This window comes from Chitinophagaceae bacterium, assembly GCA_016713085.1.
Lineage (GTDB): Bacteria > Bacteroidota > Bacteroidia > Chitinophagales > Chitinophagaceae > Lacibacter.
Genome location: JADJPV010000002.1, coordinates 346029 through 403699, shown reverse-complemented (window position 1 = coordinate 403699; position 57671 = coordinate 346029). Strand labels below are relative to the sequence as shown.

Sequence of the window (57671 nt, the reverse complement as noted above, 5' to 3'; positions counted from 1 at the left end):
TTACGCTGAAGGGAGAAGCAAATATTGGTGCAATGACCAACATTATTTTAAGGGCCGCAAATGAAGCTGTTTCACCTGAGGTAATGAATCAAACTTTGGCAAACATCAGGGCTTCGCTGGCGGAAGGTGGTATTGGAATTGGGGCACCCATTGGTTATTTGCCCAAAACAAATCCCAATGAAATGTTCCAGGTGTATAAACTGGCTGGTGAGTTGCAAGCCCTCGTGTTTTCGCATGTGAGACAACCGGATATTATTTCAATACAGGAAGCAATAGCCGTTGCAGTACTTACAGGAGCACCACTGCACATTGTTCATATCAACAGCATGTCGTTGGGAAATATCGGACTGTCGTTGGAGATGGTAAATGCTGTACGCAAAAATGGTTTTGATATCAGCACCGAATTGTATCCTTACACTGCCGGATCTACTTCGCTGCAAAGTGCCATGTTTGATGAAGGTTGGCAGCAACGACTGGGAATAAGCTACGGCGATCTGCAATGGGTGGCAACAGGCGAACGTCTTACGAAAGAAAAATTTGATGCTTATCGTAAAACAGGTGGAGTTGTGATTCTTCATGTAATGAAACCCGAATGGATTAAAACGGGCATTGCAGCTCCTGGTGTTACGATTGGTTCTGATGGAATGACTTATGCGAAACTTGCACATCCACGCACTGCCGGCACTTTTTCAAGAGTATTGGGTAAATATGTAAGAGAAGAAAAAGTGATTGATTTAATGACTGCTCTTGAAAAAATGACGCTGCTTCCTGCAAAACGTTTGGAAGGCATTGCCCCCATGATGCGCTTTAAAGGAAGGATACAGGTTGGTGCAGATGCTGACATTACCATTTTTAATCCCAACACAGTTATTGATAAAGCAACTTTTGAAAAAGGGTTAGAGTTTTCAGCAGGTATTGAATATGTATTAGTGAATGGAAGTTTTGTGTTGAAGAATGGCAAAACAGTAAACAATGTTTTTCCGGGGCAGGCGGTGTATGGAAAGTTTAAAAAGTAATACATGAAAAAAATAGCATTCCTTCTCACCTCAATTTTCTGCATAACATTGTTACAGGCTCAACAGTCAACAACCAATAATCACCAAGCCGTGCAACAAACCATTATTAAGATGTTTGATGCATTATCTAATCGGGATTCAGTTAGCCTTAAAACTTACAGCACAGCAGATATTACATTGTACGAATATGGCCAGGTATGGAACATCGATACACTTATATTGAAAGCTATTACACTGAACCAATCGGCAGATTTTAAACGTACCAATAGTTTTGAGTTCATCAATACCACAGCATATAAAACAATGGCTTGGGCTACTTATCGTCTTCAGTCAGTAATAATAAAAGATGGCAAACAGGCAACCGTACAATGGCTGGAAACAGTCGTTTTAGTGAAAGAAAGAAAACAGTGGAAGGTAAAACACCTTCATTCAACCCTTATTAAAAGAAGTTAAAATCAACCATTCTGAATTTCAGTGATAAAATCAATATGAATGTCATGAAAAAAATAATAGCCCTCTTTTGTTTTGTTGCAAGTATGCAAACTGTATTTGCCCAAGGGATCAATGTAGATTCCATACTCCAAAAAGTGGCTGTGGAAAAAGATGGCGATAAAAAATTTGATTTACTCATAAGCCTGATCGGTACAGAAATTAATAATAACCCCGAATGGTGTATTCAAACAGGGCTGAAAATATTGAATCAATCCAAAGGTGAAAGCAGTAACATTGAAAAAACGGTTGCTTATTCCTTTTTAGGGCAGGGTTACCGGCTGCTGGGAAACAGTATTAAAGCCCTCGATTACCACCATAAAGCCATTGTTACTGCAGAAAAAACCAATAACTTGTCTTTATTGGCTTTTGCAGAAAATCAGACAGCACATATTTACAGAGACAGGGAGGAATATGATAAGGCCAAAAGCATTTACCTGTCATCAGTAGCACATGCTGATAAAGGACACAATGAAACAATAAAAGCCTGGGCCCCGTCAAATCTGGGCGCCGTATATCTTGCTACCAATAGCTTAGATTCATCGCTGATGTATTCACAAAGGGCTTATGAAATTTTTGTGCGGCTAAAAATCATTTCCAATAATGGTTTTGTTTTTTCAAACCTTGGCGGCGTACATAGTAAATTGGGTAACGCCCAGCTTGCTGTTAGTTATTTTAATATGGCTATCAACCAAAACAAGGGCTCTTCTAATATCAGGTATCTCAATCTGCTATATAATGGTTTGGCAGAGCATTATCAGCGATTTAATCAAACCGACTCCTGCGCCTTCTATGCAAAAAAAGCTATTGCAGCGGTGAACAATACTTCTTTCTTTTACCTGAGCAGTAAACCGGCAAAACTGCTCACTGATATCTATGAAAAAACAAATTGCGACAGCACATTAAAATATGCAAAGGTTTTAAAAACTGCCAACGATTCGTTAACCACCAGCAAAACCAATCAGCAAATATTGTTAATGACCTTTGAAGAAGATCTGCGGCAGCAGGAAGCAGCGGCAGAACAAATAAAAGCAGAAGACGAACGTAAACAGAATATTCAATATGCCTTACTGGCCATAGGTATCATAGTTTTACTTACATTGTATTTATTACTGAGCCGCAGTTTTATTACCAACACCAAACTTATCGAATTCTTTGGTGTAATTGCCCTGCTGATTGTATTTGAATTTCTCAATCTATTGCTGCATCCTTTTTTAGAACGCATCACCCACCACTCTCCGGTGCTGATGTTGCTGGCCCTGGTTTGTATTGCAGCATTATTAGTACCGCTGCATCATAAAGTAGAAAAATGGGCTACGTCTAAACTGGTGGAGAAGAATAAACAGATACGGCTGGCAGCAGCAAAGAAAACGATTGAAGAATTGGGAAAAGAACAGGAACATCCTTTGCTTTTAAACTATTTCAATGAATCATCATGGAAACAAATTCATCCTCCACCAATCCACAACCAACACTTAAACGTGTACTTGGATTAAGCACAGGTATTTTGTTAGTTGCCGGAATGATGATTGGCTCAGGTGTGTTTAAGAAGATCATTCCCATGGCACAAACAGGGTTGAGTGAAGGATGGATCATTGCTGCATGGGTTGGTGCCGGCATCATCACCATGTTTGGTGCATTTACATTAGCGGGGCTTTCTTCGTTAACCGAAGAGTCAGGCGGTGTATATGAATACCTGCGTCTTTCATTTGGCAACTTTTTTTCCTTTCTTTTTGGCTGGACCGATTTCACCATTATGGGTTGTGCATCTGTTGCAGCGTTGGGTTTTATTTTTGCACAAACGGTGAATGTATTTATTCCCTTAGGCAATCCATTTCATTCACTGGAACATGTTTCCATTGCCGGTTTCGTATTTCCGTTTGCTGATGGAGGTATTAAATTATTAGCCATTACTGCTATCGCATTACTCACATGGGTCAATTACCGTGGCGTGCAAAATGGCGGGCTGGTGAATAATATTGTTACATCAGCAAAAATCATCGGTATTCTTTTACTCATCGTTCTGGGTCTCTCTTATTCTCCGGTAAAAGAAGCTGTGGTTGTTATAACTGAACCCGGCTTAACTCTGCACGGTACAGCTTTGCTCAGTGCAGTACTGGCGGCAATGCTCAGTGCATTCTGGGCTTACGATGGATGGAGTAATATTTCTTTCATCACCGGTGAATTAAAAAATCCAAAACGGAATATTCCCATTGCTATTATGAGCGGAGTGGCAATTGCCATGTTATTATATGTGCTGGTGAATTTTGCCTATATGAATGTGCTTTCACTGGAGAAACTGAGAGCAGTAGATCAAAGTAGAATTGGTGCAGCCGTTGTTGCAGAAACATTGCTGGGCAAAGTGGGTCAATCACTGATTGTTGTATTAATCATGATCTCTGTATTTGGAACGCTGAACGGAATTATTCTTGCACATGCAAGAATCTATTACCGTATGGCGCAGGAAAAATTCTTTTTTCAAAAAGCAGCAACAGTGCATCCTGTTTACCGTACTCCATCTGTTGCATTATTATATACAATGCTGTGGAGCTGTATACTGGTTATATCGGGCACTTTCGATATGCTTACCAATATGGTCATTTTTGCAGGTTTTCTTTTTTACAGTTTACTGGCACTTGCTTTGTTTAAAATGAAACGGAATGGAACGATTAAAGCAAAAGTGATTGGCTATCCTGTAATTCCTGCTGTCATCATGCTTTTTTCTATTGCCTTACTCATCAACACCGTTATTACTGAACCGAAACAATCACTCATTGGCCTGGGGCTTGTGCTGAGTGGTGTGTTCTTTTATTACTATTTCCGCAGCAAAAGCAAATAATATTTCAGAATAGTTTAGTATTTTTAAGAACAACTTCATTCAAAGCATTTCATCCTTTCTGCAAGAATGAGCAAAGACCAATCAACCAAACTATTATCATTTCTGCAGCCATTTGATGCAGACAAGAAAGAAATTATTTTGTGGCTCAGGGATTTTGCATGGGATTTATATCCCAAAACCAATGAATTGATTTACGATAACTATAATGCTGTTGCTATTGGCTGGTCGCCCACTGACCGGGTGGGACATATCTTCTGCAGTATTGCCATAGGAAGAACAAGTAAGAATATTCATTTCGGTTTTTATTGGGGAAGTGAGCTTTCTGATCCTGACAAAATTCTTCTCGGTAATGGAAACCAGTACCGTTACATTTTGGTTACAGATAAAAAAAGCTTTCCTAAAACTTACATGAAGAAATTAGTGAAAGAAGCTTACGCCATCTCCCTTGCAAAGGTGAAAGACAAATTACAGATCATTCACGGACAAACTATTGTAAAATCTATTTCAGAAAAGAAAAGGGAGTTAAAGAGTAAACAAGCGCCAAAGCAGGTGAAAAAGCAATAATACATCCACTCCTGCAGATCAATTTACTCAGAAACATAACGACTTGCTGAACAAAAGACTTTCCCCTGCATAATTTCCTCATCCTCAGCAAACGTATTTTCCCTCTTCCCCAGCCACCATTTTTGTTCTAATTTAGCAGCAAATCCAAAACCCGTGAAACGAGTTATTTCTCACATACTCCTCTTTCTGACCTTTTCTTTTGCAACTGCACAACCCTTAGTTGATACAATTGGCAAACTGGTTGAACAAAAAGAAAAAATTATTACTACTAATACCATCGTTAAAATTGAAAATCTTGGCTTTCGGGTGAATTCGCAATTAGCAGAATTACGCCCGACAATTTCTGCTGATGGCAACCTGTTGTTTTTTATCTGCGAAGGTCACCCTGATAATTCGCATGCCTATGAAGTAAATAATTCGCAGGACATCTGGTATTCTATCAGAGATACGCTGACTGGTAAATGGACTGATGCAGTTCACCTTGGCACACCTTTTAATACTGCAAACTACAATGCTGTGTACTGGATCTCTCCTGATAAAAACAGGATACTGTTACGCAATGCATTTGTAGATGGTGATTACTATGGCAATGGTGTTAGTATGAGTATTATGAAACCAGATGGACGATGGAGCAAACCGCAGATGCTGAAGATCAAAAACTACCTGAAGTATGATCGTGGTTTTCAATCAGGGGCTGCCATGTCGAGTGATGGACAGGCTTTGTTACTGTACATGAGTGAAGAATCAAAAAGTTATATCAATAAAATTTATGTGTGCTTTCCCGAAGCAGATGGAACATGGACAGAACCCAAAAGCTTAGGAAAAAAAATCAATCTTACCGGTTATAATCAAATCACTCCTTACTTAGCTTCTGATGGTGCAACACTTTATTTCAGCAGTAACAGGCCGGGTGGTTTAGGCGACCAGGATATCTGGATGACAAAACGTTTGGATAAAACATGGTTGAAATGGAGCGATCCTGTGAATCTTGGTGAACCCATAAACTCAGCAGATTTTGATGCCTTCTTTACTTTAGATGCAGGTGGTGAATATGCCTACCTCACCAGCAGTTTCAATTCATTGGGGCAAAGCGATATTGTTCGTGTGAAATTATTAGAGATTGAAAAACCTGATCCTGTTTTAATCGTAAGTGGCAATGTGTACAATGCAAAAACAAAGCAGCCACTCAGTGCAAATCTTATTTATGAAACATTACCTGATGGAGTGATTGCCGGTCAGGGATTATCAAGCCCCGGCGATGGTGCATTCCAGATTGTATTACCGTATGATAAAAATTATCTCATCCGTGCAACTGCCGATCATTTCTTTGCACAATCAGAAAACCTGAATCTTGATTCACTGATCAGGGCAGGTAACAGAACCATTCACAAAGATCTTTATCTAATGCCGATAGAAATTGGCCAGGTAGTTCGTTTAAACAATGTATTCTTTGATTTTGACAAGTGGGATCTTCGTCCGGAATCATTTATTGAATTGGGCAGAGTGGTTACGCTGCTGAAAGAAAATCCTTCCATTGAAATTGAATTAAGTGCACATACCGACAGCCGTGGTTCGGATGAATACAATATTAAACTCAGTGACAACCGTGCACGTTCGGCAGTAGAATATATAATCGCACAGGGCATCCCGGCAAACAGAATCATTCATCATGGCTATGGTGAAACCAAACCTGTGGCCACAAATGATACAGACGAAGGGAGACAATTAAACAGAAGAGTGGAGTTTAAAATATTGAAGAATTAGTACCCACTGTTTCAACGGTTGCTTTTGCAACTGACAACTTATAAAAAAACCGGAACAGTTTGTTCCGGTTTTTTATAAAGCTTCAAAAGATTTATTTCGCAGGCGCAGCTGCAGGCATGTCTGTATTCCAGATATCTCTGTGCATTTTCCATTTGCCATTTTCCTCTTTCCAGATAACAATAAATTTTCCTTTGTCGAAAGAAACTCCTTTGTCGCCCAGAATTTCATACGTACCTGTTTCAACAACAGCATCTTTTCCTCCCATAACTTCTTCTGTTGTTAATTTAATATCCCTGATGCCCATTTTATAACCACCGTTGAAAAAGGCAGTGATTGCCTGGGCACCGCACATGCGTGGCATATTCGATGGACTGATACAGGCATCACTTGTATAATGACTTACAAATGCAACAGAATCACCCGTTGAAAAATTACTACCGTAAGTACTGTTACTTGCTGCAATAGCTGCTTTCGCTGAATCAAGGCTAAAGGTGACCGTTTCCGTTTTTGTTACTGTTTCTGTATTACAGGAAATCAATAAAACAGAAAAAGCTAACACTGATAAGAAAGTTTGTTTCATTTTTTTAATTTTAGTTGGGTGAATATAGATGCATTAAACGGCTTGAATACTGCGGCTGGCGGGTATTTTCAGAAAACTGGTATTAAACACAATAATGGCGGTTTAAGACAGGGTTTTTTGAATAAACATCTGTTTGCAGTGAAAAAAAGGGAAATAAGCAGTAGCTTAGAATTAAATCATTTTTTTTGAACACACTTGCCATGAAATTGATTTTCATCTGCACACTTTTTTTCATTTCAAATTCCGGCGCAGCACAAAAAGGAACGATTGCAGTAAGCGGCAGCCTGTCAAAAAATGCAGATGTGCTGAATGTAAAAATGGGTACGCAATGGTTTGGAAAAATCTGGAAGTTCCGTTTTGGTGACTATGAAGTAGTATCAAGCAAACTAAACTGGACAACGGCCAGCAACAAGGCGTCACTTTTCAATCGAAAAACAGAAAGTACTACAACGGAAAAATTTTCATTCCTGCTAACCAACCATTCAGCCGACACAGCAAGGGTAAATGCAGCACGCAGAATAAAGGTAAACGGGTTGCGTGAAATTGAAATCCTTCCGCATTTTTCTATTGGCAGTGATGAATTACTTTCTGAATCAGGAAACTTCACGGCCTTTATCAACATCAATGAAGACACTGCTAACACATGGGCTCTATTCTTGAGTGTTTTCAGGACTAATGTAGAAGATAAATATTATGATGCATTTCTTACCAATGGCGAACGGAGAATCCTGATTCTTCCGGTTACATCCAATGACAACCGTTCTATCCCCTCTCTTGGTTATGAGTTTCAGGAAAATGGAGAGCCGCTTTGTGCAGTTCAATATTATGGTGGTGGTGCGATGGGTACAAATAAAAATATCATCTGGCTCAGCAAATCCATTGATAAGGATATGAAAATGATCCTTGCTGCAGCAATGACATCATTGTTACAGATAAAAGCAGCCTCACCGAGTCCTGGCTTATAAGTTGATTCCGGTTTTTTCTTAAATACTGGCAGAATTGTTAATCTTCTCTTTTCCTGTTCTCATTGCATCTACTTTTCAAATATCTTTAGCCATATAAATCAACATTGGTATGAAACCTGTTTTATTTCTTTTTTCTTTCCTTCTACTATCTGTTCTTTCTTATGCACAAAACTTTGCTGAGGTGGAGCAACTGATGCTGAACAATCAAAATTATTAGGTGATGATCAGGTATTAATGATTTATAAAGATGGAAAGATCGCTTACCAGAAAACATTAGGAGATTTTCGCCCCAATATACAGGCACCGATTGGTGAAAGCAGTCAATGGTTAACAGCGGCGTTGGTTATGATATTAGTGGATGAAGGCAAATTGAAACTGGATGACAATGTTGGTAAGTATCTGCCCATTTTTCCTAAATGGATGAAAGGTTACATTACTATCCGGAATTGTTTGAGTCATACTTCAGGAATTGAAGCCGATAAAACAGGTGCAGGTAAACTGTTTCAGAAAAAAAGTTTTTCAACCCTTGAAGAAGAAGTGAATTACTATGCAGAGAAAAGAGATATCGCCAATAACCCCGGCGCTTGGTTTCAGTACAACGAGATGGGGCCAAATATCGTTGGCCGTGTACTGGAAGTAATCACCAAAAAGAAATTCGACAGGTTAATCCAGGAGAAATTGTTACGTCCGCTTAATATGCGTTTTACAACATTCAGCAATTATACTTCAGCAATGAGCCCGGCTGATGGTGCCAAATCAACTGCCACCGAATACATGAATTTTTTATCCATGCTGCTGAATAAAGGGAAGTTCAACGGCAAACAAATCATCAGTGAGTCTTCAGTTGCAGAAATGATGAAACTGCAAACAGGATCCGCATTGAATAAATACACCCCTCCTTTCATGAGTGGTTTCAATTACGGATTAGGAACATGGTTAGAAACAAAAGATGGAACAGTGGTGAATTGTGTTTCGCAAAACAGCCCCTTTGTATGGATTGATTATTGCCGCGGCTATGCCTGTATCATTTTATCAAAAAAAGAACGGGATATACAGAAAAGGGAATTGTATAATCAATTCAAAGCAGCCGTTGACAACCAATTTATCTGTAAATGATGAAACTCCTTTTTATTTTGCGAATACTTTCAAACATTTACCATGTACGAACATAAAAAAACAACCGCTTGCTCCAAAGGAAGTCTTTTACAAACGTGTAGCTTGGAGTATTTTTCTTGCAACTGTTATTTTAATCGTTTGCCTGTTTATTGGTATTCTCGGTTACCATTACAGCGACAACATTCCCTGGCTGGATGCGTTGCACAATGCCTCCATGATTTTAAGTGGTATGGGGCCGGTGGTAGCAATTACTTCAGATGCAGGTAAATGGTTTTCTTCGTTCTATGCCTTATTCAGCGGAGTTGTTTTTATTACTAATATCGGTTTGATATTGGCACCTGCATTACATCGCCTGATACACAGCCTGCATGTAGAAGATAAAAATTAGATTAATAATTTAGCAACACTTTCAGCTTACTCCAGAGTTAATACTTTGTCTTTGCATAACAATATTGATCAATATACCAGCATCATTAAACAAACTGCCGCAGAGCTTGGCTTTGCCTATTGCGGTATTGCCAAAGCAGAGAAACTTGATGACGATGCACGGCGGCTGGAAACATGGTTAAACAAAGGCATGAACGGAACCATGCAGTACATGGAAAATCATTTTGACCTGAGGGTTGATCCTGCAAAGCTGGTACCCGGGGCAAAAAGTGTGATTACACTGATGCTGAATTATTATCCTTCATCAAAACAACAGGATGATGCACCAAAGATTTCGAAATATGCTTACGGAAAAGATTATCATGAAGTGATCCGTAATAAACTGCATGAACTCATTGCATCACTTAAAACTACTATCGGCGATATTAACGGAAGAGGATTTGTTGACAGCGCTCCCGTGCTTGAACGTGCTTGGGCCCAACGGAGTGGCTTGGGATGGATAGGTAAGAATGGGAATTTGATTACTAAACAAAGTGGTTCCTTCTTTTTTATTGCAACTTTAATTTGCGATTTAGAATTAGAAGCTGATTCACCATTTGCAAAAGACTATTGCGGCAGTTGCACAAGATGTGTGGATGAATGCCCGACAGATGCAATCCTTCCTGGCAAAATTATTGACGGCAGTAAATGTATTTCTTACTTCACAATAGAATTAAAAGATGCTTTGATTGATGAAAGCATGAAAGGAAAATTCGATAGCTGGATGTTTGGCTGTGATGTATGCCAGGATGTATGCCCATGGAACCGCTTTAGCAAAACAACAACAGAAGCCAGCTTTACCCCTGTTCCTGAAATTTTAAACCTGTCAACTAAAGAATGGCAAGAAATGAGTGAAGAAGCGTTTAAACAAGTCTTCAAACACTCAGCATTGAAGCGTACAAAGTTTACAGGCATTAAACGGAATCTGAAATTTATCACTGGAAAATAGAAGTGGCGTAACTCTCTCTTAAAACTTATACCCGATTCTGAACAGGATGCGGTTCATTGTGTAATCCATTGTGCGTTTTGTCATAACGGAAGTTGTTCCGTTCCAGACCGATTCATCATAGATTTCTGTAATTGTTTTTGTACTGTAGCCAAGTGTTGTAAAAATTCCCCTGTGCTTACTGTTAAACAATGTATATCCAAAACCCAAATCGGTATAAATTCCATTTTTGAATACACCGGGGGAAGGGCTCCACCCCCACCAGCCACCATTATTACGAAGATTTTTTTGGTTCTCAGTTGGCCAGGCGATATCAGTTCCTGCGTTTGCGTAAATGAATAATTGCCTGTTTCCTTTCCCGAAATACTTTTTAACATCTGCAAAAACCGGAACCGTTCTGTATTTGTAATAATCAAATCATGATCCTGCGCCAATATACCATCCTTTGAATTCATACCCAGCTGATAACAGAACCTGACCATTTACATGATTATCGCCGTTGAGTAAAGCTGTTTCTGCTGAAACTGATAATGCTCCTTTTGATTTTATCTGTTGAGCCTGCACGGTGAAAACAATCAGCATACTGACAGCACAAAATATTAATTCTTTCATACAATTATTTTATAATCGAAATCTTACCAACAACAGCAGCATTTGCAGGATTGGAATAGTTAATAAAATACAATCCGTCTTTTGCAACAGTAATGGCTAATCCGCCTAAAGCAATTACATCATAGGTTTCCATTCCACTGATTTGCTTTATCTGCACCAGACTATTTACATTGGTTGCATCAAAAAATTTCAAACCATCTTTTCCGTCGCAAATCAATAACAGGTTTCCATCTTTTGAAAGCCCGGCAGGTTCCTTCAGTTGATAAGATTTAATGAGTGATGGTGAAGTGAGATTATTGATATCAAGCACATCAAGCTGATTGAGAAAACCTGCGCAGGCACTGTTGCTTCGAAGAGTAACAAATGCATTGTGATCATCAGCAATAACCGGATCACAAACCCTTGCATGCGTAAACTGTCCAAGCTTGATTGGGCTATCAGGATTAGATGCATTGTAAATAAACATGCCCGTTTGTGAGCCAATAAACAATTTATCCTTATAAGGGAAAACAGTTTCTATATTTCCCTGACTGAACGTAACTGTTTTTACATATGCAGGTAAAGCAGCATTCGATGTGTTAAATACTTTCAGATCACTCCAGCTTACCGTATACAACCTCTCTCCCATTAATGCAAACCTTGCCATAGAACCGCCAGTGCCGTTTGTTACCGCTGAATTGTTTACCGATGTTCCGCTCATGTTTGCAAACACCATGATATCCCTGCGGGTATTAATAAACACAGGTACATCATCCATTCTGCGTTTTACAACTGTATCAACACGTACCCAGCTTGTGATGATTTTTGATGTATCGGGAGAAAACCCATTCGAATACATCCTGTGTGGAAATACACCTTCTATAAATTGCTTCACTACCACATTTTGCGGATCGCTGATATCAATGGTTACAAGATCAGTGTAGCAGTCAGCATAGAGATAATTGCCTCTTACTGCCAGATCAACACAACCCGGAATATTTACAAAGGCAATATTTCTTGGCGCAGCAGGATTGCTGAAATCAATGATGTGTACACCTTTATCCAGCTCACTTAAAAAAGCGTAACTCCCTCTTACAAATAATTTTCCGGGATTGTTTACAGAAATTGCGGGGCCGCTTTTTGCTTCAGCCTTAACTTCAGCTTTTGTTTTATACACGGGCTGAAAAAAAGTATAGGATTCTGTAACGGTATCTTTTGTACAGCCGGTTACCCAGGCTATGGCAAGAGAAAAGAAGAAGGTCTGAAAAAATAATTTGTATCGCATAAACAGTGTTTGAATGATTAACAGTAAATCTGCAACATGCGTTGCATGGCTTCATTTATTTTTTATTCAGCCGCCATGATAATTGAATTCCCGTAAAGGAAAGGTGCTGATTAAGATCAAGTGATTTTTTCCATTGACCCGATAGACCGTACTGGTATTGAAGTCCAAGTTGTAAAGGATAGTTCATCTTCGTAATCAGGCCGAATGAAATTCCTGTACGCACCTGCAGTTGCGAACGGCTGAACAGGGAACGGTCGTAATAGTAAGTCTTGGTTGCACTGTAATAATATTGTGCGTTGGAACCGACGAGGTAGCTGTAAGCTATACCTCCGCTAAAAAGAATGGGTCGTTTTGCAGCTTTGTTTAATTGTAAATGGTACAAAACCGGTATCTCAATAAAATGATACCTGTCTTTATAAGTGGAGCTGTTTCCAACCCTTGCATAATTGTTTACTACACTGGTACCAAGATTGTTGTTAAACTGTGCATCAGCATAAACAATACCGCTTGTTGTATGAGATGATGAATAATATCCATATGCAAGACCAATTGATAAAGCAGAGCGTTTAGCAATTGATTTTTTCAATTGAACACCTGCGGTAAATCCGACACCATTTTTTATTTTGGCAGAATCAGAAGGAGATGACGAGTATCCACCCCCGCCTGAAGATCCGGAACCTGGTGAAGCATAAAGAGCATCCCTCTTAATTTTGCCTTCAGAGAACTGACTCATATCTGCAATGCCTCCTCTCAACACTAAAGCAATTTCTATTTTCTTCGTATTACTGATTGAGGGTTTTCCTGCAGCCACTGGTTCTTTCGCAAAATTGGTAGCAGCACTATCCGTAACAATAGATTTTTCTGTTACAGTTGTTTTGCCTGTTACAACGGGGGGCTCTGTTACAACAGGTGTTACAGACTCATCAGGTTTTGCTGCTGCAACAGGCTTTTCTTCTGCTACCGGTTTTTCTGTTACTACGGGCTTTTCAGTTTTAAGCTGCTCATGTTCCTTCGTTACTGTTAGAACCGGATTCTTTTTTTCTTCAGGCAATTGAATATTCACCTCAACATGATTCACTGCAATCGGGTTCTTTATTTCAGCAACAATTGGTTTTTCTTTTACTGTTAAGCCATCAACAACCGGCAGATCCTTTTTGGTTTTAATAACAACAGCAGCTTCATGTTCTTTTCAATACTTTTTCTAATTACCGGTTCTTTACTTTTTTCTCAGCCACAGATTTACTTTCAGAAACAGTTTCAGTTGGTTTATTCTGATTGTCCTTTATAGATGAAGATGATTCTGTTTTTTGTACTGTTGTAACTATTGCTGATGTTTCTGGATTCCCGTTTACTGCTGAATATATAAACCATGCCCCTACTCCTGTACACAAAACAATGGCAGGCAACCACCAGAAGAAAAACCTTCTGCGGCGTTTCTGTTCACGGATCTGTACTTCCACTTTTTGCCACACAGCATCAGAGGGAGTAAATTTCAATTCCTCCAACTTATGCCCCACTCTTTTTTCGAATTCGTTATTGTGCATAATTATTGGTTTTAGGGTGTACAGATTCAAAGTTCTCCATCCAGGTAATCAGTAATGATCTTGCCCGCAGGTATTGCGAACGGGAAGTGGTATCTTTTATACCCAGCATCTGCCCTATTTCAACATGCGAAAACCCTTCCACGGCATGCAGGTTAAAGATGGTTTGATAACCGGTTGGTAATTGCCTGATCAATGCTGCAATTTCTTTCACCGCCATATTCATAGCAGGATTATCATCTGATACAGGATGCAGACCTTCATCATGAAAAACAAGTTCAGCCTGGTAATTCTTTGAACGTTTTAAATAATTTAATGCCGTGTTCACTACAATCTTCCTGATCCAACCGCCCAACTGTCCTTCTTCCTTGTACTGGTGTAAATGTGTAAACACTTTTACAAAAGATTCCTGCAATACATCTTCCGCATCGGCCATTGACTTGGTATAGCGGTAACAAACGCCAAGCATCGTATCAGCAAATGCATCATACAATTGTTTTTGCGCTTTAGGTTTGCCACGCAAACAGTCTTTTATTAATTGCCGCTGTTCGATCATTCAGTTAATTGCTAAGTTGACAAGCTGCCGGGGGAAAGCGTTGCTTGGTTTGTCAAAAATATCACTTAATCAAAAAGCCCGGCTAAAAAGCCGGGCCTGTGTTTAAAACAACTGAAAACAGTGTTAACCTGCAGGATCAGCAGGAGTATTCGAATTATTATCTCTTTCACGGAAAGGATAAGGCATAAAGTTGCGGGTGCGTTCTGATGCTCCTCGCCCAAACCTGCGCATATCCTCCAGTTTTAAACCAGACATATACAGTTCAATACATCTATTTCTGTATATCTCATCCAGTATTGCTGCTTGTGTAAAAGGGCCCACCAGCAGTGGCAAATCAGCTCCAACTCCAAAAGGATCATTGACTCCTTTCTTCGTAACAATTTTATTTAGTTCAGCTAATGCGTTCACAATATCCGGAGTTGCGGCACGTGCATAACACTCCGCTTTTATTAACGTGATTTCACCGGGAAGATAAATCGGGAAGGCAGTTGTTGTTACAGCAGCAAAACCTTTCATTAAAAAGCGTGATGCAGAAGAGCCGCTTAACACCATATAAAAAGGAACACGTTTATCAGAAAGATCAGGCTGTAAACTTCCAAGCAATCCCATTGTTGAATCTATTGGCTGATACACGTTAAAATTGGATCCAGCCACATCATAAATAGGATTTGGATTTGCCGCTTCAAAATTCAATGTTGATTTTTTTGTGAGATCAACAAGATTCGCTGTCGTTAATGCCAAAGCATAATTACCTGAGAATAACAAATACCTTGCTTTTAACGCATTCAATGTGTTTACAATATCCACTCCGGCAGGTATTGATGCAGTAAAGCTGGTACTGATTGGATTTGCAGCAATGACAGTAAGCGCATTATCAATTACTGTAATCGCTTTCGCAAAGCCATTCTGTCTTGAGATAAACGTAACATTTGTTCCTATACCTGCAGGCACCTGCTCCCAAAACATAGCCATACTTCCAATGGATAATGTTTTGTAAATAGAGGCATAACCAATTAATCCACTTGCTGTTCCTTTATCAGTCAGCCCCGCTGCTCCATTAATAACATTATCTGCATCATAGATAATTTTATTACTGCTTGTCCACAAACCTGCCAGCATGGTATTCGTACCATCAACAGCTGTACCTCCCTGACTTAACTGGTACTCAGGCAAATTACCCTGGTTCAGAAGCTTTAATTCTTTAGTAACAAACCCATTAATCGAAACTACATTGTAAAGTGAGCTAGCACGGCCTAATGAATAAATTCTCTGCAACCCAACACTTACACCATTTAATCCACTTGGTGATGCAAGTACTTTATCGCTTGTTGCTCTGTTAGGATCACTAAAGTCCTTTTTACAGGAGGAAAGGATAAGTGCTGAAACAGCAAGTATCATCCAAGTTTTATTTTTATTATTTGATAACATAATTTTCAGTTTTTAGAATTAAAATTTAGCCTGGATACCAACATTGAATGTTTTTGGAATAGGAACAGAACCAAAATCAATCCCTCTTAAGATTGTACTCTGACCACCAGAGTTAACTTCAGGATCATATCCTTTATAATTATCAAAAGAAATCAGGTTTCTTCCACTGAGGGTAACAACCAGCCCACTGATCACTTTATTTAATCTTCCAAAATCATAACTGAAAGAAACTTCTCTTAATTTAACAAATGAGCCATCATCAATACGCCATTCTTCAATATTATAATTACCGAGTACAAATCCTCTAGGCACCTCTCCTCTCTGTTCCTGTTCTGCCACTTTACCATTACCAACACCCTGGCGTGTTCTCCAGTCGGCATTAAATACATCCACACCCTGTACAGCATCAAACTGGAAACGCAGACTCAGTTTTTTATACCCTAATTCGTTAACAAGAGTTGCTGTATAATCAGGATTCGGATCACCAATTACTTTACGTAATACTGTTCCTGATGGTAAACCGCCAGCGTCTCTTTGTGTTGTATAAGAAAGAGGGCTATTCTGAATCCCTCTTTCTGTAAGAGGGATTCCACTTGAATTTTTAATCTGGTTGCCGCCTGCATCAACAGCAAAAAAAGTTCCATAGAAAACACCAATAGGCTGGCCTTCAAGAATGGCAACCGGTGCTCCTGCATTTGTACTTAACAGGGTTAATGCCTGACCTATTTTCAATGCTTTATTTCTGTTACGGTTAAAAATACCTGTTACATCCCAACGGAAATCTTTTTTCCTGACCACTCCGAGATTCAACACTATTTCAAATCCTTTGTTTTCAAGAGATCCGAAATTATCCAGCAGACTGGAGAATCCTGTTGTTGGAGCAATCACCCTGTTGATAAGAAGGTCATTTACTTTTTTGATATAATAATTGAACTGAACGCCTATACGGTTTTGCAGGAATCCAAGATCAGTACCAAACTCAATTTCCTTTTGTCTTTCAGGTTTTACATTTGTATTTGCTAATGTAGAACTGGAAAAGAAAGATGTCCTTCCAAGAAAACCAATACTGGAATAAGAATTAAAACGATCATAAGGTCCGATACCGGTTAAGTTACCAGATTCTCCATAAGCCATTCTTACTTTAAACAGGTCCCACCATTTTGACACACCTGATTTTTGCCAAAATTCTGTTTCTGAAAGAATATAACTTCCGCTTCCTTTAAAGTAAACCTGGTTACGCTCACTTTCACCGAAAACAGATGAACCATCCACTCTAACTGCACCTGTTACAAAGAGTTGATTTTTGAAGTTAAAATTTTGCTGCAGGTAAGTACCAGATACAGATAATTCACCACGGCTATCTGAACCCGGCAATGCAGTGCTTGCACCTGTAACAGTTTCAACACATGGTGCAAGCCCTCTTCCCTGTAATAAACTGAAACTGGATTTCTCGTATTGTACTGAATATCCAACCTGTGTTGTTGAACTCAGGTTATCATTAATCTTTGCCAGGTAGGTAGCATTAATTTCATTGTTGATCTGAAAATAATGATTCGTTGCTGTACTGGCATATCCATTCTGGGCAGGATCCAATGTTAATCCTCCGCCATAAAACGCAGTATTCACCGGGTATGCAAAGGGAGGAATAAAGGTTTTACCATTTTGAGAATAATTATCAATTCCCATTGTATAATCAATCGTTAAGTTCCGGATTGGCTTCCACTTTAAACCGGTTGATGCCAGAATGCGGCTCGTTTCCTGCCGTTGTTTAATGTCTTCAATAACAGATACAGGATTTGCTCTTTGTCTTTCCCCTATTGCCTGAATATTTCCCAATGCATCACGTTTTTGAATATCATGAAAATTAGCAATAATGTTGATGGAATTCATTGGAGAGAAAAGGAGTTGCCATCAGGCTTTCATTGGAAGCACTGTTGATATAATTGAGCCCGATCGTAAAACTCAGCCTGTCGTTGATTGCCTGATCAATATTTGTACGGAAACTGAAACGGCTGAAGTCTGTGTTCTTTATAATACCCTGATTAAATAAATAGGAAGCAGAAGTATAATACTTGGTTTTATCTTTTCCTCCGCTCACTGAAACATTATTATCTGTACCAATAGCTGTACGGAAAATATAATCATTATAATCATAACGTGTTACCGGAGTAGTATTAGTCCATGCCGGTGTAAGAATGTCCTGTGTTTGTGCTGTAGGCCCATCAGTAGCATTACCAAACTTTAATGGCGACTGATTAACAGGAACACTTTTTCTTAACTGACTAACGGTAAGGCTTGTGCTAAAACTGACAACTGGCGCTCCTGAACTTCCCCGTTTGGTAAAGATCTGAACAACGCCTGCATTTGCTCTTGAACCATAAATGGCAGCAGCAGCAGCACCATTTAATACTTCGATTCGTTCAATATCTGCAGGGTTAATATCTGCAAGGCGATTCTGACCAATGTTGCCTACAAAGTTTTGTCCATCATAATTACCGGAAGTATTAGTTACACGTGTGGTTGAGTTATTCACAATAATACCGTCAACTATATATAATGGTTCAGAGGAACTGTTAATTGAGCTGATCCCTCTTAAGCGAACTGATATTCCACCTGCGGGATCACCCGAATTCTGGATAATCTGTGCTCCGGCAGTTTTACCCTGGAGAGCAGACAGCACATTACCTGATCCACTCCTTGTTAACTGATCGCCCTTAACGGTACTTACATAGCTTCCCAACTGCTTCTTTGTGGTTCCCTGACTTGTTCCGGTTACAACTACCTCGTCCAAACCAAGTACATCATCAGCCAATGATGCATCAACAGAATAACTGTTTGTTCCACCAGCAACAGTAACATCAGCGGTTTTTGTTTTTAGTCCAACACCTGAAAATTCGAGAACATATTTTCCCGGTTTCAGGTTTGCACTGATAGAGTAAACTCCATTCAGATCGGTAGTAGTACCATAACTGGTATTCCTTATTACTACCGAAACATTTGAAACAGCAGCATTACCGGATGCTGTTATTTTACCGGAGATGGTTACCTGTGCATTTACCAACGCTGAAAGAAAAACCATCATCGTTAATAATGAGACAAGTCTCCAACTGCCAGTGATTTTTTGAACACTTTTTTTCATTTTGCAGTTTTTATAGTTGAGAAATCAAATTGCATCTTATAAAATTTCAATCCCTATTTTTTTATACGGTTGAAATATTTTTTCTTTCGGCGGTCTTTCTGTAATCAATACATCAAGGTCAGCTGCTTTACAAACCTGTATATTCAGGCAGCTGTTTATTTTTTCTGAAATGGACAGGGCCACTACTTTACCGGCTGATTCAATCATTGCTTTTTTAACCTGCACCACATCCCAGTCATTATCTGTTAACCCATGTTCAATGTCCAGTGCATTGATCCCGAGAAAACACAAATCAACTTTAAACTGCCTGATCTTTAAAATTGCTTCGGCACCAATGGTTATCTGTGAACTTTTTGAAAGTTTATCGCCAATAAAAATCACTTCAATGTTGGGGTGATGAATATATTCCAGTGCTGCGGGCAAACTGCCTGTAATAAATGTTGCATGCAGATTTTCCGGTAAAGCTTTTGCGAGTTCAATAATGGTTGTACCGCCACTGCTTAATACAAACATGCCATCCTTAATGAGGGCTGCTGCTTTCTGCGCAATGGTTTTCTTTGCATCAATAGAATAAACTTTGGTGGAATTAATGGAACTGCTGAATGATTTGGATAATGCACCTCCGTGCACTTTGATGATCTTTCCTTTATCAGAAAGTTCCTGCAAATCCCTGCGGATCGTATCTTCGGATACGTTGATCTGCTCGCTTAAATCGGAGGATAAAACTCTGTTGTGCAGGTTTACCTGGTGGACAATAAAAGCTTGTCTTTCTTGCTTAAGCATGTTTGGTTTGGCTACTGTTGTTCCTTACTTTGACAAATGAAAAATACAAAAGTTCTGGAAACCTGCAAAGAAATGCAGTATTTTTATTACTAACATGCACAAAACCGCATTAATCAGGCATATTAAAGCATTTCATAATTCCTTTATATGAACAGAAATCTTTCTTCACTTTTTAATATCGCTCAAAAAAAAGAGCGGAACATTATTGGATTAATGAGCGGCACTTCTGTAGATGGACTGGATATTGCCCTTTGTAAACTAAGTGGTGATGGACATGCCACTAAAGTTGAAGTAACTGCGTTTGAAACGATTCCTTATCATGCGGATTTCAAATCAGAGATCAAATCAGTTTTCTCAAAAAAGACAGTTGACTTTGAAAAACTTTGTTTGCTGAATCCCTGGATTGCATTACAGCAGGCCGAAATGATTAATACATTTTTAAAGAACAGGAAGCTGGTTAAAGAAGAAATTGATCTCATTGCAAGTCATGGTCAAACAGTATATCATGCACCAAAGGCATTGCATCAGCAGGAGAAATTCGGGAATGCAACATTGCAGATTGGTGATGGCGATCATTTAGCCGTTACAACTGGCATTATCACTATCAGTGATTTCAGGCAAAAACATATTGCAGCAGGTGGTGAAGGTGCCCCACTCGCAGTGTATGGCGATTATCTTATTTTTTCTAAGAAAGATGAAGACCGTATTATGCTAAACATGGGTGGGATTGCCAATTATACTTATCTCCCCGGTTCATTAGATGCCAATAAAATTTTCAGTACCGATACCGGACCCGGCAATACAATGATGGATGCATTGATGCAGCAACACTATCCTGTAAAATATTTTGATGAGGGTGGATTGATTGCAGGACAAGGCATGGTTCATGAAGCTTTATTACATGCATTAAAAGATCATCCGTTCTTTCAACAATCATTTCCTAAAACTACAGGACCGGAATTATTTAACCTGCAGTACCTGCAGCAGGCAAAGGAAAAAGCAGGCATTCATGAACTGAGTGTGTTTGATACGATGGCAACACTCAATTTATTTTCTGCCCAAACAATTGCCGAAGCAATTAAAAAAACAATGGCTGAAGGAAGCACCTATCATTTGTATGCAAGTGGCGGTGGAATGCATAACCCTGTGCTGATGCAGCACATCAAAGATTTGTTACCAGGCGTTGCTGTTCATTTAACAACAGAACTCGGAATTCATCCCGATGCAAAAGAAGCTTTGCTCTTTGCAGTACTGGCCAATGAATGTATTGCAGGTGGAAATATTCAGTTCAGTAATGAGCTGCAGGGTATTCCATCAGTAACAATGGGAAAGATCAGTTTTCCGTGGTGAGAACAGTTAAGAGTCTGTAACTGTTTTTTCTTCAGTATAAGTTTTCAACTGTTCAAGCCCCTTATCAAAAGCAGGTCCAATAATATGATCCATAAAAATTCCATAGAAGCGCTCCCATGGATACCACTTTAATTTATATTCCATAAACCAATGCACTTCGGTTTCCTGTTTTGCTGCACCTGTTGAACGGATACGGAAACCACCTTCTGCATCATTCATATCTTTTAACTGGTATAAAGTGGTAATCACATCAGGATTGATTTGCAGAAGAGTGATTGTGCCCGCACTTTTATAAATCAATCCTTTCCATTTAAAAAAAGATCCGGGTTGGTTTGTGACAGGTGAAAGCTGCACAAGAGCACCACTGTCGGATGTGACCCATGGCAACCATTTGTTCCAGTCCTTCACATCACTTAATTCATGATATATTTTAGCACTGTCCGCATTAATCACAATTCCTCTTGATATTTTTACCGAAGATGGAATGAATAATCCAATGATGGTTATAACAGCAAACAACCCAGCTAAAACAAACAAAAACATTTTTACTAAACGCATAAAATGAAAATGAAAAATAACTAATGAAAAATCAGAAATGAAAAAGTCATTTACTCCGTACTTCTTACTTTGTACTTCACATCCCTCCCCTTACTCCCATTTAAATACTTTAATAGCTACGATATACACTCCTATTCCCCATAGTCCAAGGATACCCAACTGCTTTCCGCAATCAACTAAATGACTTCCTTCAAACGCAATGTTCCGCATAGCATCATTGAGATGTGTTAAGGGCAGTACATTACAAATCGGCTGTAACCATTTGGGAAATGTGTCAATCGGGAAAAAAGTTCCGGCTAATAAAAACTGCGGCATGGTTACAAGGTTGGCAAACGGAGGTATCGTGCTTTCATTTTTTGCCAACCCACTTACAATAAAACCAAAACCCATAAAGATGATCAATCCAACTAAACTCAGTACTAACAATTCTAAAAACGTAACAGCACCATGCACCAGTGTAAACTTAAACAGGAAATGCCCCACCAGTAAAATCACAACTGCAGTAATGAGCTGAAACAATACACGGCTGATTCCTTCACCAAATAAAATATAACTGCGTTTTATAGGTGTTGCAAAGAAACGTTTCAGTACAAGTGTTTGCCTGAGATTGAAAAATAAAAAAGCAACTCCAAACACACCGGCACTTAATAACGAAAAACCTAACTGTCCAGGTAAAATAAAATCAATGGTACGGTAAATTCTTCCCGGCAATGGTGGCGGCAGATCAATACTTGCATAGGTTGGTGCATTGGGTGCAGCCCTGCGGTCAATATTTACAATTACATCTTTTAATGTTGCCTGGAGAATGGCTATCCGGTCAATACTTGCTGTAGAAGTTTGAATCGTAATCTTATATAAAGGCAGCTGACCAGTATTGGTGGGCTGTATATCAAGAATAGCGGTGATTCTTCCTTTCGACAAATCACTTTGCAACTCTCCCGCATTTTTATCTGAAATACGGATGGTTTTATATTTCATCAGCAGTTGATACACTGCATTATTTTGTGTTGTATCAGTTGTTGGAGTAAAGCCAATGCGTACAGTTGGACTTCCTCCTCCAATAAAACCAAACACCAAAATAAAAATCAGCGGGAAACCAAAACTGAAAACAACCGCACTGGGGCTGCGAAAAATTGCCCGCAGGCTTGCTCTTGAAATTGCCAGCATTGCTTTCCACTGGCTGTATGGTTGATTCATGCCGCAAAGCTATTTGTTTCAGCGGTTGATTGAAAAACTTTTAGTCCCCTATTTTTACAGCATGCCAATTCACAAAGCATACATTTTACTGGGCAGTAATATGGGAAACCGGAAACAGTTTCTCAATAAAGCTATCAAACAGATTACTGAACAATCCGGCAGTTTAGTAAAGGAATCATCCATCTACGAAACTGCCGCCTGGGGTAATACCAAACAGGCCGCTTTTCTTAACCAGGTTATCTTTATTGAAACAAAACATTCACCTGATGACCTGATGAAAAGCTTACTGGAAATTGAAACTGGTCTGGGAAGAATCCGTACAGAAAAATATGGGCCACGTACCATTGATCTTGATATTTTGTTTTTTGATGAGCTCATTTATCATTCATCAACCGTTACTCTTCCCCATCCTGCCCTGCAGAAAAGGCGCTTTGTGTTGATTCCTTTAGCTGAATTATCTCCACGTAAAATTCATCCTGTTTATCGAAAAACAATCAACCGTTTATTAAAAGAATGTGCAGATAAACTGGAAGTAAAGAAAGTTTGACAGCTATTTTTCCACAAACTGTACAACTTCATTTTTGTATTTCGCAGCAAGGCTTAATTTGCCGACCGAATGAATCATCACTTCATCACCATAGAAGGGAATATCGGTGCCGGTAAAACTACCCTGTCACATTTACTCAGTAAACATTACAATGCCCGGTTGATACTGGAAGCTTTTGCCGACAATCCTTTTCTGCCCAAGTTTTATGAAAACCCAAAGCAGTTTGCTTTTCCGCTGGAATTATTTTTCATGGCAGAGCGTTATAAACAACTGAAAGATCTGTTACATACGCAGGATCTTTTCAACTCAATAACTATTTCTGATTATTTATTTACCAAGTGTTTGCTCTTTGCCAAAGTAAATTTGCCCACAGATGAATTTCGCCTGTACCAAAGTTTGTTTGATATTATCCATAATCAACTGGTACAACCTGATCTGCTGATTTATCTGCATGCACCTGTTAATAAGTTGCAGCAGAATATTAAAAAAAGAAACCGCAGTTATGAGCAGCAAATCAGTGACGATTATCTGTTCAGCATCCAGGAAACATATACACAATACATTAAACAGCACAATGTAAAAACCTTGTTTGTTGATACCAGCAATGCAGATTTTCTGGGGAACGAAAAACATCTGCAAACAATTATTGATGCATTGGAGAAAGACTATGAAGATGGTCAGTTTTACCTCACACTACCGTAGAAGAAAGCCGATAGTTTTTAGTCATTAGCCAATAGCGTGCTGCTTCTTACTTCTCTCTTCAGCAGATAGTTCTTAGATTTGCTGAGTGACCAATCAATCTGCAAACGATCCTTTTATTTCCATTCGCATAACCGAATTCAGAAATTTTGCCATTGCAAGATTCTTATTCATCATGGGCTTACGAATGATGGGAACACTGGTGGGCTGGTGGATGTATGAACTCACCAACGATCCGCTTGCACTGGGTTTAATCGGTTTATCGGAAGTAATTCCTGCTGTATCGATGGCTTTGTATGCCGGTCATATTGTTGACCGCAGCGACCGGAGAAACATGATCATCCGTGCTGTACTTTCTTATGGCATCTGTGTTTCTTTACTCTTATTTATTTCTACCGCTTTCTTTACGCATCAGTTTGGGAAATCAACAGTCATCTACCTTGTATATCTTGTCATCTTTATAACTGGTATCATCCGTGCTTTCAGCGGACCATCATTTGGTGCCATCATTTCGCAACTGGTTCCAAGATCACACTTAGCCAATGCCGTTACCTGGAGCCAGGGCACATGGTTAACAGCATCCGTTACCGGTCATTCACTTGCCGGTTTTTTAATTGCCGGGTTCGGCATAACCGGAACACTAACGGCAATTATATTAATGATTGCAATGGCTCTGCTTATTTTCAACACTATTGATCATAAGCCTGCACCACCGCAGGCAGAAAAGAAAACATGGGAAAGTGTAAAAGAAGGTCTGCGCTTTGTTTATAAAACAAAAGAAGTGCTGGGTGCACTGGTTCTTGATCTCTTTGCAGTTTTATTTGGAGGAGCGGTGGCCATGGTTCCTGTGTTTGCAAAAGATATTTTAAAAGTGGGACCAATTGGTTTTGGCTGGCTTAATGCAGCTGCCGATTTTGGCGCCATCATCATTGTTATTCTACTCACAGTGTTCCCCCTCAAAAAACAACAGGGCAAAATTTTATTATTTTCAGTGGCAGGTTTTGGAATGACCATTATTGTTTTTGGTTTATCGGAATTATTCTGGCTGTCATTTGCAGCTCTGTTCATGGGTGGAGTGCTCGATGGCATCAGTATTGTTGTGCGTGGTACAATCCTGCAGCTAAAAACACCTGATGAATTGCGGGGAAGGGTGCTGAGTGTAAACAGCATGTTCATCAACTCCAGTAATGAACTGGGGCAGTTTGAAAGTGGTATCGCTGCAAAACTCATGGGTGTTGTCCCTTCTGTTGTGTTTGGCGGCTGTATGACGATTGCTGTTGTTATTGCAACCTGGTTCAAAGCACCCAAATTAAAAAAACTGGAATACGAATAGTACAAGGGTTAAGTTCTTTTGATCGTCCTGTCTTTCAGTGTCTTTTAATTTGATTTAAACAAAACTTTTCTCAACTTGTATTGTATTTCATTCAGACATTCTTTTATACATAATTGTTTTTATATGAACCGTAAATCATTTCTACAATCAACTGCACTTACAATGGGTGCATTGGCATTTCACAAAACAGTACTTGCCGAATTCTTTCAGCAACCAGCCTGGAAAATAAAAATGCTTACTGATGATATCGGCATCTTTACAGAACGTGGCGGAACCATCCTGTTTTACCTGAGTAAAGAAGGAATTGTAGTTGTTGATTCACAGTTCCCTGACCAGAGCAATCATTTAATTGAAGAGTTGAAAAAGAAAACAGAACAACCGTTTAAACTGCTCATCAATACACACCATCATGGCGATCACAGCAGCGGCAATATTGCCTACAAAGGAATGGTTGAACATGTGTTGGCACATGAAAACTCAAAGATCAACCAGGAACGTTCTGCAAAAAATGCAAAGACAGAAGATAAACAGCTTTATCCCGATCAAACCTTTGGTACTACCTGGAGTCAGAAAATAGGCAAAGAAAAAATCACCCTTCATTATTTTGGTGCAGGACATACCAATGGTGATGCCTTCATTCATTTTGAACATGCTAACATTGTACATATGGGCGATCTGCTGTTCAACCGTCGTCATCCATTTGTTGACCGCAGTTCAGGCGCCAATATGAAAAGCTGGATGAATGTGCTGGAAACCGCACAAAAGAAGTTCAGCAAAAAAACACAATTCGTATATGGCCATTCTGGCGAAGGGTATGATATTACCGGAACAACAGATGATCTGAAGGCATTCGGCGATTATATTGGTGGCATGTTGGAGTTTACCGAAAAAGAAATCAAAGCAGGAAAAACTAAAGAAGAGTTTATTAAAACAACGGTTCTTCCATTTGAAACACAATGGAAAGGTGATGGGTTGCAAAGACCATTAACGGCTGCATATGATGAACTGACTTTAAAATAACTGATATGTGGTTCGCTCTAACAGCAGCAATTGTTTTTACCATTTTAATTTTCAGTTTTGGAAAAAACAGGAAACAATCCCGTTACAGGAAAGAAGGTAAAAACAATTCCTCTGATCCGGGTTCAGATGCTGACAGCAGTTCCAATAGCGACGGTGGTGGCAGTTTTGGAGGAAGCGGATCAGGTTCCTCCTGGTAAGCTATACGCCCCAGCGATACGTCTTTACATCAATACCTGCCAGATCCAATACACGGTCAACAACAGTTGATGAAAGTTCTTCGATAGTTGTTGGTTTACTGTAAAAGGATGGAGTAGCCGGACAAATAATTCCTCCTGCCAGAGTTACCGTTTCCATGTTACGGATATGAATAAGATTGTAGGGAGTATCTCTCACCACACATATCAGCTTTCTTCGTTCTTTTAAAATCACATCTGCGGCTCTTGTAATCAGGTCATTTGAAATACCAGTTGCAATCCGTCCCAATGTTCCCATTGAACAGGGAATAATGATCATGGTGTTGTATTGACCGGACCCCGATGCAAAAACTGCAGAAAAATCGGTTGTTGAATAAATTTTGAAAGGAATTTGCTGATAGCCATCATCCCCCAGTTCGGTTTTCCATACCTCTTTGGCATTCTCTGTCATAATCACTGCAACATCGGTCCATTGCTGTTTTACCGCTGAAAGCTTTTCCAGCAGCAGTTTTGCGTAGATAGAGCCACTGGCGCCGGTAATAGAAACCACAATTTTATGCACGGTAAAACGTTTTAAATTTGTACAAGTAACAAAAATACTATGCAAAAGGTTACCTTTTTATCCGTTATCCTGTTTCTTCTGGTTGGTCTTTCCTCTTTCCAGCACAATACCCCAAAAGAAAAATTAAACTGGATCACACTCCAGGAAGCTGAAGAAAAACTGAAATCAGAGTCAAGACCTATTTTGGTTGACTTGTATACTGATTGGTGCGGCTGGTGCAAAGTGATGGATAAAAAAACCTATACCAATCAGCAATTAATTAAATACCTCAATGAAAAATATTATGTGGTGAAGCTAAATGCAGAGAGTAAAGCAGAGATTGTATGGAAGGGGAAGACCTATCGCTTTAACCCCTCCTATAAAACACATGAAATAGCATTGGCTTTTACAAAAGGCGAACTGGCTTATCCAACAACCGTTATTATACCAACAACTGACGATAATCAGCCCCAGGCAATAGCTGGCATGCTGGAAGTGAAAGAAATGGAAATGATTACCAAATATTTTGGTGAGAACAATTACGGTAAAGTATCTTTTGATACTTATGCTAAAAAATTCAGACCAAGCTGGAGATAATAATATTTCCCCATCATCTGTTATTTGCGAAAAATAATTTATTTTGCCAGCGATGATAAGGTTTAATGGTTAATGGTAACTGATTAGCACCTCTTCCTTTACCGGAAGAGGTTTTTTATACCCGAACAATTTATTTTTCCTTGAAAAGGGGCTTTTTAGTTGATTTACCCCCCCGATATGCAACTATCCAAAACCGATTCCAGTCTTAAGTATGATGATAAGGTTTAATGGTTAATGGTAACTGATTAGCCATACTCCGTCTTTCCAGGCGGAGTTTAATATTACAAAGTCATACTTCAGGATAATAAAAAAGAGGCTCATTTCTGAGCCTCTTTTTTATTACAATCTTCTTTTCTTATTTACCTGCCACCACTGAGCTGGCAAAAATCATGTACATCGGTCCGTTAGGCCGGAAACCTGCGGGCATATGTCCATTCTTATCTTTTGGAATTGATACAATTGTTTTGTTGCCTAAAGTAGCCACCTTATAAAAATGGTATTTCATCATTGTTGAACGGCTGTTCAAACGCTCATCTAAAGTATTGATCGCATCGGGCCAGGTATTCTCTTTTGAATAGCGGGTTATTTCATCGATCAGTGCCTTATTATTCAGCTGGCGACCCAGTTCTTCTTTTTCAGAGCTGCTGAAATTGTAAGTTGAATACATCTCTCCAAGGTCGGTAATCAGCACCGCTTTAATTTTTTTCCCGTCAAAGAAAAAACCTTTGTTACAGGAACTGAATCCAATCAGTACTGCAATAAACAGCAGGTATTTAATATTACTTTTCATATAAAACCGTTTTACTTATTTTTTGGATCAAGAAAGATTAGGAAGCCTAATGAAAGAGTACCTCCATGATTAGTGCCACTGTATTTATAATTTGTTTTTATCAGCTCACTTGAATTATTTGTATACTGCCTGTTTTCTTCATATGTATACTTGTATGATGTAAGAACAAAAGAGTAGCCAACTCCAATATCCAGACCGATATTCTTATTAATCATTTTTGTTAATCCCAAGCCCACACCTGAATTAAAATTAAAAATGCCATTTTTCTTTCCATCACCTTTTGTAGTATAGCTTTGATAGTTTGCGGTCAGTTTTTCTGTTCCTGATCCAAAAGCTCCTGCAAGCGATATTTGCCGTATGGCATAAATCCTGAAGTCCCAAAATAATATCTTCCAAAACCACCAACTCCTGAAGTAAATGTATTTGTCTTGTTTGTAAGATAATTGCCTTCAGTATACTTTCCGTTGCTCAGGTTGATATTAATACTTCCCCCAACTAAAACCTTTTCATTAATAAACCATCCCATTGTAGGATTCAAAGAGAAAGTAAGATTATCGTTACCGGATCTGCCCGTAGGTCCGCCATTAGTAGGCGCATATGATGAACTTAAAGAAGAAAATCCAATACTGGACACATTAAAACCAACTGTACGGGTTCCTTTTGTAAACTGTCCGTAAGCCGTACATGCAAAGAAAAGAGTAAAAGCGAACAACAACTTTTTCATACTTCTGATTTTATATTTATCTGATGAAAGTAGAAATTAATTCGATTACCTGATTATTTTTTTAAATGTCCCTATGAAGACTGATCCAAAAACAAACTCCATTCTCTAAAAGAGGCATGAATCTGTTAACTGAAGTACTGCTTTGGTATGACCGGCAAATTTTTTCTTCCCTTTACTTGTACACCTAAGGAATGATAATTACTTTCATTAAAAATTACGTACACTCATTTCCTCAACTTGTCTTATAAACTCTCTCAATATTCATATTTTATTATTAAACCAAAAAACAGAAACATGAAAAGGCTTATGATTTTACCGGTTGTTTTACTTACCGGATCAATCTTATTTAATGCTTGTAAAGGAGATCCAGGTCCTGTTGGTCCACAGGGCGCTACAGGATTATCAGGTAATACCGGATCTACTGGCGCTACCGGGGCAACAGGACCTGCCGGCGCTACAGGGGCAACTGGTGCTACCGGAGCTACCGGAGCTACCGGGGCAACTGGTGCTACCGGGGCAACCGGCCCTCAAGGTCCAGCCGGTACTGCGAATGTAATTTATTCATCATGGAAAGATGTAGTATTAGTTGCCAGCGGTAGTGGCTACGACGAACAGAGCATAGCTGCTCCGGGTATAACAGCGCCAGTTATGAGTTCAGGTGTTGTGTTAACATACTGGCTGTTACCTTCTGGTTTTATTTCAATTTTACCTTTCCAATTTCCTGCAACAGTTAGCGGTGGAGCTTATTTAAGGAGTTTGTCATCGCTTGGAAACATATATCTTTATTCAGATGCCGGTGCAAATTTTAATGGAACTGCAAACTTCAGGTATATCATTATTCCGGGTGGCGTCGCAGGTGGTCGTTTTGTAAGTGGAGCAGCAGCTGGATATACTGTTGATCAGATAAAAAGCATGAGCTATCAGCAAATAACTAGCCTGCTTAATATACCATCAACAGGAACAAACATCAGGTAATTACTCAACCTTTTTATAAACAAAACCCCGGTTAATAATAACCGGGGTTTTTGTTTTATTTATCTTTTGTTCCAGTAAGTTTTCCAGTACAAAATAAGTAATGGGACAAAATGTAGAATTCTTCAGTGTTAGCTGCGGCCGTTTCAGAATTACATCCTCATCAGTATAAGGGAAACGTTCACAATCGGATGGACGGGCATCATAAATACCACAGTAATTATCAGCTCCCAAAAAAGGGCAGGGCTTCGACCTTACCACATAATCGCCCTCTTCATCCAGGCGCAGATAGGTTTCAATAAACTCCCCTTCCTTCATCCGCAAATGTTTACTGATGCGTTTGATATCTGGCGTTTTAAACCTTGGTGAATAATTCTTGCAGCAATTGGCACATTGCAGGCAATCAATTTTTTCAAATGCAGCTTCGTGCAGATCGGGCAGTTGCTGCAGCACTTTGTTTTTATTTGCCCTTTTCAGAAACTGGCTGTACTGTTTCTGGTGCTCAGCAGCTTTTTTCTCCCAGTTGATCATTAAATCTTCGGCCATACTGCAAAGAACGTTAATTGTTCAACACAGAGATACTGAGTTGAGGAGTTACACAGAATTTTGAAGTTTTCTGATTTAAATGCCCTCCGTGTTACTCTTTTCCTCCAAAACTCTGTGTTGAAAGAAAAAAACAATTTCACAGACTTTCCCCAACTGCTAACAGCTGTTTATTTGCATTGATTCTGCCCGTAACTTTGCCCGTCTTTTCAACTCATTGTAACAGTAAGTTGCAGAATTTGAAAATGCATCTGCTCTTTACCCTATTCCTCATCCGATTTTTAATTGACAGAAATAAAGAACTGAACAACATGACTCTTTTTGAAGCACAACAGAATGAATTTGCCAAACGCCATATCGGCAGCATTGGCACAGAACAGCAGCTATTGAAAACAATTGGTGTACAGAACATGGAAGAACTGATCAGCAAAACAGTTCCGGCTTCCATCCGCAACCCAAACAAACTCAATGTTCCCGATGCCATCAGTGAAGCTGATTTACTGAAACTGCTCAAAGAAATTTCCTTAAATAACAAACTGAATAAGAATTATCTCGGCCAGGGCTATTATGATACCATTACTCCCAGTGTGATCTTACGGAATGTTTTTGAAAACCCGGGATGGTACACACAATACACTCCCTACCAGGCAGAAATTTCACAGGGACGTTTGGAAAGTTTACTCAACTTTCAAACAATGGTGGCTGATTTAACAGCTTTGCCAATTGCCAACGCATCATTACTTGATGAAGCAACTGCTGCTGCAGAAGCCATGAACATGCTTTTTCATCACGTTAATAAAACAGATGTGATCAATGCACCAAAGTTTTTTGTTGATGAAGAAGTCTTCCCTCAAACAAAAGATGTACTCATTACACGTGGCACACCATTAGGCATTCAACTTATTTTTGGTGATTACAAAACGGCGGCTATCGACAATACTTATTTCGGTGCTTTGGTTCAGTATCCCAACAATATAGGTTCGGTAGAAGATTACCGTTTATTTATTCAGAAAGTACAGGGTGCTGGTGGTTTTGTAGCAATGGCAACTGATTTACTTGCTTTAACCCTGTTAACTCCTCCCGGTGAACTGGGTGCTGATGTTGCTTTTGGTTCTGCACAGCGTTTTGGTGTTCCCCTTGGTTATGGCGGACCGCATGCAGCTTTCTTTACCACCAAAGATGAATTCAAACGTTCCATACCCGGACGTATCATTGGTGTAAGTATTGATGCAGAGAACAACCGTGCACTACGTATGGCTCTGCAAACAAGAGAGCAACATATCAAACGTGAAAAAGCTACTTCCAATATTTGTACCGCACAGGCATTGCTCGCCAACATGGCTGCTATGTATGCAGTGTATCATGGACCAGATGGATTAAAAGCAATTGCATCACGAGTTGCTCTATTGGCACAAACAACTGCTGAAGCCATTAAAGAAAAAGGATTTGAACTGCTGAGTGAAAGTTTCTTTGATACTATTGCAGTGAAAGTAAAAGATACTGCTGCTATTAAAGCAAAAGCAGAGCGGCAGGAAATCAATCTGCGTTATATCAGCAATGAACTCATTGGTATTTCACTTGATGAAACAACCAACGTAGAAGATCTGTTTGATCTCATCAACTGTTTTGTGAATGATGTTGACCCGGTTGATTTTGTGATTCCTGAAAATGCATCTTTACAACATATCCCTGCTGAATTAGCAAGAACAAGTGAATTCTTAACGCATCCTAATTTCAATACACATCATAGCGAAAGCCAGATGATGCGTTATATGAAACAACTGGAGAACAAAGATCTGTCACTAAATACTTCCATGATTTCATTGGGCAGCTGTACCATGAAACTGAATGCAGCTACTCAAATGATGCCGCTGAGCTGGGCACACTGGAGCAGGATTCATCCGTTTGCTCCTGCGAATCAAACAGCAGGTTATCAGCAGATCATTGATGAACTGTCAGCCTATCTTTCTGAGATCACCGGCTTTGATGCCTGCAGCCTGCAACCCAACAGTGGTGCACAGGGTGAGTATGCAGGATTGTTATCGATCCGTAATTATCACTTAGCTAACGGCGATGCACACCGTAATATCATTTTGATTCCCGTTTCTGCACATGGAACCAATCCTGCCAGTGCAGTAATGGCAGGAATGAAAGTGGTGGTGGTGAAAGCATTGGAGAACGGTTATATTGATGTGGTGGACTTTAAAGCAAAAGCTGAACAGCATAGTGCCAATCTTGCCGGAACAATGATTACTTACCCAAGTACATTCGGCATTTTTGAAGAGAGTGTTAAAGAAATTTGTTCAATCGTTCATGAGCATGGCGGACAGGTGTACATGGATGGCGCCAATATGAATGCACAGGTTGGATTAACATCACCCGGGTTAATTGGTGCCGATGTTTGTCATCTGAATCTGCATAAAACATTTGCTATTCCGCATGGCGGCGGCGGCCCCGGCATGGGACCTATTTGTGTGAAAGCGCATTTAGCGAAACATTTGCCCGGGCATATCAGCAATGCGTCACACGGTGCTGTAAGTGCTGCTCCTTATGGTTCTGCTTCCATCCTGCTGATCAGTTACGCTTATATCCGTTTGCTGGGTGCTGATGGTTTGAAGAAAGCAACTGAGTATGCCATTCTTAATGCCAACTACATGAAGGCAAGACTGGAAAAAGATTTTGATATTCTGTATACAGGTGCTAACGGAACATGTGCACATGAATTCATTGTTGAGCTTCGTCCCTTTAAACAAACTGCAGGTATTGAAGCAGAAGATGTAGCCAAACGTTTAATGGATTACGGCTTCCACGCTCCTACCATGAGTTTCCCAGTTGCAGGAACCATCATGATTGAACCAACGGAAAGTGAAGACAAAGCAGAGCTGGATCGTTTCTGTGATGCGTTACTGAACATTCGCCAGGAGATAAGAGATATTGAAGAAGGTAAGAGCGACAAAGCAGATAATGCTTTGAAAAATGCACCGCATACACAGTCTGTAATTACTGCTGATGAATGGAAACATGCTTATACAAGACAACAGGCGGCGTTCCCGTTATACTATGTAACACAGAATAAATTCTGGCCAAGTGTAAGCCGTATTAATAATACTTATGGCGACCGGAATTTAATTTGTACCTGTGAGCCGGTGAGCAGCTATGCAGAAGAAGAAGTATAAGTCAACAGCCGAATAGATAATTGACTATAAAACAAAACATCCCGTTCTAATGAACGGGATGTTTTGTTTTATATATCTGTGGTACTATAATGCAGTTTTCTTCGTCCAGAAATAATAAGAAAGAATACCCGGCACGATCCACATTAGCATAGTAAGCATCATAGGATCAAATTTGCCACTTACCGCAATACCCGAATAAACAGCCGCTGTTAAATCAAAAAACAAACCTGCATACGCCCATTCTTTAATTTTTGGAAACCCCGGAACAAGAATAGCAATAACACCAATGATTTTTGCCCAACTGATGAACTGAATAAAATAAATAGGATACCCTAAGTACTTATGAAAAATTTGGATCGTTTGCTCATTGGGGCCAATACCGCCAACTGAGGAAAAGATCATCAGTGCAGCAAAAATCAGGGTAAATACCCAATACAGAATGTTGATTGTTCTTGGTTTCATATTGATTGATTACTTGTGAAAAATAGTTGTCTGGCATGTCAAAAACATTGTTCCTGATCACAGTGTAAAACTAATTTACTTTTTTTACCTGCACCTGTGCCATTACGACATTTCAAGGGTCATTTGCGACCTTTTGTAACAAATCGATTTCAACAAAGCTGATTGCATTTATATAAACGGCACTATATTGACCGGTAAAAGATTGTAACTTTTACATTAAATCAACATAAAAATGGATCAGCAAGTAATCAACCTCTACGACGAGTACACCCATAAACCACTTTCAAGACAGGACTTCGTAAGGCGATTAGTTTTGCTTACAGGAAGTACCGCAGCAGCCATGGCCTTACTGCCACTGCTGGAAAGTAATTATGCAAAAGCAGCTGCAACACCTGCCGATGACTTGTTTACAGAATATGTTACTTATCCTGCAGTAACAGGTGAAATGAAAGCTTATGTTGCAAGACCAAAGCAAGAAGCAAAATACGGAACAGTGGTTGTGATTCATGAAAACCGTGGGCTGAATGCACATATTGAAGATGTGGCAAGGCGTGCTGCGAATGCAGGATTTCTTGCCATTGCGCCAAATGCATTAGCTCCACTTGGCGGCACTCCTGCCAATGAAGATGAAGCAAGAACTTTGTTTACAAAGCTCAATGCACAGGAAACCCAACAGAATTTCATCAATACCTTTTCTTATCTCAAAACAAGAAAAGACAGTAATGGAAAGTATGGCTGTGTTGGTTTTTGCTGGGGCGGTGCCATGAGTAACACATTAGCAGTGAACGTTCCTGAATTAAAAGCTGCCGTCGCATTTTATGGCCGTCAGCCTGCAGCAGCAGATGTACCCAAAATAAAAGCCGCCCTGCAATTACATTATGCTTCACTTGATGAACGTATCAATGCAGGCATTCCTGCATATGAAGAAGCACTAAAAGCAAATAAGATCAGTTATGAATTGTACATGTATGAAGGCGTGAATCATGCGTTTCATAATGATACTGCCGGTACAAGATATAACGAAGCAGCTGCGAAACTCGCCTGGCAACGGACGATAGATTTTTTTAAAAAGCATTTATAAGAGATAGAAACGCAGATGACACGAATGTAAACGGATGGATGCGGATTTTATTTATCTGTGATAATCCGCACTAATCTGTGTTATCCGTGTTTCTATCTGAACTTTTGTCTTTGCGGCAAATCCTTCTCTCCACCTACCTTTGCACAAATTAATTTCATGGCCGAAGACTTACACATCATACAGGGAACAAAAGAAGAACAGTATCTGCAACTGATTCCGCAGATCAAAGGATTACTGGAAGGTGAACCTGATCTTGTTGCCAATCTTGCGAATGTATGTGCAGCGCTCAAAGAACAGTTCGGCTGGCTATGGGTTGGATTTTATTTAGTGAAACCAAGTTCAGCAAAAGCATTTACTGATAAAGGTGAAGAGTTGGTACTCGGGCCATTCCAGGGACCTGTTGTCTGTACACGAATCCGCAAAGGAAGAGGTGTGTGTGGCGCATCTTGGGCTGAGGCAAAAACACTGATTGTTCCCAATGTAGAAAAATTTCCCGGTCATATTGCCTGCAGCAGTTTAAGCAGTTCAGAAATTGTAGTACCTGTAATCCGCAACAATGAAGTGCTTGCTGTGCTGGATGTTGACAGTGAAGAGTTGAATACATTTGATGAAACTGATAAAGTATTTCTGGAAGAAATTATTTCACTGATCGAATTCTAATCTCCCATGCAAAAAGACAAGGTCTTACTCTACGGTGCTAATGGTTACACCGGCAAACTCATTGCCCGTTATGCAAGGGAATACAACATCTCTCCTATCCTTGCCGGAAGAAATGAAAAAGAAATCGGTGACATTGCCAAAGAATTAAATTTCTCTTCCCGGATTTTTCCATTAGATACTGCTGCATCCATTCAGCAACATTTAGAAGATGTAAAATTAGTGATTCATGCAGCGGGGCCATTCGACCGGACAGCAAAACAAATGGTGGAAGCATGTATTGCAACAAACACGCATTACATTGATATCAACGGTGATATTTCTGTTTTTGAATTGATCAAAACTTATGATGCTGTTGCAAAACAGTCAGGCGTTATGTTAATGCCCGGTGCAGGTTTTGATGTAATCCCGACAGATTGCATTGCGTTAGACCTGAAACAAAAATTACCAGATGCTACACATCTGCAATTGGCATTCATTCCAACAAACGGACAAATCAGTCACGGTACTGCAACTACGATGGCTACAAGAATTGGTGAAGACTCCGTTGTACGTATCAATGGAAAATTCGAGAAAAGACCATTGGGTTTTAAAGGCATGTGGATTGATGCCAATGGAAAACAACGATTCGTGATGAGTTTACAATGGGGAGATATTTCACTGCCTATCATACAACCGGAATTCCAAATGTAGAAGCATACACAGGAATGAAACCATCTGTTTATCGTTTATTGAAGTTTCAATTTCTGTTCAACTGGTTGTTAAGAACAAAATTTATACGTGGAATAATGCAGAAAAAAATCAACCAGGCTCCTGCAGGACCAACAGATGAACAAAGAGCCAATGCATCAACTGTTGTATGGGGAAAGCATGGAATACAGAGGGAAAAGAAATCATCAGTCAGTTAACCTGTGCTGATGGATACAGTTTAACCGCTTGGGGCAGTTTACTCATCACCCAAAAAATTATGGCCGAAAATTATAAAGCAGGATATCAAACACCGGCAGGTTGTTACGGAAAAGACCTGGTGTATGAAATAAAAGGCAGTGCTGCGGTTCATTAATGAGTTGCAATAAATCCATCTGCATCATAAGTAACTACAAAAGGCTTTGCTGATTTTGGAGCCAGGAATTTAAACACCCTTGTCAGCAATTCCTGTTTTCGTGTTCGCACTCCTATTTTTGCTTTATTAAAATCATAGTAGTCTGCGAGAGAAATCAATTCTTCAGTACCGTTTTTATAAATAGCCCTGATATTTCCCAAAGCCCAGCCGAAATAATTATCATCATTCAGATCAACAGGCTGCACACAGTATTGCTGATTATTGGAAGAAGCAATGATACAGTTCGTATTGTGTATGTAGTTTGGTACTGTTTTCTGCAATCGTACAAAATCAGAATCGGACAGTAAATAAGTTGACCCTGATCCAAGCAGGTAATGCTTCAGCAATTCCCGTTCAAATTCTGAATTCATTTCAGGATGCAGTAAAACAACTTTGTACAATAATTTTTTATATCCCTTCAACGATTGCTTATGCACGGTTTTATTTGCAGTTGTATCGCCTGCAAAAAGGAATCCGGGTAAAAGAAATAAACCAAGCCAGAAAACAATTTTCATGTGTTCATCTTTATTGACTCTTTAGCCACATAGGATATCCACAAAAATTATCATCACTGATGGTATAAAATAGCTCGATAATTTTTATGGATATTTCATTAAGTTTAAAAATAGCAATTTTATAATTCCGTGTACATATTTTAACAAGCCTGCTTAGATTTGCCTGCTTGAAAGATTATTACGCAATATTAGAGATCCCGGTAACCGCCAGTATTCCTGAAATTAAGCAGGCATACCGCAGGCTCGTGATGATTTATCACCCGGATAAAAATAATGATGACCCCTATTCGCTTACAAAATTCAATGAAATAAAAGAGGCTTACGAAATACTCATCAACCCCGGTAAAAAAGAATTATACCTGCAGGAAAGATGGTCATCGAAAGCAAAAGGAAGAAAACCGGGTGAAAAAATGATCACACCTCCCAATGTTCTGATTCAGATACTGGAACTCAATAAGGCAGTTGCTGATATGGATATACACCGTATGGATCACAGGGGAGTTGCTGATAAAATCAAACAGTTATTGAACCAGGATGTAATAGACAGGCTGCTTGCATTCAATGAAGCCGAGGTGAATCAATCCATCGTTCACTCTTTGATACACGCCATCCAGTCATTGCCATTAAAACAAATAAAGGAAATTACCAATCACCTGTCCCCGCTTTTAGCGAAGGATGAAGCTGGCAGAAAAAAAATTAACCAACTCATCCTCTTAAAACAAAAACAGCAGCAGCAGGATCGTTTGCAACCAGTTGCTATTTTCATCCTTGTTGTTGCCATTTGTGCACTCATCTGGTTTACAGGAAAACATTAAGCATTAAAACCACGCAGTGACAGCATTTAAGGGCACTTGCAGTATCTTTGCGCCATGCATTATGTTTCTGTTGAAGGTTTAACGAAGAGTTACGGAATCACTCCCCTGTTTTCGAATATTTCATTTAACATTGAAGAAGGCGATAAAATAGCACTCGTGGCCAGAAATGGTTCGGGTAAAACAACTTTGCTGAGAATTTTAGCAGGCAAAGAAACATCCGATGATGGTAAATGCTGGATCAACAAAGATGTGGACATTGCCTTGTTTGAACAGGAACCCATGTTTGATGAAAAAAAATCAATCCTTGATAATATTTTTCAGCACAATCACCCCGTCATCAATGCCATCAGGGATTATGAAGCTATCAGTGAAGATCATGATGAAGAAAAACTGAATGCAGCCATCATTAAAATGGATGAACTCGGTGCATGGGATTTTGATACGAAGGTGAAACAGATTCTTGGCAAACTCAACATTCACCAGTTGCAGCAGGAAGTGGGAACTTTATCCGGCGGACAGCGTAAACGTGTGGCGTTGGCAAGAACCCTGATTGATATTGGCTTTGATCACAAACATATTTTACTCATCATGGATGAGCCCACCAACCACCTTGATGTGGAAATGGTGGAATGGCTGGAACATTATCTCAGTAAAGAAAAAATCACATTACTGCTGGTAACCCATGACCGTTATTTCTTAGATAATGTTTGTACAGAAATCTGGGAACTTGATGGAAGTACGCTCACTGAATACAAAGGCGATTACCAGAATTATTTAGAAAAGAAAACAGCGAGGATTGAAAGTGATCTCGCCAGTATTGATAAAGCAAAAAATACCTACCGCAAAGAATTGGAGTGGATGCGGAAGCAACCTAAAGCAAGAACAACCAAAAGCAAATCAAGGCAGGATAATTTTTATGAAGTGGAAGCGAAAGCCAAACTCCGTATCGAAGATCAGCAGGTGCAGTTGAATATGAAGATGAACAGGCTGGGTGGTAAGGTTGTGGAAATGAAAAAAGTGTACAAGAGCTTTGGAGAAAAAACAATTCTGAAAGGGTTTGATTACATTTTTAAAAAAGGTGAACGTGTTGGTGTGGCTGGGAAAAATGGTGCAGGGAAATCTACCTTCCTTGATATCATCCAGGGAATTCAGCAACCGGATAGTGGAAAAGTTAACATAGGTGATACCATCATCTTTGGTAATTATGCACAGAAAGGTTTGGAAATAAAAGAAGATGTCCGTGTTATTGAATTTGTAAAAAACATTGCTGAGAATTTTCCACTGGCTACGGGCGGCTCATTGAGTGCAGCTCAATTCCTCCAGTTATTTTTATTCGATCCTGATAAACAGTACACCTACATCTCTAAACTGAGTGGTGGTGAAAAAGAAGATTGCATTTACTGTCGATTCTTTTCCGCAATCCGAATTTTTTAATACTGGATGAACCAACCAATGATCTTGATCTTCCTACGCTTGCTGTACTTGAAAATTTCTTAAGTGAATATCCCGGTTGTTTATTGATTGTAAGTCATGACCGTTATTTTATGGACAGGTTAGTTGATCATTTGTTCGTATTTGAAGGCGATGGATTTGTAAGAGATTTCCCCGGCAATTATTCACAGCTGCGGATCTGGCAAAAGGAACAGGAGAAGTTGGGAGCCGATAGTCGGGAGTCGGGAGCCAGTGCTGAGCGAAGTCGAAGCACGGTGCCGGAGATACCGAGCGCAGTCGAGGGATCAACCATAGAAAAAAAACGTTTCAGTTATAAAGAAAAAAGAGAATTCGAATTACTGCAAAAAGAAATAGAAGAGTTAACTGCTGAAAAACAAAGCGTCACAGAAAAGCTCAACAGCGGAAGTATGTCTTTTGAAGAATTGCAGAAACTCTCCAATCGTATTGCTGAAGTAACTGCTTTGCTCGATGAAAAAGAATTCCGCTGGCTGGAGTTAAGTGAATATGTTGATTAAATCAATATAGATACACAAAATCATTTGTCTTTGGCAACTGTTCAATAACAGCAGCTGCCATAGAAGGCTTTGCCAGTTTTCTTTCTGTGAGATTCATCCATGCAAGATCTGCATTGATGATGGCAGCAATGGTTCCATCTGCTTTTTCAGTTCATGTCTTGCACTCCACTTTGAACCATCCCGTTTACATTTTGATAGCATCATATTCACATCTATCATTTCGCTTGCATGAATTTCTTTTCTGAAAATACATTCTTCCTTGAAAAGGATCGGACCAATCTTCAATTCCTGCAACAGTTCAATTGTTATACCATGTTCAATTAAAAAACTCATGCGGCAATGAGCTCCCAGTTCATAATATCTTGAATGACTCACATGAAAATTTGCATCTACATCGGCCCAGCGAAGTTCAAAATGTTTTACATATTCATTCATGTGTTAATTTTTATTGATTTTTTTGCCACATAGTATATCCATAAAAATGATCATCGCTGTTTGTATAAATTAGCTCAATCATTTTTATAGATATTTCATCAAATAAAATTAAATAAAAAACCCCGACGTTTCGGTCGGGGTTACTATTACATAAAACAGATTATTTTTTATTGTAGAGCAGTTTGTAATACTCATCAGCCATACGGTTACTGTCGAACTGGAAACGAACATCTCTCATACCGTTATGCGTAATCTGGCGCCATACCTGGTAGTTATCGTAGTACAAAGGAAGAATCTGGTTCTCCAGGATTTCATACACCTGGTCAAGATCGTACTGATCCTGTTCCGGTGTACTCATTGCACTGTAATCAACCGGCGGAACAATAAAGCTGTTGTTACCATGATTGGCAAACTCACAGATCCATCCGTCAAACGTACTGAAGTTAACTGCACCGTTCATGGCAGCAGTCATACCACTTGTTCCGCTTGCTTCACGGGGTACACGTGGATTGTTTAACCACACATCAGCACCCTGTTTCAGACGTTTGCTCAATGAAAGTTCATATCCTGTACAAACTGCAATGTTTTTATAATTCTTGCTTAAGTGAACAAGATTATTGAAATCACTGATGGCAGGATAATCAACAGGATAAGGTTTCCCGGCCCAGATAATTTGTACGGGATATTTCTTATTACTCATTAATGCATTGAAACGATCCAGGTCTCTTGTAATCAGTTCTGCACGTTTGTAACCTGCAAAACGGCGTGCCCATACAATTGTCAACACATCGGGATCAAGCAATTTTCCTGTTTGATCAGCAACCAAATCAAATGCTCTTTTCTTTAAATATTTTTTACGGTCGTCAAAGCGTTCATCGTTTTTCTCATCCATAGAGAAATACAATTGCTTGTCGGCCCAGTAACGCCAGTTCTGTGCATTTGTAACACTTGTAATAGGAGCAACATTTTCATAGTTCGCCCACATCTTACGGCTCACTTCGCCATGCAATGCACTTACACCATTGGAGATGCGTGCAAAACGTAAGGCAGCCAGTGAATGATTAAACTGATCGTCGTAAATGCCTGTAAGTTTTCTAACAGTATCTAACGGAACACCGCAGAAATAACTCATTTTTTCACAGAGGTGAATATCATGTTTTTCATTACCTGCTTCTTCTGGTGTATGCGTAGTAAACACCATACGTTTCTTCACCTCTTCAACATTTTCAAATTTCTTGTAGAGATAAAAAGCAGAAGAAATAGCATGTGCTTCATTGAGATGATATACATCAGGCATAAAACCGAGTTCATCAATCAGTTTGGCACCACCAACACCCAACAAAATAAACTGGGCCACTTTGGTAGCAACATTAGCATCGTACAAGCGGTGACAGATGGTCTGCGATACGTAATCATTTTCAGGCAAATCTGTGCTCAATAAAAACATCGGGGCACTTTTGAAGGTTTCCGGGTTCAAATACCACGCTTTTACCCAAACCGGGTGTTCATGAATATTGATCTGGAATTTGATACCTGTATCTTCTAAAAAGTTGTAGATTTTTTCGTTCCACTGCACCTGCAGGGTTTGATCCTGGTTGCGGGCCTGGTCATAATAACCGTACTTCCACAAAATACCTATACCAATTAAATTCTGCTTTAGTTCATAGGCACTGCGCATATGAGAACCGGCTAAAAAGCCAAGACCACCACTGTAAATTTTTAAGGGTTGATGTACGGCAAATTCCATGGAGAAATAAGCCACTCTTTTTGAATATTCATTGTCAGCCTGGTACGGAACTTTAAAATTATTAAACGACATAAATGGAGTTAGTTTGCTAAAAGGGCGCAATATAGCCTGAAAAATTGAAAATCAGCTGTTTTCAGGTCTTAGGTTTATGCACATCAAAGGTTTGGGATAATGGCGGTTGCCTCAATTTCAATCAATAAACGGGCGTCTATCAGGGCAGTTACTTCTACCATTGTGGAAGCTGGTTTTATCTGTTTAAATACCTCACCATGTGCTTTTCCTGCTTCCTCCCATTTTGAAATATCGGTGATGTACATTCTTGTTCTTACAACATGCTCCAGCGAAGAACCAGCCTCCTGTAATGCTTTGTTGATCTTTTGGAAGATAAAACGGGTTTGCTCATAAACATTTCCATCTCCAATAACCCGGTCGCCGTCAACAGCTGTTGTACCTGCTACTTCCACCACATTTCCCACCCTTACAGCTCTTGAATAACCCACCACATCTTCCCATGGTGAACCGGAACTGATTAACTGACGCTTGCTCATTTTTTCTTTTTTGATTTCACTTTAGGTTTAACCGGTTCCTTCTTACGTGGATAAGACCCTTCAAAAAAACAGGTAATATCCCTGTAGGAACCACAACCATTTTGTTCCTTAATACTAACAGAAGATGAACCAAAGTTGAATTCAATGCCACAATCACTGTTCCTGTCTCTGAAGATGCCTCTTGCTTTATCGATCCATTCAGCTTCGCCTTTTAATTCCCCCACACATTCGCCATTTTGTTTGCTGAAATGAATGAAAAACTGGAATGTTTTTGCTGATGACCCATCACGGATGGAAACAAGATTCTTTTTATCAGAAGTATAGTCAGCCGAGAATTTATTTTTTCTTGCAAAGGTATCAATGGGGTTCCCCATAATTTCATCCCTGAGATCTTCGTTGCTGTTGGTCATAGCAATAATGAACCTGCCACTGTCGTTCAAAAAATAAATAGTTTCATTCGTCCATATTTCACCGGTAGCCACTCTCCTTTCCTGGATCATGGAAATATTGAACCGGTTATCGATTCGTAAGTACCGGCCTGTACTTTTGGTGAGGTTGTCAATGTGTTTCATTCCACCCAGGTACGTATTTTTCTTTGTGAAGTAGAAGAGCTGTGTACCACGGTTCTTTCCGTTCACTGATTTTACGATGATATAATTTCCTTTTTTATCGTCTGTTGCTTTCCCAATAAGATAAAGTTTGAGCTGCTTTGTTTGCGGATAAAACTTTTTAAACACCGTATCGGTCAGAAAGGTTTGAAAAGCTGTTTGATTGATGAGCGCAGAATCTTTTTCTTTTCTGCTCAGCATTGAATCATTTACCGAAACCGGCAATATAAGTGCCGGAGCAAGTTCAATGAAGTCGGCAGCAGTAATATCCTCATCCGTTAATGCCTTTTGCTTGCCGGTTTTGCAGGCCGCTAAAACTACAATCAGCAAAAGCCATATCCATTTTTTGTTCATATGTCAGTGTTATACAGGATACTAAAAGTAAAGGTTTTGTGTGTGAATCAAAATTCTCAGCAAAAAAAGCTTGGTTTTAAAAATAATTTTTTAGATTTGTCTAAATTATAATTTCATTCCATATGAATTTTTCGACCGCTGAAGAAAATTATATCAAGGCCATCTGGCGGCTGCAGCAAACAGACAGTAACGTTACCACTAACGAACTGTCGGAAGAACTGCACACCAAACCGGCTTCTGTTACCGACATGCTGAAACGTTTAAAAGAAAAAAAACTGCTTCATTACGAACCCTACTATGGTGTAAAGCTGAATGCAGAAGGAAAGAAACTGGCTTTGAGCATTATCCGCAGGCACAGGTTGTGGGAATTTTTTTTGGTAGATAAATTAAAATTTGAATGGGATGCCGTGCATGAAATTGCAGAACAGCTTGAACATGTAAGCAGTCATGAATTAACGGAAAGATTAGATGCCTTTCTCGGCTTTCCAAAGGCAGACCCGCATGGCGACCCTATCCCCGACCGTAACGGAAAGATCGAAGCTTCCAGCAATATCAGTCTTCATCAATTGAAAGAACAGCAGCCAGCTGTTGTAACAGCAGTTGGCGACCAGAGCAGTAACTTGCTGGAAATGCTGCGGCAAAAAAGATTGGAATCGGCACCAAACTTGAAATCAAACAGCGCTTTTTGTTTGATGGCTCTGTTGAAATAAAAATCCGCAATCAACCGCTCACAACACTCAGCGATCACCTGGCAAAAAACATATTTGTAAAACCCGTTTAAATGAAAGAAAAAATGCAGCACCCTGAAAATTCATTGAGCGAAGTACACGGTTCAGTTGATACCACCCAGCCGCAAAAAGGCTGGAGACGTATACTTGCTTATGCAGGACCTGCCTATCTTGTAAGTGTAGGTTATATGGATCCGGGTAACTGGGCAACTGATTTGCAGGGTGGTGCCAAGTTTGGTTATCAGCTGATCTGGGTTTTGCTCATGAGTAACCTCATGGCTTTATTGCTGCAAAGTTTGAGTGCAAGGCTGGGCATTGTTCGCCGCAGAGATCTTGCACAGGCAAACAGGGAGGCCTATCCACCGGTAGTTAATTTTTGTTTATACATTCTGGCTGAGATTGCAATTGCGGCCTGTGATCTTGCTGAAGTATTGGGAATGGCATTGGGTATTTATCTGCTCACAGGTTTGCCATTAATCTGGGGCGTGGGAATCAGCGTATTTGATACTTTGCTATTATTATGGTTACAGAATTATGGTATCCGTAAACTGGAAGCATTCATCATAGCATTGGTTGCTATTATCGGCGGATCTTTTTTAATCGAAATCTTTTTATCAAAACCTTCTCTTTCTGAAGTAGCTGTGGGCTTTATTCCAACAGCATTAAATAACCAGGCCTTATATATTGCAGTTGGTATTATTGGTGCAACAGTAATGCCTCACAATCTTTACCTGCATTCTGCACTGGTACAAACAAGAAAGATTGGTGAAGACAAACAAAGTATAAAGCGGGCCCTGAAATTTAATTTTATCGACAGTACCATTGCACTGAATGCAGCCTTCTTTGTAAATGCAGCTATCCTCGTTTTAGCGGCTACTGTTTTCTTTAAAACTGGTAATACACAGGTAGCAAGGATCGAAGATGCACACCAGTTGCTGGCTCCTTTACTTGGTACAAAACTGGCTCCCATCTTATTTGCAATTGCGCTGATTGCCGCCGGACAAAGCAGTACCATTACCGGAACACTGGCCGGGCAAATTGTAATGGAAGGTTATTTACGCATTCGTATTAATCCTTTGCTTCGCCGTTTGCTTACAAGGTTAATTGCCATTATACCTGCTGTAATAGTGATCCTTGTGTATGGTGAAGAAAAAGTAGATGACCTGCTTGTCTTCAGCCAGGTGATACTCAGTTTACAGTTAGGTTTTGCAGTAATTCCATTAATTCATTTTGTAAGCGATAAAAACACCATGGGTGAGTTTGCCATAAAACTATGGGTGAAGATTGCAGCATGGGCTGTTGGTGCAGTTCTTGTGTTTTTAAATGTGAGGCTGGTTGTGCAGGAAATCATGGTAGTGTTTACAGAAGATGGAATGTGGTTCTGGAAATTCTTCATTCCAATCATTGCTCTCGGGTTTATCTGGCTGTTCTTAACAATGACATTCCTGCCAATGGTGCGGAAACAACTAAATAAAGACAATATTAAAATGCATAGTGCCATACCATCCTTAGCAAATCTCTCTGTTCCGGCAGTGAACAATATTGCTGTTGCACTCGACTTTTCTGAAAACGATGAAAAGCTGATTGCTTATGCCCTGAACCAGGGGCGGAAAGAGGCCAGTTATATCTTCATGCATATTGTAGAATCGGCACCGGCCAGGCTTCTTGGAGAGGCAAGTGATGATGATGAGACCCGTAAAGACAGGCAAAGGCTGGAACATTATGCTTCAACCCTTGAGCTGCAGGGATACAAAACCTCTATTGCTCTGGGCTACAATAACCGTATAAAAGAGATTGTGCGGATTGTAAAAGAAAGTAAATCCGATCTGCTGATCATGGGTGCCCACCGCCACAAGGGATTAAAAGACTATGTATTTGGTGAAACAATTGAAGCGGTTCGGCATGAAGTAAACATTCCTGTTTTAATTGTAAATGTTTAATGCAGAAATATTGCAGCTGCTTTTTTTTGATGTTTACTTACTCAAAAGCATTAACGCATTTTTAAGATTATCCTGCATCATCTTTTATGGATTCGGAGCGTTCTGTCATCTCCACTCTGTAATCCATCACACCATGCTGCAACAAACATTTTTTGTCGCTACTGCTATTCTTTTAATTACCTGTTCAAACAAAACAGACAATAAAACTTCAGCAACTGAAAAAGCTTTTTCAAAAACCATATCTGCACATGATAAAGAATCAACGGAAACAAAACGTGTTGCAGACTTTGCCAGTCGCTTAAAAAAATATGCAGCCAATAATGGATACAATCAATCCATCTGTTATTTGGTTGATATGAAAAAAGAAAGCGGAGAAAACAGGTTCTATGTGTACGATTTAAAAGCAGGCAAAATTATACATAGAGCATTGGTAACACATGGCAGCTGCGGTAATTCATTTTTCAGCAAAAGAGAATACGGAAATACTGTTGGCTGTAACTGCTCTTCATTGGGAAAATATAAAATCGGAAAAAAATATTACGGCCGTTTTGGCCTGGCGTATAAACTGCACGGGCTTGAAAGCAGCAACAGCAAAGCATTTGAACGATTTGTTGTTTTACATGCACACAGCTGTATACCTGATAATGAAGTAACACCCTATCCTATTTGTTTGAGTAACGGATGCCCAACTGTATCTCCAAATTTTCTGCAAACACTTGCAGGATTCATTGACAAAAGCAAACAGCCAATCTTACTCTGGATCTTTGAATAAAAAACACAGAGATAAAAAAAGGGCATCTGTTGATGCCCTTAAAATATTCAATAACCATTCTTATTTCAAATGGTTTGACAGATGCTTCGCCATATCAAACATTGATACCTGTGCTTTTCCACCGAACACGAGTTTCAGTTTAGCATCAGCATTAATGTTGCGTTTGTTTTTAGCATCCTGCAGTTTATTTGCTTTTATGTAAACCCAGATCTTTTTCACCGCTTCTGTACGTGGTAATGGTTTACTTCCAATAACGGCTGCTAAATCAGCACTTGGAGTAAGTGCTTTCATGAAGGCTGCATTTGGTTTACGTGCAGATTTCTTTTTAGCTACTTTTTTCTTTGGAGCTGCTTTTTTAGGAGCTGCCTTTTTCACTGCTTTCTTAGCTGCTTTTTTAGGAGCCGCTTTTTTAACAGCTTTCTTTACTGCTTTTTTTGCTGCTGGTTTCTTAGCTGCTTTTTTTGCTTTTTTTGTTGCCATGTTTTTTAATTTTTAGAATTTAAATGGGCAAAGAGTAATTTTCAATAATGAATATAGGATTATTTTTCATTCCCAACAGCTTCTTTTGCAAGTTAACTTTGCACTAAATATTAAGATATTAACATTATGGTTTTTCATTGGTAAATACTGTATAACTCCATCCGGTTTATAAAGCCAGTTTTGAACGGTTAAAAACAGTATTCAAGACCGGTAAAAAGCATTTTCACATATCCCTGTAATAACAAAGGCTGCCAGTTGGCAGCCTTTGTTTCATTCGATTTTATCTTATTCCTTCCATTTAAAAACAATCATTCCGTTCTTTTTCTTATCGCTTTCAACAGTGATATTGTACACCTTTGTACCTGCTGTAACCCGCATCAATGCTGTATTTGGCGGTGTTTTGCCGAGGTTTTCAGCAAACAGAACCAGGTTGTTTTTCCTGTTCTTCAATGCTTTTACATTGAGGGTAATCACATTCGCCGTTAACTGCTTTTTGCTCACCACGGGGTAGCTGTTGAAATAAACTGTTACTGTATCGCCATCAATTTCTCCATTGTCGAACAGCTCAATTTTAATATCCGGCTGGTCAATTTCAATTGACTCGATTACCTTATTCTCTCTCTCTGCGGTATTATTTTTCTCACTCGGCGCGTCATTCTCCGGCATTTGCGCAGCGGTTAATACATTGGGGCCATTCAGCAATTTCGCTGCGGCCTCCTGCACATCTTTCACTGTGAGCTGATCCACATACTTTTCATAGTCCACAAAATAATTGATATCATTTCCGGGAAACTTGCTTTCGGTTAAAGCAGTCAGCCAGTTACCATTTTCTTTCAGGTCAATCTTGTGCTGTTCACGCCATTGCTGTTTTACTTTATCAAGGTTCTTTTGTGAAGGGCCTTTTGTTGCAATGTCCTTGATCTCTTTGTTCACAGCTTTTATCAAGGTGTCAGCCTTTTCAGGGCCGCATGGCAACTGTACTGCAAATGTGTAGTTACCGTAAGGTTGCTGTTCCAGTCCACCATAAATACCGCCGCCGTAAATACCACCAATCTTTTCACGCAGTTCTTCAATAATGCGGATGTTCAGCACCTCTGTTGCAGCCTGTGCTTTTAGTTCCAGTGACTGACTATAGGGCACTTCACCCGAATGGAATTGAATGATCAAGCTCTTTTCTTCCTTGCCTTTTTTCACAATCATTTCTTTTTTGCCTTTTATTGGCCGCACTTTATTATCAACAGTTGCAAACTTTTTCGCTGTGGCCGGCAAACTGCCAATATACTGCTCTATTAAAGGAATGATTTCTTCCTCCTTAAAGCTTCCAACAAAAACAAAGTTCATGCTTCCTGCATCCGCAAAACGTTCTTTATAAATTTCAAGACTTCGCTTTAGATTGATTTTTTCAAAGTAGTCAGCCTTTGGTAAAGCAATTGGTGCCTGCGGATTATTATTATACAGGGTATTGTACAATGTATCAATAAATGCAAACTGCGGATTAGCACCTGCCATTGCATACTGCGATTTATTCCTTTGCTGGTATGATTTAAATAAGGAAGTATCGCTGCGTGGGTTTGTAAAATACAGCCAGGTTAACTGAAACATTGTTTCCAGATCCTTTACTGTTGAGTTTCCACGAACACCTTCACTTACTGCACTGATAAACGGAGTAACCTGCACCGTTTTTCCTGCCAGTACCTTGCGCAGATCCACTGGTGAAAAATCAGCAACTCCCATCGCCTGTACAATCGGCACTGCATATTCCACATTGTATTTATCTGCCAGCCCATATAGATTTTTACCGCCGGGTCTTACACTCGACATTAAGATCTGATCAGCTTTAAAGTCAGTTGATTTCAGGGTTACTTTCACACCATTGCTCAGTGTCAGTTCAGTTGTACCAAGCTTTGCATCAGTTTTCTTTGAAACTACTTTCCCTGCTGTTGGCTTCTTTTCGATCAAAGAAGAAGCAACCACTTTATCTTCATAAGCTTTGATGTCAGCTTTCTCAACTGCCGGAAAAACAGCCAGCATCTCTTCTGTAGTTGGAACTTTATCAATTGCTTTTGGTTCTGGTCCTGTGATGTAAGTAAACCTGTTGTCAACTCCTTTAATGTATTTATTCACCAGGTTATTTACCTCTTCAATGCTGATGCCCGGAAGAAGTTCTTTTACTTTTTCAAATTCATACTCGATACCCGGTGTTGGATCTTTCTGCAGAAAATTGCTGATATACTCTTCTACATAGTTTGCACTTTCATTTTTATCCCGGTTATTGTATGATCTTTCATAAGAGGAAATCATGTTTTTCTTTGACCGCTCCAGTTCTGTTGCAGTAAATCCAAAACGCTTTACACGTTCCAGTTCTTCCAGCAAGACCTGCATAGCTCTTTTTACATCGCCTGTTCCTGCACCTGCATAAACAGAAAATGCATCATATCCTCTTGCGTAGGTTCCAAAGCTGCCACTTGCTCCATTGAAAGGAGGATTTTCTTTTTGCGTTAATTCCTGCAAACGCTGATTGAACATGCGTGTAAACAAATTACGGATAAGATCGTTCCTGTATTCTTCAACAATTGAAACAGGAGGATCTATATAAGCGGGATAATTTATTGCTACGCTGTAAGATGTTGCTTCTTTATCGCTTATCAGCATTAAATCATTTTTGCTGTAGGGAGCAAGTGGGGCATATTTCCGTTCACGTGGATTGGCAGGATTTGTTAATCCACCAAAATGTTTACGGATCATTTCTTCTGCTTTTTCTGTAGTGATATCACCTACTATAATCACCGCCATCAAATCAGGTCTGTACCAGTCACGGTAAAACCTGCGGATAACATCATACTTGAAGTTCTTAATAATGCTGTCTTTACCAATGGGTAACCTGTCTGCATACAATGAACCGGCAAATAAACCCGGCAGGAATTTTCGGAACATTCTTTCCTGCGCTCCTTTACCTAAACGGCTTTCTTCCAGGATTACAGCACGCTCTCCATCAATATCTTCATCGAGATTAGAAATATTATGCGCCAAGTCTTCCAGTATCTGGAATCCTTTTTCAAGGTTCCCGGGTTTGTCTATGGGGATTGGCAAGATATAAACGGTTTCATCAAAACTGGTATAAGCGTTCAGATCATTTCCAAAGCCAACACCAATTTCCTGCAGGTAAGAAACAATATCGTTCTTCTTAAAATTCTTTGTGCCGTTAAAAGCCATGTGCTCGGTCATATGTGCAAGACCAAGTTGATCGCCATCTTCAAGGATCGAGCCTGCATTAACAACCAGCCTTAACTCTACCCGCTGCTCCGGTTTGTTATTGGGACGGATATAATAGGTAAGTCCGTTTGGCAGTTTTCCTGTTTTCACTTTTGCATCAAAGGGAATCTGTTCTTTCAGGTTTACCTGGGCAAACGATGTAAGAGCAAGAGAAATAAAAAGAAAAATCTGGATAATCCTGAAATGTAATCTGTGCTGTTTCATGCAGTAAATTTTTAGTTGGTAAATGTAGCAGATTACCCTTAATTGTATATGTTAATGGAAATAAAAAAGACCTCCCTGTTAGGAGAGGCCTTACTATAGTAGATGTAAGTTTTTACAAAGCTAACCCAACACCAAGTTGAAAACCTGTTGTTTTCCATTCTTCCTGACTGCCGATATCACTGATATCATTTAATCCAATAACATATCTACCATATACTCTTATACGAAGAATATTCAGTTGTGCACCAAAGAGCATAGAAAAATCGCCATTTTTAAATGCTTGCCCTCCATTATCAATCAGTGTTTTATCCTTATTGATCAAAATCCCGAACTGTGGCCCCGCCTGCAATGATAAAACCTTTGCAGGCTTGTAAGTTAATAGCAATGGAATACTCAAATAATTTAATTGTGGGTTGGAAAGATTCTGGTTTGCAAGATTTTGATACACTTGCCTAATGTTATAGGCAGTATCTGTATTAATCTGGTTCCACAATACTTCTGGTTGAATAGCCCATTTTTTTCCTAACGGTATTTCTGCAAATACACCTACATGATAACCAAGTTTATACTTTTCATCAAATCCACTTCCTTCAATTTTCCCCATATTGGCACCGAGTTTTGGGCCAATGCGGAACTGTGCAAAAGATGTAGCCGATGCTGTAAGCGTGACAAGTAAGATTACAAGATACTTTTTCATTCTGTTTGATTTTAGTTGTTTATCATTAACGTCTAATAAAGTGCCAATCATTTATGTTCGCTTGTAAAAATATGTTAAGAACAACCTTTCTGTTATACTAAAACATAAATCCAAGCTGAACGGTGTAGAGTACATTGAATTTATTTTCGCTGCTTAAAAGATAATCATCAATATATACTTGGGGATTGAGATAAAATTTTCCAACATACCATGCAGCATCGAGGTTAAGGCCAACCGAATAAAAATTAAACCCGGATGATTCTGATGATGACTGATTATATGCTCTTCCTAACCGTGGCCTGTTTAATATACTTTTTCTCCCTTTTGAATCAACAGAAAAATTACTCACTCCGCCAATGAGCATCAGGCAGGGTTTAAATGTGATGGCATTCTTTTTCCCAAAGCCCTTCCATTCAAATTCATGCTGTACAAAAGGTATGAGTGAGAAATCTCTCACTCGAACAGTTGAAGTATCATTTACATAGAAGTAAAAATATCCCGGGCTTGGTAAGAATATCCTTTGCGAATCAAGATATCTTGATGTTTCCCTGTACTTCCCTGCTGAAAAGCCAATCATTACACCCGGCTGAAAAATTCCCTTCTGTTTATTTACATAAGCAAACAGGTCATTATCATAAGGCGATGATGTATTTACAAATTCTTTCTTTCCAAAAAACCTTGTGTACGAAAAACCAAATGCAACCTCTTTACTTTCCGTGTAATCGTACCCAACTGTTGCTGAATGCTGCAGCAATTGAATGGATTGCCCTTCCTTCAACAGAGAATTATTATATGATAAACTCAACCCGTTTTTAAAATAATACCCTACTGTTGGTATAATACTCAGGTTGCCGGTTGATTGCTGTGAATTGAGTGCAATATTTTTTACACTGAACTGTGTGTTACCGACACCTATGCCTGCAAGAAAATAACTGGCTGGTTTGGGAGAACCAAACATTTTCAAAAACTCATCCAGTTCCTTTTCAATGGAATCTTTGTTGAGAGGAATTGTATCAGCTACTGTTTCCTGTGCATAAAGGTTTACACACAGGAGCAGGGCAATGCATAGTTGAATAAGTGGTTTCGGCATAAAAAAGTCAGGTGGCAGAGAACATAGACCACCTGACTGCAAGATAGTTTAATCGAATAAATTATGTTAGCTCAATCAATGTGATTTCGGGTAAAATACCTACCCGGCCGGGGTAACCAATAAATCCAAAACCACGGTTCACATATAATTTTTGATTGGCCTGCTCATACAACCCAGCCCATTGTTTGTATACATATTTCACGGGGCTCCAGCGAAAACCGGGAATCTCTACTCCAAACTGCATTCCATGTGTATGCCCTGCCAGTGTAAGATCTATGTCTTTAAAATCAGCAGTTACTTCTGCATTCCAGTGCGATGGATCATGACTCATCAATATCTTAAACGGCGAATCTTTTGCCGGGGCATGTGCTTCCGGTAGTTTTCCAAATGACGGAAAATTAGCTTTTGCACTGGTATTATCGATACCAAGTAATGCAATATGCTCGCCATCTCTTTCAATCATTGCATGCTCATTACTCAGTAATTTCCAGCCAAGCTGTTTATGAACCGCCTTTACTTCTTCTGCATTGGCCAATTGCTTTTGCCGTACTTCTTCTTTTGTTTCACCCGATGGAAATCCATAATCATGATTACCCAAAGTTGCAAATACACCATGCTTCGCTTTCAAGCCGCTGAAAATATCCATGTATTCTTTCATCTCTTCAGCTGAGTTATTTACCAGGTCGCCGGTAAACAAAATTACATCTGCATTTTGCTGATTGATTTTATCAATCCCTTTTTTAACTGCTTCCTTATCTGTAAAGCTGCCGCTGTGAATATCGCTGATATGAATAATCTTAAACCCTTTGAATGCAGATGGAAGGTTACTGAAGCTTAAACTCAGTTTCTGCAGGTTGTATTTGTACTTGTTACTGAATCCATACAGTAAAGATGAAAACAGTCCGCCACCAATTGCAAGACCAGCCCAGCTTAAAAACATAGAACGGGTAATGCCTGTAGTGCTGCCGTTATTTTTCGGATTCCAACTCGGGAAAATAAAGCTGCCAGCCCATTGCACCACTCTTCTTACATCATCAGCCATAAAAAATACACTGGCTAAAATTTTGGCAAGGAACAATCCAATTACAATGGCAAAAGCATAGGTTCGCAGCAGTTTGTGCCAGCTTTCATAATTGGTAAACGCAATACTCAGCATTAAGGTTAAAGAAACAACGCTGATGCCCCAGTAAATTCCATAAATAATCATTCTTGTTTTAGGAGCCCAGCCAACAGCAACAATTTTTAATGCCTGGAACACATAAATATCAAGCAACAAAAAAATCAGTAAAAAAATCCATGATCCGGCTAATCTTCTCATAATGGTCAAAATTGAAGAATAAAAAAAACAACCGCCTGTTAATTTTTGATAAGCGGCTGCACATTATCCGTATAACAACGGGGGATAACTATTGTTCCCGAATATTATGCCGAACCCTTATTTTTGTCACTATGGCATTCAGCCATTGACAATCAATACAAATCAGGTTCAAACAGCCCCATTAATTATACAAGGATATGAAGTTTACCTATTACGGTCACTCCTGTTTTAATGTAGACGTACAAGGAAAGAAATTACTCTTTGATCCTTTTAGTTCTCCAAATGAACTGGCTGCACTGGTAGATATAAACAAAATAGAAGCCGATTATATCCTCATAAGCCATGGCCATGAAGATCATATTGCCGATTGTGTAAGTATTGCCAAACGAACTGGCGCATTGGTGATCTGCAACTGGGAAATCTATCTCTGGTTGCAAAAACAGGGAGTGGAAAACATTCACCCCATGAATACCGGAGGCAAAAAAACCTTTGACTTTGGAACAGTGAAATGTATGGCAGCCCAGCATTCTTCCTCCCTGCCTGATGGATCGTATGGTGGAAACCCGATGGGATTTGTAGTAATGGCAGATAAAAACTTTTATTACAGTGGCGATACAGCACTAAGCTTAGATATGCAATTAGTACCGCAGGGTGCGCCGATTGCGTTCTCTATCATGCCAATTGGCGATAATTTTACAATGGGATATGAAGATGCAGTAAGAGCAGCACACATGATCAGCATTCATACAGTAATCGGTGTTCATTACAATACCTTTCCTTACATTGTAATAGATACAGAAAAAGCGAAACAGCATTTCGCAAAGAACGGATTGGAACTGAAACTGCCGGGTATTGGTGAAACAATAGAGATTTGAGATTAATTAAACAGAAGAATTGAACACTATGGGTCGTATTATTGGAATTACAAATCAGAAAGGTGGAGTTGGTAAAACCACAACAGCAATCAATCTTGCTGCCAGTTTTGCCGTACTTGAATATAAAACATTGCTGGTGGATGCTGATCCGCAGGCAAACAGCACAACAGGTATTGGGTTTGATCTGCATCATATTCAACACAGCCTTTATGATTGTTTTGTAAATGGTATTAATGCAAAAAGACACCGTACTGAAAAGTGAAATTCCTCATCTTGATCTTATCCCCTCACATATTGATCTTGTTGGAGCTGAAATTGAAATGATCAATCAGCCCAACCGTGAAGGTGTTTTAAAACATTTGCTGGAACCGTTGAAAAGTGAATATGACTTTATTGTCATTGATTGTTCGCCTTCATTAGGATTGATTACAGTAAATGCATTAACAGCTGCTGATTCTGTTTTGGTTCCTGTACAAACTGAGTTCTTTGCACTGGAAGGTTTGGGCAAATTGCTTAATACCATTAAGATTGTGCAAAGTCGTTTAAACCCACAGTTAGTAATTGAAGGAATATTAATGACTATGTATGATGGTCGTTTACGTTTATGTAACCAGGTGGTAAGTGAAGTGCGCCGCCATTTTGAAGGAATTGTATTTGACTCCATCATTCACCGTAATACTCGTTTAAGTGAAGCCCCAAGTTTTGGCAAGCCCGTTATTTTGTACGATGCCGACAGTAAAGGAGCTATCAATTATCTCAACCTTGCCAAAGAAATTCTGCAACGGAATAATCTCACCAAGATTAAACAGGAAGACAAGATTATTGAAGTGGATGAGGAAGAGTTGAATTAAGAATTACTGTTGCTGATTTAATTAATACGCTTTTCTTCAACCTCCCCTTCAAGGCTAAGAACATTCTGCAGCTATACTGAATACTTCAGGTAATTTACTAATCACCTCCTTATTATTTGGGGAACTCATCTTTCTTTCCATCCAGTCCTTTTCTCCTTTTCATTCATTGGCATAAACCGTCAGCTTTAAAATTTCATCTCAGATATTCAAGCCTAATGACATATCTGAAATATCCTGTTTTTAAGGGATAGTATTCTGCTGGAAATAGAATCATTTTTACTTCAGCATTCAAACTATAAAACTATAAACGAATGAAAAAACTATACGCAGCAATTATTATTTGCAGCTTCATGGCACCATTGCATGCCCAGGTTTTGAAAAAACTCAAAGGACAATTTGAAGATAAATTCAAAGAAAAGATAGAACAAAAGAAGAATCAGAAAATTGATGAAAAGACAGATAATGCCGCATCTAAAATTATGAATGCACCTGATAGTGTAATAAAAAAAACCGGCGACTTCATAAAAGAAAAACGTCAGGATAAAAAAGATTCATTAAAAATAAAAGAACAGCAAAAGACTGACACCCTGAATACCCAAGTTGCCCGGGCAGCAGTAATTACTTCAGCTGAATTTTCAAACCATGTTACAGAGCTGGCGCTACTATTGATAAGGAATTCTACTACAGTAGATTTCTTTTACAAAGTGCAGCAACTGAGAACAGGCAGTTTCAACAGAAGGTCTTACCTGCTATCTGCGTGGATGCAGAACAAAACTAATATGAACCAGATATAGCAGTCGCAAAAAAAGAATATCCTGTTTTTCAGGGATTGTATTCTGCTATAAATAGAATCATTTTTACTATATCAGTTAAACTTTAAATA

55 protein-coding genes and 4 pseudogenes (1 of these 59 only partly in view) are annotated in these 57671 nt (G+C 39.4%); 32 read left to right on the top strand and 27 right to left on the bottom strand.

The window, feature by feature from the left end; translation table 11 throughout:
- The 6 genes from IPK31_14390 to IPK31_14365 form a co-directional block, all read left to right on the top strand.
- On the top strand, window positions 1-1016 hold the 3' portion of the coding sequence (locus IPK31_14390; protein MBK8089025.1) for an amidohydrolase family protein. It extends 373 nt beyond the left edge of the window; the window shows 1016 of its 1389 coding nt (coding positions 374-1389); its start codon lies off the left edge, out of view; the stop codon is at window positions 1014-1016.
- 3 nt (window positions 1017-1019) lie between these two features.
- The gene (locus tag IPK31_14385) at window positions 1020-1469 is read left to right on the top strand and encodes a nuclear transport factor 2 family protein (protein MBK8089024.1); all 450 of its coding nucleotides are present in this window, start codon (window positions 1020-1022) and stop codon (window positions 1467-1469) included.
- Window positions 1470-1513: 44 nt separating this feature from the next.
- On the top strand, window positions 1514-3001 hold the full coding sequence (locus IPK31_14380) for a tetratricopeptide repeat protein (protein ID MBK8089023.1): 1488 nt from the start codon (window positions 1514-1516) through the stop codon (window positions 2999-3001).
- Window positions 2941-4344 carry an amino acid permease gene (locus IPK31_14375; protein ID MBK8089022.1) on the top strand — a complete coding sequence of 468 codons (1404 nt, stop codon included), beginning with the start codon at window positions 2941-2943 and terminating at the stop codon, window positions 4342-4344. The genes IPK31_14380 and IPK31_14375 overlap by 61 nt, the downstream gene beginning before the upstream one ends.
- A gap of 66 nt (window positions 4345-4410) precedes the next feature.
- The gene (locus IPK31_14370) at window positions 4411-4908 is read left to right on the top strand and encodes a hypothetical protein (GenBank protein ID MBK8089021.1); all 498 of its coding nucleotides are present in this window, start codon (window positions 4411-4413) and stop codon (window positions 4906-4908) included.
- A 153-nt stretch (window positions 4909-5061) separates the two neighbouring features.
- On the top strand, window positions 5062-6672 hold the full coding sequence (locus IPK31_14365) for an OmpA family protein (protein ID MBK8089020.1): 1611 nt from the start codon (window positions 5062-5064) through the stop codon (window positions 6670-6672).
- 91 nt (window positions 6673-6763) lie between these two features.
- Here IPK31_14365 and IPK31_14360 read toward each other — a convergent pair whose 3' ends face one another.
- Window positions 6764-7252 carry a DUF4440 domain-containing protein gene (locus IPK31_14360; GenBank protein ID MBK8089019.1) on the bottom strand — a complete coding sequence of 163 codons (489 nt, stop codon included), beginning with the start codon at window positions 7250-7252 and terminating at the stop codon, window positions 6764-6766.
- Window positions 7253-7452: 200 nt separating this feature from the next.
- Between IPK31_14360 and IPK31_14355 the strand changes: the two genes are divergently transcribed.
- The 4 genes from IPK31_14355 to queG all read left to right on the top strand — a co-directional run bounded on the left by IPK31_14355 (window position 7453) and on the right by queG (window position 10708).
- Window positions 7453-8217 carry a hypothetical protein gene (locus tag IPK31_14355; GenBank protein MBK8089018.1) on the top strand — a complete coding sequence of 255 codons (765 nt, stop codon included), beginning with the start codon at window positions 7453-7455 and terminating at the stop codon, window positions 8215-8217.
- A gap of 234 nt (window positions 8218-8451) precedes the next feature.
- Entirely contained in the window at window positions 8452-9333 is an 882-nt protein-coding gene (locus tag IPK31_14350) for a beta-lactamase family protein (GenBank protein ID MBK8089017.1), read from the top strand.
- Window positions 9308-9721 carry a hypothetical protein gene (locus tag IPK31_14345; protein ID MBK8089016.1) on the top strand — a complete coding sequence of 138 codons (414 nt, stop codon included), beginning with the start codon at window positions 9308-9310 and terminating at the stop codon, window positions 9719-9721. Before IPK31_14350 ends, IPK31_14345 begins: the two co-directional genes overlap by 26 nt.
- 51 nt (window positions 9722-9772) lie before the next feature.
- Complete coding sequence (gene queG / locus IPK31_14340) at window positions 9773-10708, top strand: tRNA epoxyqueuosine(34) reductase QueG (protein ID MBK8089015.1); 936 nt, start codon at window positions 9773-9775, stop codon at window positions 10706-10708.
- A gap of 414 nt (window positions 10709-11122) precedes the next feature.
- Here the strand turns inward: queG and IPK31_14335 are convergent, their stop codons facing one another.
- The 8 genes and pseudogenes from IPK31_14335 to IPK31_14300 form a co-directional block, all read right to left on the bottom strand.
- Entirely contained in the window at window positions 11123-11317 is a 195-nt protein-coding gene (locus IPK31_14335; protein ID MBK8089014.1) for a hypothetical protein, read from the bottom strand.
- A gap of 4 nt (window positions 11318-11321) precedes the next feature.
- A complete protein-coding gene (locus IPK31_14330; protein MBK8089013.1) occupies window positions 11322-12581 on the bottom strand; it encodes a hypothetical protein in 1260 nt (419 codons plus the stop codon).
- 55 nt (window positions 12582-12636) lie between these two features.
- Window positions 12637-13659 carry an outer membrane beta-barrel protein gene (locus IPK31_14325; GenBank protein MBK8089012.1) on the bottom strand — a complete coding sequence of 341 codons (1023 nt, stop codon included), beginning with the start codon at window positions 13657-13659 and terminating at the stop codon, window positions 12637-12639.
- 127 nt (window positions 13660-13786) lie between these two features.
- Window positions 13787-14125: a hypothetical protein gene (locus tag IPK31_14320; GenBank protein MBK8089011.1), complete on the bottom strand. Its 339-nt coding sequence runs from the start codon at window positions 14123-14125 to the stop codon at window positions 13787-13789.
- A complete protein-coding gene (locus tag IPK31_14315; protein ID MBK8089010.1) occupies window positions 14115-14675 on the bottom strand; it encodes an RNA polymerase sigma factor in 561 nt (186 codons plus the stop codon). Before IPK31_14315 ends, IPK31_14320 begins: the two co-directional genes overlap by 11 nt.
- A 126-nt stretch (window positions 14676-14801) precedes the next feature.
- Entirely contained in the window at window positions 14802-16106 is a 1305-nt protein-coding gene (locus IPK31_14310; GenBank protein MBK8089009.1) for a RagB/SusD family nutrient uptake outer membrane protein, read from the bottom strand.
- An 18-nt stretch (window positions 16107-16124) separates the two neighbouring features.
- Window positions 16125-19245: pseudogene (locus IPK31_14305) on the bottom strand (SusC/RagA family TonB-linked outer membrane protein).
- 36 nt (window positions 19246-19281) lie between these two features.
- Entirely contained in the window at window positions 19282-20028 is a 747-nt protein-coding gene (locus IPK31_14300) for a DeoR/GlpR transcriptional regulator (protein ID MBK8089008.1), read from the bottom strand.
- Window positions 20029-20175: 147 nt separating this feature from the next.
- Here IPK31_14300 and IPK31_14295 point away from each other — a divergent pair, with 147 nt between their 5' ends.
- Window positions 20176-21378 carry an anhydro-N-acetylmuramic acid kinase gene (locus IPK31_14295; GenBank protein MBK8089007.1) on the top strand — a complete coding sequence of 401 codons (1203 nt, stop codon included), beginning with the start codon at window positions 20176-20178 and terminating at the stop codon, window positions 21376-21378.
- A 6-nt stretch (window positions 21379-21384) separates the two neighbouring features.
- Here the strand turns inward: IPK31_14295 and IPK31_14290 are convergent, their stop codons facing one another.
- Window positions 21385-21936 (bottom strand): SRPBCC family protein, encoded by a 552-nt coding sequence (locus IPK31_14290; GenBank protein ID MBK8089006.1) that lies wholly within the window; start codon window positions 21934-21936, stop codon window positions 21385-21387.
- A gap of 90 nt (window positions 21937-22026) precedes the next feature.
- Window positions 22027-23133: an ABC transporter permease gene (locus IPK31_14285; protein MBK8089005.1), complete on the bottom strand. Its 1107-nt coding sequence runs from the start codon at window positions 23131-23133 to the stop codon at window positions 22027-22029.
- Window positions 23134-23194: 61 nt separating this feature from the next.
- On the opposite strand from IPK31_14285, the gene folK reads away from it, so the two are divergent.
- The 5 genes from folK (at window position 23195) to IPK31_14260 (ending at window position 26929) form a co-directional block, all read left to right on the top strand.
- Window positions 23195-23680, top strand: a complete 486-nt coding sequence (folK, locus tag IPK31_14280) for a 2-amino-4-hydroxy-6-hydroxymethyldihydropteridine diphosphokinase (protein ID MBK8089004.1) — start codon at window positions 23195-23197, stop codon at window positions 23678-23680.
- A gap of 69 nt (window positions 23681-23749) precedes the next feature.
- On the top strand, window positions 23750-24382 hold the full coding sequence (locus tag IPK31_14275) for a deoxynucleoside kinase (protein ID MBK8089003.1): 633 nt from the start codon (window positions 23750-23752) through the stop codon (window positions 24380-24382).
- Window positions 24383-24467: 85 nt separating this feature from the next.
- Entirely contained in the window at window positions 24468-25712 is a 1245-nt protein-coding gene (locus IPK31_14270; GenBank protein ID MBK8089002.1) for an MFS transporter, read from the top strand.
- 123 nt (window positions 25713-25835) lie between these two features.
- Window positions 25836-26732 (top strand): MBL fold metallo-hydrolase, encoded by an 897-nt coding sequence (locus IPK31_14265; GenBank protein ID MBK8089001.1) that lies wholly within the window; start codon window positions 25836-25838, stop codon window positions 26730-26732.
- A 5-nt stretch (window positions 26733-26737) separates the two neighbouring features.
- Window positions 26738-26929: a hypothetical protein gene (locus IPK31_14260; protein ID MBK8089000.1), complete on the top strand. Its 192-nt coding sequence runs from the start codon at window positions 26738-26740 to the stop codon at window positions 26927-26929.
- Window position 26930: 1 nt separating this feature from the next.
- On the opposite strand, the gene IPK31_14255 is transcribed toward IPK31_14260, so the two are convergent.
- Entirely contained in the window at window positions 26931-27488 is a 558-nt protein-coding gene (locus tag IPK31_14255; protein MBK8088999.1) for a UbiX family flavin prenyltransferase, read from the bottom strand.
- 39 nt (window positions 27489-27527) lie between these two features.
- On the opposite strand from IPK31_14255, the gene IPK31_14250 reads away from it, so the two are divergent.
- Entirely contained in the window at window positions 27528-28064 is a 537-nt protein-coding gene (locus IPK31_14250; GenBank protein ID MBK8088998.1) for a DUF255 domain-containing protein, read from the top strand.
- Window positions 28065-28419: 355 nt separating this feature from the next.
- Here IPK31_14250 and IPK31_14245 read toward each other — a convergent pair whose 3' ends face one another.
- From IPK31_14245 to IPK31_14235, 3 genes are all read right to left on the bottom strand, one after another.
- The gene (locus IPK31_14245; protein MBK8088997.1) at window positions 28420-28854 is read right to left on the bottom strand and encodes a hypothetical protein; all 435 of its coding nucleotides are present in this window, start codon (window positions 28852-28854) and stop codon (window positions 28420-28422) included.
- A gap of 11 nt (window positions 28855-28865) precedes the next feature.
- Window positions 28866-29069, bottom strand: a complete 204-nt coding sequence (locus IPK31_14240) for a hypothetical protein (protein MBK8088996.1) — start codon at window positions 29067-29069, stop codon at window positions 28866-28868.
- Window positions 29070-29161: 92 nt separating this feature from the next.
- Complete coding sequence (locus IPK31_14235) at window positions 29162-29578, bottom strand: hypothetical protein (protein MBK8088995.1); 417 nt, start codon at window positions 29576-29578, stop codon at window positions 29162-29164.
- Between the two features lie 294 nt (window positions 29579-29872).
- Between IPK31_14235 and IPK31_14230 the strand changes: the two genes are divergently transcribed.
- On the top strand, window positions 29873-30553 hold the full coding sequence (locus IPK31_14230) for a hypothetical protein (protein MBK8088994.1): 681 nt from the start codon (window positions 29873-29875) through the stop codon (window positions 30551-30553).
- Here the strand turns inward: IPK31_14230 and IPK31_14225 are convergent, their stop codons facing one another.
- The gene (locus IPK31_14225; GenBank protein MBK8088993.1) at window positions 30554-31096 is read right to left on the bottom strand and encodes a YkgJ family cysteine cluster protein; all 543 of its coding nucleotides are present in this window, start codon (window positions 31094-31096) and stop codon (window positions 30554-30556) included.
- 308 nt (window positions 31097-31404) lie between these two features.
- Here IPK31_14225 and gcvP point away from each other — a divergent pair, with 308 nt between their 5' ends.
- Window positions 31405-34269: an aminomethyl-transferring glycine dehydrogenase gene (gene gcvP / locus IPK31_14220; protein ID MBK8088992.1), complete on the top strand. Its 2865-nt coding sequence runs from the start codon at window positions 31405-31407 to the stop codon at window positions 34267-34269.
- Window positions 34270-34353: 84 nt separating this feature from the next.
- On the opposite strand, the gene IPK31_14215 is transcribed toward gcvP, so the two are convergent.
- Complete coding sequence (locus IPK31_14215) at window positions 34354-34731, bottom strand: DoxX family protein (GenBank protein ID MBK8088991.1); 378 nt, start codon at window positions 34729-34731, stop codon at window positions 34354-34356.
- A 232-nt stretch (window positions 34732-34963) separates the two neighbouring features.
- Here IPK31_14215 and IPK31_14210 point away from each other — a divergent pair, with 232 nt between their 5' ends.
- From IPK31_14210 to IPK31_14190, 5 genes are all read left to right on the top strand, one after another.
- Window positions 34964-35812 carry a dienelactone hydrolase family protein gene (locus tag IPK31_14210; protein ID MBK8088990.1) on the top strand — a complete coding sequence of 283 codons (849 nt, stop codon included), beginning with the start codon at window positions 34964-34966 and terminating at the stop codon, window positions 35810-35812.
- Between the two features lie 156 nt (window positions 35813-35968).
- The gene (locus tag IPK31_14205) at window positions 35969-36472 is read left to right on the top strand and encodes a GAF domain-containing protein (GenBank protein ID MBK8088989.1); all 504 of its coding nucleotides are present in this window, start codon (window positions 35969-35971) and stop codon (window positions 36470-36472) included.
- Window positions 36473-36478: 6 nt separating this feature from the next.
- The gene (locus tag IPK31_14200) at window positions 36479-37162 is read left to right on the top strand and encodes a saccharopine dehydrogenase NADP-binding domain-containing protein (GenBank protein ID MBK8088988.1); all 684 of its coding nucleotides are present in this window, start codon (window positions 36479-36481) and stop codon (window positions 37160-37162) included.
- 14 nt (window positions 37163-37176) lie between these two features.
- The gene (locus tag IPK31_14195) at window positions 37177-37377 is read left to right on the top strand and encodes a hypothetical protein (protein ID MBK8088987.1); all 201 of its coding nucleotides are present in this window, start codon (window positions 37177-37179) and stop codon (window positions 37375-37377) included.
- Window positions 37329-37532, top strand: a complete 204-nt coding sequence (locus IPK31_14190; protein MBK8088986.1) for a hypothetical protein — start codon at window positions 37329-37331, stop codon at window positions 37530-37532. Before IPK31_14195 ends, IPK31_14190 begins: the two co-directional genes overlap by 49 nt.
- Here the strand turns inward: IPK31_14190 and IPK31_14185 are convergent.
- A complete protein-coding gene (locus IPK31_14185) occupies window positions 37529-38086 on the bottom strand; it encodes a hypothetical protein (protein ID MBK8088985.1) in 558 nt (185 codons plus the stop codon). The genes IPK31_14190 and IPK31_14185 overlap by 4 nt on opposite strands.
- A 167-nt stretch (window positions 38087-38253) precedes the next feature.
- Between IPK31_14185 and IPK31_14180 the strand changes: the two genes are divergently transcribed.
- Window positions 38254-38901, top strand: coding sequence for a J domain-containing protein (locus IPK31_14180; protein ID MBK8088984.1), 648 nt, complete (start codon window positions 38254-38256; stop codon window positions 38899-38901).
- A 54-nt stretch (window positions 38902-38955) separates the two neighbouring features.
- Window positions 38956-40868: pseudogene (locus IPK31_14175) on the top strand (ABC-F family ATP-binding cassette domain-containing protein).
- A 93-nt stretch (window positions 40869-40961) separates the two neighbouring features.
- On the opposite strand, the gene IPK31_14170 reads toward IPK31_14175, so the two are convergent.
- The 4 genes from IPK31_14170 to IPK31_14155 form a co-directional block, all read right to left on the bottom strand.
- On the bottom strand, window positions 40962-41303 hold the full coding sequence (locus IPK31_14170; GenBank protein ID MBK8088983.1) for an acyl-CoA thioesterase: 342 nt from the start codon (window positions 41301-41303) through the stop codon (window positions 40962-40964).
- A gap of 160 nt (window positions 41304-41463) precedes the next feature.
- Complete coding sequence (glgP, locus tag IPK31_14165) at window positions 41464-43122, bottom strand: alpha-glucan family phosphorylase (GenBank protein MBK8088982.1); 1659 nt, start codon at window positions 43120-43122, stop codon at window positions 41464-41466.
- 83 nt (window positions 43123-43205) lie between these two features.
- Window positions 43206-43598: a RidA family protein gene (locus tag IPK31_14160; GenBank protein ID MBK8088981.1), complete on the bottom strand. Its 393-nt coding sequence runs from the start codon at window positions 43596-43598 to the stop codon at window positions 43206-43208.
- The gene (locus IPK31_14155) at window positions 43595-44560 is read right to left on the bottom strand and encodes a hypothetical protein (protein MBK8088980.1); all 966 of its coding nucleotides are present in this window, start codon (window positions 44558-44560) and stop codon (window positions 43595-43597) included. The genes IPK31_14160 and IPK31_14155 overlap by 4 nt, the downstream gene beginning before the upstream one ends.
- 122 nt (window positions 44561-44682) lie before the next feature.
- Between IPK31_14155 and IPK31_14150 the strand changes: the two are divergent.
- From IPK31_14150 to IPK31_14140, 3 genes and pseudogenes are all read left to right on the top strand, one after another.
- Window positions 44683-45341 (top strand): annotated as a pseudogene (locus tag IPK31_14150) (metal-dependent transcriptional regulator).
- Window positions 45342-47228, top strand: coding sequence for an Nramp family divalent metal transporter (locus IPK31_14145; protein MBK8088979.1), 1887 nt, complete (start codon window positions 45342-45344; stop codon window positions 47226-47228). It abuts the pseudogene before it with no gap.
- A 133-nt stretch (window positions 47229-47361) separates the two neighbouring features.
- Window positions 47362-48000 (top strand): murein L,D-transpeptidase catalytic domain family protein, encoded by a 639-nt coding sequence (locus tag IPK31_14140; protein MBK8088978.1) that lies wholly within the window; start codon window positions 47362-47364, stop codon window positions 47998-48000.
- A 60-nt stretch (window positions 48001-48060) separates the two neighbouring features.
- Here IPK31_14140 and IPK31_14135 read toward each other — a convergent pair whose 3' ends face one another.
- The 5 genes from IPK31_14135 to IPK31_14115 form a co-directional block, all read right to left on the bottom strand.
- The gene (locus IPK31_14135) at window positions 48061-48480 is read right to left on the bottom strand and encodes a hypothetical protein (GenBank protein ID MBK8088977.1); all 420 of its coding nucleotides are present in this window, start codon (window positions 48478-48480) and stop codon (window positions 48061-48063) included.
- A gap of 285 nt (window positions 48481-48765) precedes the next feature.
- Window positions 48766-51957 carry an insulinase family protein gene (locus IPK31_14130; GenBank protein ID MBK8088976.1) on the bottom strand — a complete coding sequence of 1064 codons (3192 nt, stop codon included), beginning with the start codon at window positions 51955-51957 and terminating at the stop codon, window positions 48766-48768.
- A gap of 112 nt (window positions 51958-52069) precedes the next feature.
- On the bottom strand, window positions 52070-52654 hold the full coding sequence (locus IPK31_14125; protein ID MBK8088975.1) for a PorT family protein: 585 nt from the start codon (window positions 52652-52654) through the stop codon (window positions 52070-52072).
- Window positions 52655-52751: 97 nt separating this feature from the next.
- Window positions 52752-53744, bottom strand: coding sequence for a hypothetical protein (locus tag IPK31_14120; GenBank protein MBK8088974.1), 993 nt, complete (start codon window positions 53742-53744; stop codon window positions 52752-52754).
- A gap of 61 nt (window positions 53745-53805) precedes the next feature.
- Window positions 53806-55062 (bottom strand): metallophosphoesterase, encoded by a 1257-nt coding sequence (locus IPK31_14115; GenBank protein MBK8088973.1) that lies wholly within the window; start codon window positions 55060-55062, stop codon window positions 53806-53808.
- Window positions 55063-55259: 197 nt separating this feature from the next.
- Between IPK31_14115 and IPK31_14110 the strand changes: the two genes are divergently transcribed.
- The 3 genes and pseudogenes from IPK31_14110 (at window position 55260) to IPK31_14100 (ending at window position 57582) form a co-directional block, all read left to right on the top strand.
- Window positions 55260-55937: a metal-dependent hydrolase gene (locus IPK31_14110; GenBank protein MBK8088972.1), complete on the top strand. Its 678-nt coding sequence runs from the start codon at window positions 55260-55262 to the stop codon at window positions 55935-55937.
- A 28-nt stretch (window positions 55938-55965) separates the two neighbouring features.
- Window positions 55966-56788, top strand: a pseudogene (locus IPK31_14105) (ParA family protein).
- Between the two features lie 311 nt (window positions 56789-57099).
- Window positions 57100-57582, top strand: a complete 483-nt coding sequence (locus tag IPK31_14100; protein ID MBK8088971.1) for a hypothetical protein — start codon at window positions 57100-57102, stop codon at window positions 57580-57582.
- Window positions 57583-57671 lie beyond the last annotated feature (89 nt).

Coding starts and splice junctions, on each gene's coding strand:
- IPK31_14385 (MBK8089024.1), top strand. CDS start 1,020: ATGAAAAAAATAGCATTCCTTCTCACCTCAATTTTCTGCATAACATTG.
- IPK31_14380 (MBK8089023.1), top strand. CDS start 1,514: ATGAAAAAAATAATAGCCCTCTTTTGTTTTGTTGCAAGTATGCAAACT.
- IPK31_14375 (MBK8089022.1), top strand. CDS start 2,941: ATGGAAACAAATTCATCCTCCACCAATCCACAACCAACACTTAAACGT.
- IPK31_14370 (MBK8089021.1), top strand. CDS start 4,411: ATGAGCAAAGACCAATCAACCAAACTATTATCATTTCTGCAGCCATTT.
- IPK31_14360 (MBK8089019.1), bottom strand. CDS start 7,252: ATGAAACAAACTTTCTTATCAGTGTTAGCTTTTTCTGTTTTATTGATT.
- IPK31_14355 (MBK8089018.1), top strand. CDS start 7,453: ATGAAATTGATTTTCATCTGCACACTTTTTTTCATTTCAAATTCCGGC.
- IPK31_14350 (MBK8089017.1), top strand. CDS start 8,452: ATGATTTATAAAGATGGAAAGATCGCTTACCAGAAAACATTAGGAGAT.
- IPK31_14335 (MBK8089014.1), bottom strand. CDS start 11,317: ATGAAAGAATTAATATTTTGTGCTGTCAGTATGCTGATTGTTTTCACC.
- IPK31_14330 (MBK8089013.1), bottom strand. CDS start 12,581: ATGCGATACAAATTATTTTTTCAGACCTTCTTCTTTTCTCTTGCCATA.
- IPK31_14320 (MBK8089011.1), bottom strand. CDS start 14,125: ATGCACAATAACGAATTCGAAAAAAGAGTGGGGCATAAGTTGGAGGAA.
- IPK31_14310 (MBK8089009.1), bottom strand. CDS start 16,106: ATGTTATCAAATAATAAAAATAAAACTTGGATGATACTTGCTGTTTCA.
- IPK31_14300 (MBK8089008.1), bottom strand. CDS start 20,028: ATGCTTAAGCAAGAAAGACAAGCTTTTATTGTCCACCAGGTAAACCTG.
- IPK31_14295 (MBK8089007.1), top strand. CDS start 20,176: ATGAACAGAAATCTTTCTTCACTTTTTAATATCGCTCAAAAAAAAGAG.
- IPK31_14290 (MBK8089006.1), bottom strand. CDS start 21,936: ATGCGTTTAGTAAAAATGTTTTTGTTTGTTTTAGCTGGGTTGTTTGCT.
- IPK31_14285 (MBK8089005.1), bottom strand. CDS start 23,133: ATGAATCAACCATACAGCCAGTGGAAAGCAATGCTGGCAATTTCAAGA.
- folK (MBK8089004.1), top strand. CDS start 23,195: ATGCCAATTCACAAAGCATACATTTTACTGGGCAGTAATATGGGAAAC.
- IPK31_14275 (MBK8089003.1), top strand. CDS start 23,750: ATGAATCATCACTTCATCACCATAGAAGGGAATATCGGTGCCGGTAAA.
- IPK31_14265 (MBK8089001.1), top strand. CDS start 25,836: ATGAACCGTAAATCATTTCTACAATCAACTGCACTTACAATGGGTGCA.
- IPK31_14260 (MBK8089000.1), top strand. CDS start 26,738: ATGTGGTTCGCTCTAACAGCAGCAATTGTTTTTACCATTTTAATTTTC.
- IPK31_14250 (MBK8088998.1), top strand. CDS start 27,528: ATGCAAAAGGTTACCTTTTTATCCGTTATCCTGTTTCTTCTGGTTGGT.
- IPK31_14245 (MBK8088997.1), bottom strand. CDS start 28,854: ATGAAAAGTAATATTAAATACCTGCTGTTTATTGCAGTACTGATTGGA.
- IPK31_14240 (MBK8088996.1), bottom strand. CDS start 29,069: ATGATTAATAAGAATATCGGTCTGGATATTGGAGTTGGCTACTCTTTT.
- IPK31_14235 (MBK8088995.1), bottom strand. CDS start 29,578: ATGAAAAAGTTGTTGTTCGCTTTTACTCTTTTCTTTGCATGTACGGCT.
- IPK31_14230 (MBK8088994.1), top strand. CDS start 29,873: ATGAAAAGGCTTATGATTTTACCGGTTGTTTTACTTACCGGATCAATC.
- IPK31_14225 (MBK8088993.1), bottom strand. CDS start 31,096: ATGGCCGAAGATTTAATGATCAACTGGGAGAAAAAAGCTGCTGAGCAC.
- gcvP (MBK8088992.1), top strand. CDS start 31,405: ATGACTCTTTTTGAAGCACAACAGAATGAATTTGCCAAACGCCATATC.
- IPK31_14215 (MBK8088991.1), bottom strand. CDS start 34,731: ATGAAACCAAGAACAATCAACATTCTGTATTGGGTATTTACCCTGATT.
- IPK31_14210 (MBK8088990.1), top strand. CDS start 34,964: ATGGATCAGCAAGTAATCAACCTCTACGACGAGTACACCCATAAACCA.
- IPK31_14205 (MBK8088989.1), top strand. CDS start 35,969: ATGGCCGAAGACTTACACATCATACAGGGAACAAAAGAAGAACAGTAT.
- IPK31_14200 (MBK8088988.1), top strand. CDS start 36,479: ATGCAAAAAGACAAGGTCTTACTCTACGGTGCTAATGGTTACACCGGC.
- IPK31_14195 (MBK8088987.1), top strand. CDS start 37,177: ATGAAACCATCTGTTTATCGTTTATTGAAGTTTCAATTTCTGTTCAAC.
- IPK31_14190 (MBK8088986.1), top strand. CDS start 37,329: ATGGGGAAAGCATGGAATACAGAGGGAAAAGAAATCATCAGTCAGTTA.
- IPK31_14185 (MBK8088985.1), bottom strand. CDS start 38,086: ATGAAAATTGTTTTCTGGCTTGGTTTATTTCTTTTACCCGGATTCCTT.
- IPK31_14170 (MBK8088983.1), bottom strand. CDS start 41,303: ATGAATGAATATGTAAAACATTTTGAACTTCGCTGGGCCGATGTAGAT.
- glgP (MBK8088982.1), bottom strand. CDS start 43,122: ATGTCGTTTAATAATTTTAAAGTTCCGTACCAGGCTGACAATGAATAT.
- IPK31_14160 (MBK8088981.1), bottom strand. CDS start 43,598: ATGAGCAAGCGTCAGTTAATCAGTTCCGGTTCACCATGGGAAGATGTG.
- IPK31_14155 (MBK8088980.1), bottom strand. CDS start 44,560: ATGAACAAAAAATGGATATGGCTTTTGCTGATTGTAGTTTTAGCGGCC.
- IPK31_14145 (MBK8088979.1), top strand. CDS start 45,342: ATGAAAGAAAAAATGCAGCACCCTGAAAATTCATTGAGCGAAGTACAC.
- IPK31_14140 (MBK8088978.1), top strand. CDS start 47,362: ATGCTGCAACAAACATTTTTTGTCGCTACTGCTATTCTTTTAATTACC.
- IPK31_14135 (MBK8088977.1), bottom strand. CDS start 48,480: ATGGCAACAAAAAAAGCAAAAAAAGCAGCTAAGAAACCAGCAGCAAAA.
- IPK31_14130 (MBK8088976.1), bottom strand. CDS start 51,957: ATGAAACAGCACAGATTACATTTCAGGATTATCCAGATTTTTCTTTTT.
- IPK31_14125 (MBK8088975.1), bottom strand. CDS start 52,654: ATGAAAAAGTATCTTGTAATCTTACTTGTCACGCTTACAGCATCGGCT.
- IPK31_14120 (MBK8088974.1), bottom strand. CDS start 53,744: ATGCCGAAACCACTTATTCAACTATGCATTGCCCTGCTCCTGTGTGTA.
- IPK31_14115 (MBK8088973.1), bottom strand. CDS start 55,062: ATGAGAAGATTAGCCGGATCATGGATTTTTTTACTGATTTTTTTGTTG.
- IPK31_14110 (MBK8088972.1), top strand. CDS start 55,260: ATGAAGTTTACCTATTACGGTCACTCCTGTTTTAATGTAGACGTACAA.
- IPK31_14100 (MBK8088971.1), top strand. CDS start 57,100: ATGAAAAAACTATACGCAGCAATTATTATTTGCAGCTTCATGGCACCA.